At 40.4% G+C, this 57,671-nt stretch carries 53 protein-coding genes and 3 tRNA genes (1 of these 56 cut by a window edge); 25 read left to right on the forward strand and 31 right to left on the reverse strand.

The window, feature by feature from the left end; translation table 11 throughout:
• Positions 1 to 241: 241 nt before the first annotated feature.
• The 3 genes from BS636_RS00590 (at position 242) to BS636_RS00600 (ending at position 2,303) form a co-directional block, all read left to right on the forward strand.
• The gene (locus BS636_RS00590; RefSeq protein ID WP_099337050.1) at positions 242 to 979 is read left to right on the forward strand and encodes a sulfite exporter TauE/SafE family protein; all 738 of its coding nucleotides are present in this window, start codon (positions 242 to 244) and stop codon (positions 977 to 979) included.
• 94 nt (positions 980 to 1,073) lie between these two features.
• Positions 1,074 to 1,835: a 3-oxoacyl-ACP reductase gene (locus BS636_RS00595; protein WP_099337051.1), complete on the forward strand. Its 762-nt coding sequence runs from the start codon at positions 1,074 to 1,076 to the stop codon at positions 1,833 to 1,835.
• A 147-nt stretch (positions 1,836 to 1,982) separates the two neighbouring features.
• The gene (locus BS636_RS00600) at positions 1,983 to 2,303 is read left to right on the forward strand and encodes a hypothetical protein (RefSeq protein ID WP_099337052.1); all 321 of its coding nucleotides are present in this window, start codon (positions 1,983 to 1,985) and stop codon (positions 2,301 to 2,303) included.
• A gap of 63 nt (positions 2,304 to 2,366) precedes the next feature.
• Here BS636_RS00600 and BS636_RS00605 read toward each other — a convergent pair whose 3' ends face one another.
• On the reverse strand, positions 2,367 to 2,954 hold the full coding sequence (locus BS636_RS00605; protein ID WP_099337053.1) for a 1-acyl-sn-glycerol-3-phosphate acyltransferase: 588 nt from the start codon (positions 2,952 to 2,954) through the stop codon (positions 2,367 to 2,369).
• Positions 2,955 to 3,838: 884 nt separating this feature from the next.
• On the opposite strand from BS636_RS00605, the gene BS636_RS00615 reads away from it, so the two are divergent.
• Positions 3,839 to 5,044, forward strand: a complete 1,206-nt coding sequence (locus tag BS636_RS00615; protein ID WP_099337054.1) for a hypothetical protein — start codon at positions 3,839 to 3,841, stop codon at positions 5,042 to 5,044.
• 41 nt (positions 5,045 to 5,085) lie between these two features.
• Here BS636_RS00615 and BS636_RS00620 read toward each other — a convergent pair whose 3' ends face one another.
• A complete protein-coding gene (locus tag BS636_RS00620) occupies positions 5,086 to 6,243 on the reverse strand; it encodes a helix-turn-helix transcriptional regulator (protein WP_099337055.1) in 1,158 nt (385 codons plus the stop codon).
• 273 nt (positions 6,244 to 6,516) lie between these two features.
• Here BS636_RS00620 and BS636_RS00625 point away from each other — a divergent pair, with 273 nt between their 5' ends.
• Positions 6,517 to 6,999, forward strand: coding sequence for a copper resistance protein NlpE (locus BS636_RS00625; RefSeq protein WP_099339560.1), 483 nt, complete (start codon positions 6,517 to 6,519; stop codon positions 6,997 to 6,999).
• A 74-nt stretch (positions 7,000 to 7,073) separates the two neighbouring features.
• On the opposite strand, the gene groL is transcribed toward BS636_RS00625, so the two are convergent.
• Positions 7,074 to 8,708, reverse strand: coding sequence for a chaperonin GroEL (gene groL, locus BS636_RS00630; protein WP_099337056.1), 1,635 nt, complete (start codon positions 8,706 to 8,708; stop codon positions 7,074 to 7,076).
• 71 nt (positions 8,709 to 8,779) lie between these two features.
• On the reverse strand, positions 8,780 to 9,070 hold the full coding sequence (locus BS636_RS00635; RefSeq protein ID WP_004810787.1) for a co-chaperone GroES: 291 nt from the start codon (positions 9,068 to 9,070) through the stop codon (positions 8,780 to 8,782).
• A gap of 1,223 nt (positions 9,071 to 10,293) precedes the next feature.
• Here BS636_RS00635 and BS636_RS00640 point away from each other — a divergent pair.
• From BS636_RS00640 to BS636_RS00655, 4 genes are all read left to right on the forward strand, one after another.
• A complete protein-coding gene (locus tag BS636_RS00640) occupies positions 10,294 to 12,126 on the forward strand; it encodes a phosphoenolpyruvate carboxykinase (GTP) (RefSeq protein ID WP_099337057.1) in 1,833 nt (610 codons plus the stop codon).
• Positions 12,127 to 12,225: 99 nt separating this feature from the next.
• Positions 12,226 to 12,588, forward strand: coding sequence for a hypothetical protein (locus BS636_RS00645; protein ID WP_099337058.1), 363 nt, complete (start codon positions 12,226 to 12,228; stop codon positions 12,586 to 12,588).
• 351 nt (positions 12,589 to 12,939) lie between these two features.
• Entirely contained in the window at positions 12,940 to 14,259 is a 1,320-nt protein-coding gene (locus BS636_RS00650) for an MFS transporter (protein WP_099337059.1), read from the forward strand.
• 134 nt (positions 14,260 to 14,393) lie between these two features.
• Complete coding sequence (locus tag BS636_RS00655) at positions 14,394 to 14,816, forward strand: hypothetical protein (protein WP_171266041.1); 423 nt, start codon at positions 14,394 to 14,396, stop codon at positions 14,814 to 14,816.
• A 47-nt stretch (positions 14,817 to 14,863) separates the two neighbouring features.
• Here BS636_RS00655 and BS636_RS00660 read toward each other — a convergent pair whose 3' ends face one another.
• A complete protein-coding gene (locus BS636_RS00660; RefSeq protein WP_099337061.1) occupies positions 14,864 to 15,532 on the reverse strand; it encodes a class I SAM-dependent methyltransferase in 669 nt (222 codons plus the stop codon).
• Positions 15,533 to 15,673: 141 nt separating this feature from the next.
• On the reverse strand, positions 15,674 to 16,522 hold the full coding sequence (folD, locus tag BS636_RS00665) for a bifunctional methylenetetrahydrofolate dehydrogenase/methenyltetrahydrofolate cyclohydrolase FolD (RefSeq protein ID WP_099337062.1): 849 nt from the start codon (positions 16,520 to 16,522) through the stop codon (positions 15,674 to 15,676).
• 153 nt (positions 16,523 to 16,675) lie between these two features.
• Between folD and BS636_RS00670 the strand changes: the two genes are divergently transcribed.
• Positions 16,676 to 16,749 (forward strand) — tRNA-Cys (locus BS636_RS00670).
• An 11-nt stretch (positions 16,750 to 16,760) separates the two neighbouring features.
• Positions 16,761 to 16,846, forward strand: a tRNA-Leu gene (locus tag BS636_RS00675).
• Positions 16,847 to 16,980: 134 nt separating this feature from the next.
• On the opposite strand, the gene BS636_RS00680 is transcribed toward BS636_RS00675, so the two are convergent.
• Positions 16,981 to 17,166, reverse strand: a complete 186-nt coding sequence (locus BS636_RS00680; protein WP_099337063.1) for a hypothetical protein — start codon at positions 17,164 to 17,166, stop codon at positions 16,981 to 16,983.
• A gap of 363 nt (positions 17,167 to 17,529) precedes the next feature.
• On the reverse strand, positions 17,530 to 18,522 hold the full coding sequence (locus BS636_RS00685) for an NAD(P)H-quinone oxidoreductase (RefSeq protein ID WP_099337064.1): 993 nt from the start codon (positions 18,520 to 18,522) through the stop codon (positions 17,530 to 17,532).
• Between the two features lie 130 nt (positions 18,523 to 18,652).
• Between BS636_RS00685 and BS636_RS00690 the strand changes: the two genes are divergently transcribed.
• Both BS636_RS00690 and BS636_RS00695 read left to right on the forward strand, forming a co-directional pair.
• Positions 18,653 to 19,093, forward strand: a complete 441-nt coding sequence (locus BS636_RS00690) for an N-acetyltransferase (RefSeq protein ID WP_099337065.1) — start codon at positions 18,653 to 18,655, stop codon at positions 19,091 to 19,093.
• A 23-nt stretch (positions 19,094 to 19,116) separates the two neighbouring features.
• A complete protein-coding gene (locus BS636_RS00695; RefSeq protein WP_099337066.1) occupies positions 19,117 to 19,461 on the forward strand; it encodes a thioredoxin family protein in 345 nt (114 codons plus the stop codon).
• Positions 19,462 to 19,478: 17 nt separating this feature from the next.
• On the opposite strand, the gene BS636_RS00700 is transcribed toward BS636_RS00695, so the two are convergent.
• The 7 genes from BS636_RS00700 to cysD form a co-directional block, all read right to left on the reverse strand.
• Positions 19,479 to 19,739: a DUF2798 domain-containing protein gene (locus BS636_RS00700; protein ID WP_099337067.1), complete on the reverse strand. Its 261-nt coding sequence runs from the start codon at positions 19,737 to 19,739 to the stop codon at positions 19,479 to 19,481.
• A gap of 72 nt (positions 19,740 to 19,811) precedes the next feature.
• A complete protein-coding gene (locus BS636_RS00705; RefSeq protein WP_099337068.1) occupies positions 19,812 to 20,327 on the reverse strand; it encodes a PadR family transcriptional regulator in 516 nt (171 codons plus the stop codon).
• An 80-nt stretch (positions 20,328 to 20,407) separates the two neighbouring features.
• Positions 20,408 to 20,959: a hypothetical protein gene (locus BS636_RS00710; RefSeq protein WP_099337069.1), complete on the reverse strand. Its 552-nt coding sequence runs from the start codon at positions 20,957 to 20,959 to the stop codon at positions 20,408 to 20,410.
• Between the two features lie 3 nt (positions 20,960 to 20,962).
• Positions 20,963 to 21,301: an STAS-like domain-containing protein gene (locus BS636_RS00715; protein WP_099337070.1), complete on the reverse strand. Its 339-nt coding sequence runs from the start codon at positions 21,299 to 21,301 to the stop codon at positions 20,963 to 20,965.
• Between the two features lie 12 nt (positions 21,302 to 21,313).
• Entirely contained in the window at positions 21,314 to 22,438 is a 1,125-nt protein-coding gene (locus tag BS636_RS00720; RefSeq protein ID WP_099337071.1) for a hypothetical protein, read from the reverse strand.
• A gap of 82 nt (positions 22,439 to 22,520) precedes the next feature.
• Complete coding sequence (cysN, locus tag BS636_RS00725) at positions 22,521 to 24,134, reverse strand: sulfate adenylyltransferase subunit CysN (protein ID WP_099337072.1); 1,614 nt, start codon at positions 24,132 to 24,134, stop codon at positions 22,521 to 22,523.
• Positions 24,135 to 24,298: 164 nt separating this feature from the next.
• Positions 24,299 to 25,213 (reverse strand): sulfate adenylyltransferase subunit CysD, encoded by a 915-nt coding sequence (gene cysD / locus BS636_RS00730; protein ID WP_099337073.1) that lies wholly within the window; start codon positions 25,211 to 25,213, stop codon positions 24,299 to 24,301.
• Positions 25,214 to 25,534: 321 nt separating this feature from the next.
• Between cysD and BS636_RS00735 the strand changes: the two genes are divergently transcribed.
• The 3 genes from BS636_RS00735 (at position 25,535) to BS636_RS00745 (ending at position 29,083) form a co-directional block, all read left to right on the forward strand.
• Entirely contained in the window at positions 25,535 to 26,077 is a 543-nt protein-coding gene (locus tag BS636_RS00735; RefSeq protein WP_099339561.1) for a hypothetical protein, read from the forward strand.
• A gap of 580 nt (positions 26,078 to 26,657) precedes the next feature.
• Positions 26,658 to 27,293 carry a YqiJ family protein gene (locus tag BS636_RS00740; protein WP_099337074.1) on the forward strand — a complete coding sequence of 212 codons (636 nt, stop codon included), beginning with the start codon at positions 26,658 to 26,660 and terminating at the stop codon, positions 27,291 to 27,293.
• An 83-nt stretch (positions 27,294 to 27,376) separates the two neighbouring features.
• Complete coding sequence (locus BS636_RS00745; RefSeq protein WP_099337075.1) at positions 27,377 to 29,083, forward strand: flotillin family protein; 1,707 nt, start codon at positions 27,377 to 27,379, stop codon at positions 29,081 to 29,083.
• A gap of 67 nt (positions 29,084 to 29,150) precedes the next feature.
• On the opposite strand, the gene sucD is transcribed toward BS636_RS00745, so the two are convergent.
• From sucD to sdhC, 9 genes are all read right to left on the reverse strand, one after another.
• On the reverse strand, positions 29,151 to 30,041 hold the full coding sequence (sucD, locus tag BS636_RS00750; protein WP_099337076.1) for a succinate--CoA ligase subunit alpha: 891 nt from the start codon (positions 30,039 to 30,041) through the stop codon (positions 29,151 to 29,153).
• A 13-nt stretch (positions 30,042 to 30,054) separates the two neighbouring features.
• Positions 30,055 to 31,221: an ADP-forming succinate--CoA ligase subunit beta gene (sucC, locus tag BS636_RS00755; RefSeq protein ID WP_099337077.1), complete on the reverse strand. Its 1,167-nt coding sequence runs from the start codon at positions 31,219 to 31,221 to the stop codon at positions 30,055 to 30,057.
• A gap of 184 nt (positions 31,222 to 31,405) precedes the next feature.
• Positions 31,406 to 32,839: a dihydrolipoyl dehydrogenase gene (gene lpdA / locus BS636_RS00760; protein WP_099337078.1), complete on the reverse strand. Its 1,434-nt coding sequence runs from the start codon at positions 32,837 to 32,839 to the stop codon at positions 31,406 to 31,408.
• A 60-nt stretch (positions 32,840 to 32,899) separates the two neighbouring features.
• Positions 32,900 to 34,114 carry a 2-oxoglutarate dehydrogenase complex dihydrolipoyllysine-residue succinyltransferase gene (gene odhB / locus BS636_RS00765; protein WP_099337079.1) on the reverse strand — a complete coding sequence of 405 codons (1,215 nt, stop codon included), beginning with the start codon at positions 34,112 to 34,114 and terminating at the stop codon, positions 32,900 to 32,902.
• 18 nt (positions 34,115 to 34,132) lie between these two features.
• The gene (locus BS636_RS00770) at positions 34,133 to 36,955 is read right to left on the reverse strand and encodes a 2-oxoglutarate dehydrogenase E1 component (protein WP_099339562.1); all 2,823 of its coding nucleotides are present in this window, start codon (positions 36,953 to 36,955) and stop codon (positions 34,133 to 34,135) included.
• 825 nt (positions 36,956 to 37,780) lie between these two features.
• The gene (locus tag BS636_RS00775) at positions 37,781 to 38,491 is read right to left on the reverse strand and encodes a succinate dehydrogenase iron-sulfur subunit (RefSeq protein WP_099337080.1); all 711 of its coding nucleotides are present in this window, start codon (positions 38,489 to 38,491) and stop codon (positions 37,781 to 37,783) included.
• 14 nt (positions 38,492 to 38,505) lie between these two features.
• Entirely contained in the window at positions 38,506 to 40,404 is a 1,899-nt protein-coding gene (gene sdhA / locus BS636_RS00780; RefSeq protein ID WP_099337081.1) for a succinate dehydrogenase flavoprotein subunit, read from the reverse strand.
• Between the two features lie 12 nt (positions 40,405 to 40,416).
• Positions 40,417 to 40,779 (reverse strand): succinate dehydrogenase, hydrophobic membrane anchor protein, encoded by a 363-nt coding sequence (sdhD, locus tag BS636_RS00785; RefSeq protein ID WP_099337082.1) that lies wholly within the window; start codon positions 40,777 to 40,779, stop codon positions 40,417 to 40,419.
• Positions 40,779 to 41,177, reverse strand: coding sequence for a succinate dehydrogenase, cytochrome b556 subunit (gene sdhC, locus BS636_RS00790; RefSeq protein WP_008301879.1), 399 nt, complete (start codon positions 41,175 to 41,177; stop codon positions 40,779 to 40,781). Before sdhC ends, sdhD begins: the two co-directional genes overlap by 1 nt.
• Positions 41,178 to 42,181: 1,004 nt before the next feature.
• Between sdhC and gltA the strand changes: the two genes are divergently transcribed.
• The 3 genes from gltA to BS636_RS00805 all read left to right on the forward strand — a co-directional run bounded on the left by gltA (position 42,182) and on the right by BS636_RS00805 (position 46,108).
• A complete protein-coding gene (gltA, locus tag BS636_RS00795; RefSeq protein ID WP_099337083.1) occupies positions 42,182 to 43,456 on the forward strand; it encodes a citrate synthase in 1,275 nt (424 codons plus the stop codon).
• A gap of 189 nt (positions 43,457 to 43,645) precedes the next feature.
• Positions 43,646 to 44,155: a hypothetical protein gene (locus BS636_RS00800; RefSeq protein ID WP_171265973.1), complete on the forward strand. Its 510-nt coding sequence runs from the start codon at positions 43,646 to 43,648 to the stop codon at positions 44,153 to 44,155.
• Between the two features lie 327 nt (positions 44,156 to 44,482).
• Positions 44,483 to 46,108, forward strand: coding sequence for an NAD+ synthase (locus BS636_RS00805; RefSeq protein ID WP_099337084.1), 1,626 nt, complete (start codon positions 44,483 to 44,485; stop codon positions 46,106 to 46,108).
• Between the two features lie 208 nt (positions 46,109 to 46,316).
• On the opposite strand, the gene BS636_RS00810 is transcribed toward BS636_RS00805, so the two are convergent.
• Positions 46,317 to 46,393 (reverse strand) — tRNA-Met (locus tag BS636_RS00810).
• A gap of 666 nt (positions 46,394 to 47,059) precedes the next feature.
• Between BS636_RS00810 and BS636_RS00815 the strand changes: the two genes are divergently transcribed.
• Positions 47,060 to 47,506 carry a universal stress protein gene (locus BS636_RS00815; protein ID WP_099337085.1) on the forward strand — a complete coding sequence of 149 codons (447 nt, stop codon included), beginning with the start codon at positions 47,060 to 47,062 and terminating at the stop codon, positions 47,504 to 47,506.
• Between the two features lie 50 nt (positions 47,507 to 47,556).
• On the opposite strand, the gene BS636_RS00820 is transcribed toward BS636_RS00815, so the two are convergent.
• A complete protein-coding gene (locus BS636_RS00820) occupies positions 47,557 to 47,889 on the reverse strand; it encodes an MGMT family protein (RefSeq protein ID WP_099337086.1) in 333 nt (110 codons plus the stop codon).
• Between the two features lie 120 nt (positions 47,890 to 48,009).
• Positions 48,010 to 49,509 (reverse strand): cation:proton antiporter, encoded by a 1,500-nt coding sequence (locus BS636_RS00825; RefSeq protein ID WP_099337087.1) that lies wholly within the window; start codon positions 49,507 to 49,509, stop codon positions 48,010 to 48,012.
• 222 nt (positions 49,510 to 49,731) lie between these two features.
• Between BS636_RS00825 and BS636_RS00830 the strand changes: the two genes are divergently transcribed.
• Positions 49,732 to 50,286 (forward strand): hypothetical protein, encoded by a 555-nt coding sequence (locus tag BS636_RS00830; protein WP_099337088.1) that lies wholly within the window; start codon positions 49,732 to 49,734, stop codon positions 50,284 to 50,286.
• 87 nt (positions 50,287 to 50,373) lie between these two features.
• Here BS636_RS00830 and BS636_RS00835 read toward each other — a convergent pair whose 3' ends face one another.
• Both BS636_RS00835 and BS636_RS00840 read right to left on the reverse strand, forming a co-directional pair.
• A complete protein-coding gene (locus tag BS636_RS00835) occupies positions 50,374 to 51,276 on the reverse strand; it encodes a neutral zinc metallopeptidase (RefSeq protein WP_099337089.1) in 903 nt (300 codons plus the stop codon).
• A 56-nt stretch (positions 51,277 to 51,332) separates the two neighbouring features.
• Positions 51,333 to 52,253, reverse strand: a complete 921-nt coding sequence (locus tag BS636_RS00840) for a DUF808 domain-containing protein (protein WP_099337090.1) — start codon at positions 52,251 to 52,253, stop codon at positions 51,333 to 51,335.
• 190 nt (positions 52,254 to 52,443) lie between these two features.
• On the opposite strand from BS636_RS00840, the gene trpS reads away from it, so the two are divergent.
• Positions 52,444 to 53,457 (forward strand): tryptophan--tRNA ligase, encoded by a 1,014-nt coding sequence (gene trpS, locus BS636_RS00845; RefSeq protein ID WP_071319960.1) that lies wholly within the window; start codon positions 52,444 to 52,446, stop codon positions 53,455 to 53,457.
• A gap of 391 nt (positions 53,458 to 53,848) precedes the next feature.
• Here trpS and lysS read toward each other — a convergent pair whose 3' ends face one another.
• Positions 53,849 to 55,378, reverse strand: coding sequence for a lysine--tRNA ligase (gene lysS / locus BS636_RS00850; protein WP_099337091.1), 1,530 nt, complete (start codon positions 55,376 to 55,378; stop codon positions 53,849 to 53,851).
• Positions 55,379 to 55,753: 375 nt separating this feature from the next.
• On the opposite strand from lysS, the gene BS636_RS00855 reads away from it, so the two are divergent.
• Complete coding sequence (locus BS636_RS00855; RefSeq protein WP_099337092.1) at positions 55,754 to 56,269, forward strand: YqiA/YcfP family alpha/beta fold hydrolase; 516 nt, start codon at positions 55,754 to 55,756, stop codon at positions 56,267 to 56,269.
• Positions 56,270 to 56,327: 58 nt separating this feature from the next.
• Here BS636_RS00855 and BS636_RS00860 read toward each other — a convergent pair whose 3' ends face one another.
• Positions 56,328 to 56,870, reverse strand: a complete 543-nt coding sequence (locus tag BS636_RS00860) for an adenine phosphoribosyltransferase (protein ID WP_099337093.1) — start codon at positions 56,868 to 56,870, stop codon at positions 56,328 to 56,330.
• A 499-nt stretch (positions 56,871 to 57,369) separates the two neighbouring features.
• Here BS636_RS00860 and rubA point away from each other — a divergent pair, with 499 nt between their 5' ends.
• Together rubA and BS636_RS00870 are read left to right on the forward strand one after the other, a co-directional pair.
• A complete protein-coding gene (gene rubA, locus BS636_RS00865) occupies positions 57,370 to 57,534 on the forward strand; it encodes a rubredoxin RubA (RefSeq protein ID WP_004783011.1) in 165 nt (54 codons plus the stop codon).
• 78 nt (positions 57,535 to 57,612) lie between these two features.
• A protein-coding gene (locus BS636_RS00870; protein WP_099337094.1) for an NAD(P)/FAD-dependent oxidoreductase crosses the window boundary here: on the forward strand, positions 57,613 to 57,671 show its start. Its footprint extends 1,120 nt past the window's final position; only the first 59 of its 1,179 coding nucleotides appear in the window; its start codon is at positions 57,613 to 57,615; its stop codon lies off the right edge, out of view.

Raw genomic sequence — 57,671 nt, forward strand, 5'->3', positions numbered from 1 at the left:
TCATCACCTCTTTCCTGCACTCTGTCAGTATCAGGTGATTTCATGGAGAGTACAGGGAGTCAATGTTGATCTCCTGTACCGTTTTGTTACTTTTTATACATTACAAAATAATTCAATCTTTCTTTCAATTAAATCATTTATCTGCAATCTGACTAAGATTTGCATAAATATAGCTAATAATCAGCTTGGTTTTTCCTGTGATCTTTTGAATACTGCTGGCTTTATTTATCTACTGATCCCTATGACTTGGCTATTATTTATTTTAGGTGCAATGATCGCAGGATTCGTACAGGGTCTCACCGGTTTTGCCTTTGCTTTAATTGCCATGTCATTCTGGGTATGGGTACTCAGCCCTCAAATTGCTGCGCCCCTCCTTGTGTTTGCTTCGATCTGGAGCCACATCATTTCATTATCAAATGAGCAAAAGCATGTTCATTTATATAAGGCACTGTATCTCCCCTATTTAATTGCCGGACTGATCGGCGTTCCGCTCGGCACATGGTTACTGAACATCATTGAGGCACATACTTTCCGAGTTTTACTGGGCTTTTTCCTCGTCATCTGGTGTCCACTGATGTTGTTGAACCCTCAGATTCGACTGATTCAACATTCAGGCAAAACTGCTGATGCCGGGATTGGTTTGATTGGTGGTATTTTAGGAGGTTTAGGGGGATTCTGTGGTTCAGTGCCTTCTGCATGGTTAATGCTCAAACAACTCCCCAAAGATCAACAGCGCTATATCCTACGCCATTTCAATTTTGCCATTCAGGTGTTTACTTTGGCAGTTTATCTATACCAAGGTAATTTAAATCAAAGCCACCTACCCTATATGGCGGTACTGATCCTTGCAGTGAGTATTCCTGCGATTCTGGGTGCACGACTATTTCCTCGAATTTCAGAACAACATTTTAAGCAGATTGTTCTTGGACTGCTCTTCAGTTCAGGATGCTTCCTGTTGGTTAAAGAATTGATCAGTTAAAACTCTATATAAAAACAATCAAAGTCTGTGCTTACTTGCTTTCAGCTGAATTACTGCTAAGGTTATTCAAAGATTTTTTCTGTAGAAATGACCTATGCAAATTCGTGATCAAATTGTGCTGGTGACTGGTGGTGCACGTGGGCTTGGCTTGGCGATTACTCAACTCCTGATTGAGGAGGGTGCACGTGTGGTCGTGAACTATCTAAGCAGCAAAACACAGGCTGAAGCTTTGCAGAATCAATATCCTGATCAGGTATTTGCCTATCAGGCTGATGTCACTCAAGCTGATCAGGTTAAAGCCCTATTTGCCGCAAGCAAGGCACATTTTGGTGAAGGTATTCACTCAGTAGTAAATAATGCCTTGGTACAGTTTGAATTTAACGGTGACGACCGACCTAAGGTAGAAGATTTAACTTGGGAAGCGATGTCACGTCAGTTTAGTGGTGCTGTTCAGGCTTGTCTAAATACTACTCAGGCAGCTTTAGACGATATGAAGCAAGCCCATTTTGGCCGAATCGTGAATATCGGTACTAATCTGGTTCAAAATCCAGTGGTGCCTTATCACGACTATACAACTGCTAAAGCCGCGTTACTGGCTTTTACTCGTACTACCGCTCAAGATCTGGGGCAATATGGGATTAATGTGAATATGCTTTCTGGCGGGCTATTACAAACCACAGATGCCAGCAAAGCTACACCAGATTTTGTGTTTGATCTGATTGCGCAATCAACCCCATTACGTCGTGTGATTACACCTGAAGAATTCGCTTCTGCAATTTTAATGTTTTTATCCCCTTATTCACGGGCTGTCACGGGTCAGAACCTGATTGTCGATGGTGGCTTAGTCAAAGGTTAACAGGTCTAATGCATCGCATAGAATCGTTCAATACGGATGCTGATTGTGCGATGCATCAGATTTTAACCAACTATTCAAAGAAAACAGTTTTGGAACTTGAAATACCTTTTAGAATATTGAGACCTTCTAAAACCGTCTGCGCCCCCTATGAAAGCCTTAGCAGCATTGAGCCTGACTCTGCTACTGACAGCTTGTATGTCAAATGATGTTCAAAAAGCCGAAAATACGTTAAAACTTTTCCATTGTACGGGGATTGAATCCTCACAAATGCAGCATAATAGCGTGACGCAATATTATGAGCATTCTCTGTATAGCTCAAAAAGCAAAGCAGAGTCTTATATCGAACAGTATAAAAATGGCGAGGAATCTTTTGAGATCCCGCTATCTGAAGTTGTGACTCAGCAATACGAGTTGTATAAATCAGCCTGTCAAAATCTGGGAGGCATTCCAGCCAAGGAGCCATCCTGATTTTTGAATTAATTAAGTAGAATTTTGGCAATAAAAAACAGGAGAAATCTCCTGTTTTTTATTTTAACCCGCTTTGTAATATCGCTGATCTACACTAAATTCTTCAGGAAATTTTGCTTGAATGCCTGCATAGAAGCCCATGATTTCCGCCATATCTTCCTCAAAATTCCCTGTTGGATGGATAATTTTTCCTACACCCGCTTTCTTTTGCTCATAGTCCATATATGCTAGTGCAATCGGCACCCCAGCATTTACTGCAACATGATAAAAACCAGTTTTCCACTGCTCTTGACGGGCTCGCGTTCCTTCTGGGGTTACCAACATGACCAGTTTAGGATACTGCTTAAACAGGTCTGTCATGACTTGAACCATACTCGGACGCGGCTCACCTGCCTGCTTGGGACGGCGATCAATCCCGATTCCACCCATGGCACGTACAAAAGGACCTAAGGGAAACTTCATATAGCTGTCTTTAATGGTAAGACGCACATTAACACCCAATGCCTTCAATGCTAACCTTGCATATAAGGCATCCCAGTTACTGGTATGTGGCGCAGCAATCATGACACACTGCTTCAGATTTTCGGGCCAGTGATTATCGGTTTCCCAACCCATTAACCTGAGTGATTTTTCAGCTAAATTTTCAAACACAGTTCAGTCGCAAATCAAATAAAATCGCGCGATAGTCTAACAATGTAGAACTCAATAATAAAACCATTACCTCAAAAGTTATTTATTACACTTTCAATAGAACCAAGTAAGCTTTATTTTCTATTGTTATCACTTTACCCCTTTGAATCTACACAATATGCTGAAAATTTAATGTACAGTTCATCAATTTATGTATCAGTTCAATCTGACTATTCATTTCTAATTTTTCATAAATCTTTTTCCTATAAGTTCTGAATTTTTGAATACTAAATGGATTGAGCTGATTTATTATAATGAAGCTAGCTATCTGACTTTGAGTGGATTCAACCAACTCATGTATCACCTGAGTCCATAACTGAGGATCAAGTGCTGCATCATAGATATGTGCAATAATAATATTTTCTTTAATCAAATTTATTACTGTCCTCATTATTTTTAAGCTTGTGCAAATACTAGATATCTAAGGTGTTTAATGGTTTTTTATTATTTTAGAATTTTATTTACCTCATTATATGTGCAGAGTAAATTTCGCTTAATCAATACTTTTATAGATTATAAATTTATATAAATTCTATATTCAAATAAAAAACAGCAACGCATACAACTAATTTTTTAAAATTTCTAAGATTTTCGAATTTATTTATTACAAAAGTAAATAATTTTTCGTCAAAAGCATAATTTATAGGTTAAGAAATAAAGTTAGTTTTGAATAAAATAACCAATTTTCATATAAAATAAAAATCTAAGTGATATAAGAAATATTTAATCACCAATTGAAAAATAATAAATAAATTTATTTTTAATATTTAACCCTCCCCAAATAGGGATATTACTTTAATCATGTAAAACTCTATATTAACAATACTTATACACGGGGAAATGGAATGAAAAAAACCTTATTAGCTTTTACTTTGTCTACACTTTTAACGGCTTGTGGAGGCAGCTCAGATAATGATTCTGCTTCACCAATTCAACAAACTTCGGAAAAAGTTGGGGTTCTAACTGATGGTGTCATTATTGGAGCAAATTACACCATTAATGGTGTAACCAAACAGACCAATGAACGAGGAGAATTTGAATATAATGAAGGAGATGAAATTACCTTTAGTATTGGTAATATTGAAATAGGAAAAGTAACAGGTGATAGCCGAATTACCCCACTAGAATTAGCACAAGATGAAAAAACTCAGCTCAATCTGATGATTTTCTTACAGTCACTTGATACAAATGGTGACCATGATGATGGTATTACCATTCCAGCAAACCTCTCGCTTACACCTAATACAATTAATTTTTCAGCCCCTACAGCTGAATTTGTACAAAATCTACAAACTCAATTCCAGGCTATTCCTGAGCTGAGAGATAAAACTGTAGTAACTCCTGAAAAAGCTAAAGAAAATTTTGGTAAAACTATGTTAAAAGATATCGCAGGTACTTGGTATGTGCAAGGCGCTGAAGGAGATGAATCAGAGATAGCTCTTATCCTTAAAGAAGATGGTAGCTTTATTATGGGTGAAGCTATTCTTAATGAAGAAGAGAAAGAGTTTAATGGCATGGAAGTAGGGAAAATTGATTCATATGACCCTATTACTGGTTTATTCACCGCTTCCGCAACTATTGATACTAACCAAGATTGGGGACTAACTGACTTTGGTAAATCTCGCAATATGGTTCTTAAATTCGATGGTACTCAACTTCATATTCAGGAAGAAAAGAACCCAGAAGAATCAGCTACATTTAGCCGACTGCCAAATACAGCCAATGGAATTGTAGGTGTATGGCAAAGTCCTGCTTCACATATCTTTATATTTAATTCAAATAACACTTATTTCCTGCTAGACCCAGTAGGTGATGATCAAGTAGAAGCTGGAGATACACCTTGTGGTGATGCAGGGATTGAATATGGTAAATATCGTGTGTTAGATAACAAACTTTATATCGACCCTAGAGATATTCTAATTGATACCAATGGTTGTGCTGGCCTATCAGATACAAATGCTCAATCAGGTCTCTCTCTTAATATTCAGGCAGACAAATTAAGCTTTACAGTAGCAGGTGAAGGTAGTTATACCTTAAGTCGATACAAATAATTATTTAAACAAGGCTTAACCTAATCAATGATTAGGTTAACCTATTCAATATGTTCAAAATTAAAAGTTAATCCCATTAATAAACGAATTAATTCTACTTGAGAATTACATTTAGTCTTAGAAAAAATCGTTTTTAAATATGTTCGGAGTGAACTCATTGTAATTTTGCAATGTTGAGTAATACCTTCTAAATCATATCCGTTTAAGAATAATTCACAGATTTCTATTTCTCTTGGTGACAAATTATATACTTCTTTCATGACTTTTTTAGAAAGTGAATACTTAGCATTTGAGGGAGTAATAAAAATAGCTACAGCTTTATTTATTTTAATTAACTCATCATGAGGTATATTATTTAATGGCACTACAGTAAGCATTAAAGAACTTTCTGCTGTATTTTTAATACACAGCACTCCCCCTTTTTCGTAATTCATAGAAGCTTCAGCACTTTGATTTAGTACGCTTAAAATCAGTTGATCCAATTGATTCTGGTAATTTGCTAATGTCTTAATACATTGCTTTTGGTCAACCCATATCAGATTGGTCTGATTTAAAATATTCTGAGCACTTTGATTACTAAACCGTAATTCCATTTTTTCATTTAATAAAATCACTCCCACCTTTAATTTTTCTAAAATTTGAATATTTTTACGATTTTCACTTTTTAACTCAACAACTTGCTTATATATCTGCAATGACATTCTTAAGTGTTTAGCAAATCTTTCCAGAATTTTTTTATCATGTTCAGAATATCCTTTTGAGTCGTGAGACCGATGGATTGCGAACATGGCCCACTTATAAGCTCCATGATCCAATAGGACTCCATTTACATAACGGATATTTGAAGGTTTTAAACATTTTTCATAAAATTTTTGTTGATCTGTATATGGCATAGATTCATAAGGAAGGCTATCCAGTATATAAGACCTCCCCACCCCTAAAGCCTTCATTTTTTCCCCGTGTAATTTCATATCAATTAGATCAAGGTGTTCTTTATGATAATTTTCCAACCCTACTTCTGGAATATTATGAGTAATAACAAAATTTTGTTCAGGATTTAATTGATCAAGGTAGGTATAAATAGCAGTGGTACTCTGGGTAAATGCAACAATCTCTTCTAGAACCTTACCCCAAAGTTTAGGATCTATCGCTGCATCATAAATTAATTCAATGATTCCATTTTCTTTGTCACTTAACATCACCCACTCCCTAACGATTGATAATGATTTTGGATGGTCTTAAGAAAGAAAAGATGATAAATATTTTTGCGATTTCAGATGGAGTTTTGCTTTTTATTATTTTTCACTTCTAAGCTTCCTTAACTAATTTTTTTATTATTTTAGCAATTCATTTACCTCATCACACGTGCAGAGTGAATTTCACTTAATCAATACATCATTTACAAAGTCATACTACCGTTATGATTTTTAAATTTTTATGTTTGATAATAGGAAATGAAAACGAGCTTAAAAATGAAAAAGTCTCTCCTCATCGTCGCAATGATTACAATCACCCTAAGCTTGAGTTCCTGTTCTAAAACTCAAGAGCCTTCTAGTATTGAAAATACAGATTCAGAAAATTCTGCACAGATGAATACGCCGGCCACATCACGCAGCTTACCTGTAGGAGATACAGCAGAAACTTCTCTTGACTGGGCGGGTAAATACGAAGGAACTTTCCTATGTGCGGATTGTGAAGCCATTAAAGTTGAGCTTGAGCTTAATCCCGACAAAACTTATGAGTTGAAAGAAGAATATGTTTCCGATACCAAGAGCACAGAAACAAAGACTAAAGGAAGTTTCAGCTTTGACCCTAAAATGACTTCAATTATTACGCTGGATGAAAAAGGTGAAAATCGTAAATTCTTTGTAGGTGAGAACTTCTTAGAAGCTCGTGATATTCAAACCGGTGAAAAAATTAACAGCAATTTGAATTACAGATTAATTAAACATTAATATTCTTTAGTTAACTTAGACGAAAAAATCCCCGCAAAAGCGGGGATTTTTAGATCATATGATGGGATGATGAATTACATCATGCCGCCCATACCACCCATGCCGCCCATATCAGGCATTGCAGGTTTGTCTTCTGGGATATCAGTAATCATACATTCAGTAGTCAGCATTAACGCAGCTACAGAAGCAGCATGTTCAAGTGCAGAACGTGTTACTTTTGCTGGATCTAGAATACCCATTTCCAGCATGTCGCCATATTCGCCAGTTGCAGCGTTGTAACCGAAGTTACCTTGGCCATTTTTCACTGCATTGATTACAACTGAAGGCTCGTCACCCGCATTAGATACGATTTGACGAAGTGGTGCTTCAATCGCACGACGAAGGATGCTGATACCAACATTCTGGTCATCATTCGCGCCTTTAACACCGTCAAGTGCAGCTGCAGCACGTACTAGTGCTACACCACCACCTGCAACAACACCTTCTTCAACCGCTGCGCGAGTTGCATGAAGTGCGTCGTCTACACGGTCTTTCTTCTCTTTCATTTCAACTTCAGTTGCCGCACCGATTTTGATCACTGCAACACCGCCAGCCAATTTAGCTACGCGTTCTTGAAGTTTTTCTTTGTCGTATTCAGAAGTAGATTCTTCGATTTGAGCACGAATCTGTTGAACACGATCAGAGATTTGAGCTGCATTACCCGCACCATCAACAATTACTGTGTTTTCTTTAGATACTGTTACTTTGTGCGCAGTACCCAAGTGCTCAAGAGAAGTTTGGTCTAACTGCATACCGATTTCTTCAGAAATTACAGTACCGCCAGTCAGGATCGCAATATCTTGCAGCATTGCTTTACGACGGTCACCGAAGCCAGGTGCTTTCACTGCACATACTTTGATGATACCACGCATGTTGTTAACAACTAGAGTTGCAAGCGCTTCACCTTCAACATCTTCAGCAATGATCAGAAGTGGTTTACCAGTTTTCGCAACTGCTTCAAGCACAGTGATCAATTCACGGATGTTGCTGATTTTCTTGTCAACCAACAGGATGTATGGGTTTTCAAGTTCAGCAGTTAAAGTGTCTTGTTTGTTTGCGAAGTATGGAGAGATATAACCGCGGTCAAACTGCATACCTTCTACAACGTCAAGCGCGTCTTCGAAGCCAGAACCTTCTTCTACAGTGATAACGCCTTCTTTACCTACTTTTTCCATTGCTTGCGCAATCAATTTACCAACCGTAGTGTCAGAGTTTGCAGAGATCGAACCGACTTGTTCAATCGCTTTAGAATCAGAAGCAGGTTGTGCAGTCGCTTTAATTTCAGCAACTAAAGTTTTAACCGCGACATCAATACCACGTTTCAAGTCCATTGGGTTCATACCCGCAGTGACTGACTTGATACCTTCGTTCAGGATTGCTTGAGCAAGAACAGTTGCAGTTGTTGTACCATCACCTGCGATATCATTCGTTTTTGAAGATACTTCGCGGACAAGTTGAGCACCCATGTTCTCGAACTTGTCTTTTAAAGTGATTTCTTTTGCTACAGTTACACCATCTTTAGTGATGTGTGGTGCACCGAAAGAGCGGTCGATGACAACGTTACGGCCTTTAGGACCAAGAGTTACTTTTACTGCATCTGCAAGGATATTCACACCAGCGATCATTTTCGCGCGAGCTGAATCACCAAATTTTACGTCTTTAGCTGACATATTTGACTCCGAGTATTTTTAATAGCTTTACAAAATCTGATATGGAATATGTAAGACTGTTTTAGCGAAGATTAACCTTCAAGAACCGCTAAAATGTCAGATTCTTTCATGATAAGTAGTTCTTCACCGTCTACTTTTACAGTTGTACCTGCATAAGTGCCGAACAATACTTTGTCGCCAACTTTAACGTCTAACGCGCGTACGCCATTGTCAGTGATTTGACCATTACCAACTGCAATAATTTCCCCTTGCGCTGGTTTTTCTGCTGCAGAACCTGGAAGTAAAATACCGCCAGCTGTTTTAGTTTCTTCTTCAACACGACGAATAACAACGCGGTCATGTAATGGACGAATGTTGCTCATTTTTAACTCCATCAGACTAAGTCTTTTTTGATCACTGATGATGACTTGGTTATTCCCTGGTCATCATCAAAACTTTTAGATGTCACTTTTATGGAGATGGAATAGATCGCTTCAAGGGTAAAACTGAAAAAAAATTCATTTTTTTTAATTTCTCATAATGCACATACACTTTTGCTGCTTTTTTCCGCAAAGATACCCTAAAATTAAGATATAGCCTTCAGTTTTCAGACTTTTTCATCTTTTTCTAGGTCTCTTTAAGACCTTAGTAAGCCTTAATATCTCTCGTATTGGTTAGCAAGCATGACAACAGACCTACTTTTTCTCTCATCTTACGAATAGTCAAAAATTAAATAAGGTAGCTAGTTCAGATCTCTATTTATAGAAACCCCTGTTTTTGAGGAAAATAACTTCATAGGTAGCTCTCACAATCAATCGTTTTACCTTCTTATTTGATGGTCCAGCTTTTCAGGACGATAACTTCTATTATTGACCTATTGAAGATACTTTTAGCAGCAATACTGTTCTTAATTTTTTCTAAGCCTGTTAAAAGTAAAAGGTAAATTCAATATATTTAACTTACTAATAGTAATAGACTAACTAAATATCAATATCCATCTTGAAATAGCTTTTCTGGAGTTCTTAAAAAAGCAGAGATGATTAATCCGGCTCTGCATCAATACATTTTTAACAACCTTAATAAACTTGCTGTCAGAGTTCAGTTAATATCCAGGTTAAAATGACTACAACGATCTATAGCCACAACCTTCTATATGATAGAAATTAGATATATATCGTTTATAATGGGTCGAAAAATATTCAGTACTGATTATTTTTCTAACAAACTGTCTAAACGATAAACAGATGTCATCAGTACTATGTGAAATTCGAATTACCATCATTTATTAAATCAATGAACAGAGGCTTTTCCAGAAAATTACTAAATGAATGTTTTTTATAGTTATATCTATTTAAAATATTAATCATAACTCAAATAAATACAAACTTATTTACTATAAATATTTATTATATTATTGTTTTTTAAAAACTTAATTAAAATATTGCATTATGTGACAATTTAAATCTAACCCTGCTTTGGTCTTATTTTTTTTGTCATTTTATGCTTTAATACAGCCACTTTTTTTCATATTTCATCTGGGTGATGTTTTCATCACTCAGACTATACTTTGTACATAGTTTTGTACACTTTTGAGATAGGCCTCACCATGACCCAAGTGAACGCACCAGAATTCGTTCGTCACCCTAAGCTTATTGCTTGGGTGGAAGAGATTGCTAAATTAACAAAACCAGCAAAAATTGAATGGTGTGACGGTAGCGCAGAAGAGTATCAACGTTATATCGACTTGATGATCGCTAACGGCACAATGCAAGCGCTTAACCAAGAAAAACATCCTGGTTCTTATCTTGCAAATTCTGATCCTTCTGACGTTGCTCGTGTTGAAGGTCGTACTTTTATCTGTTCAGAAAACAAAGAAGACGCTGGCGCAACTAACAACTGGGAAGCTCCAGCTGAAATGCGTGCTCGCCTTAACGGTTTATTTGATGGTTCAATGAAAGGCCGTACTTTGTACGTTGTTCCTTTCTCTATGGGTCCTTTAGGTTCTCATATTGCACACATTGGTATCGAACTAACTGATTCTCCTTACGTTGCTGTAAGCATGTCTAAAATGGCACGTATGGGTAAAGCGGTTTATGACGTTCTAGGTACTGATGGCGAATTCGTTCCATGTGTACACACTGTGGGCGCTCCGCTAGAAGAAGGTCAAAAAGACGTTGCTTGGCCTTGCAACCCTGAAAAATACATCGTTCATTACCCAGAAACTCGTGAAATCTGGTCTTACGGTTCTGGTTACGGCGGTAACGCACTGTTAGGTAAAAAATGCCTGGCTTTACGTATTGCATCTTACATGGGTCGTCAACAAGGCTGGTTAGCTGAACATATGCTAATCCTTGGCGTGACGAATCCTCAAGGCGAAAAACACTACATCGCAGCGGCATTCCCTTCTGCTTGTGGTAAAACAAACTTCGCGATGCTAATTCCACCAGCTGGTTATGAAGGCTGGAAAATTGAAACTGTAGGTGACGATATTGCCTGGATCAAACCAGGTGAAGATGGTCGCTTATACGCAATCAACCCTGAAGCTGGTTTCTTCGGTGTAGCGCCTGGTACAAATACCAAGACGAATCCGAACTGTATGGCGACTCTTCACAAAGACGTGATCTATACCAACGTTGCTGTGACTGACAATGGCGAAGTTTGGTGGGAAGGTCTTACTAAAGAAGCGCCTGCTAACCTGACTAACTGGAAAGGTCAACCTCACACTGGCGAAGAAAAAGCTGCGCATCCAAATGCTCGCTTCACTGTTGGTGCTGGTCAATGCCCTTCTATCGATGCTGACTGGGAAAATCCAGCAGGTGTTCCAATTTCTGCGTTCATCTTCGGTGGTCGTCGTGCAGACACAGTGCCTCTAATTTCAGAAGCATTTGACTGGGTTGACGGTGTTTATAAAGCTGCAACTATGGGCTCTGAAACAACTGCTGCTGCTGTAGGTCAACAAGGTGTTGTACGTCGCGACCCATTTGCGATGCTTCCATTTGCTGGTTACAACATGGCTGACTACTTCTCTCATTGGTTAGAAATGGGCGAAAAAGTTGGCGCTAAAGCTGCTGCTGCTGGCAACAAGCTTCCTGGTATCTACAACGTGAACTGGTTCCGTCGTGATGCTGAAGGCAACTTCGTATGGCCTGGTTTCGGTCAAAACATGCGTGTTCTTGAGTGGATCATTGACCGTTGTGAAGGTCGTGCTGATGCTGTTGAAACTCCAATTGGTCGTGTTCCAACTTATGAACAGTTGAACTGGACTGGTTCTGACTTCACTAAAGAACAGTTTGACCTTGTAACTTCTCAAGACAAAGATCAATGGATCAAAGAACTTGAAAGCCACACTGAATTGTTCAACAAACTTGGTGATCGTCTGCCAGAAGCGTTGAAAAAACGTCAAGCTGAACTGATTGAAGCTGTTAAAAAATCTGCTTAATTCAATAAATTAAGTTCTAAAAAAGGTCACTACGGTGGCCTTTTTTACGTTAATATAGGCGCGCAAATAATTCCATAACAATTAAAAAAGGAAAATTTCATGTTAAAAAAATTAATATTTACCACTTGTCTGCTTAGTTTATCCAGTTTAGCGATGGCTCAAGAATCTACCAACCCATCTACTCTTCACATCTGCGCTATTAAAGGCACGCCTGATTCCAGCCAATTTGAAGTGAAAAAACGTATTAAAGTTGCTAAAGGTACTTATGGCAGCGTGGAAGAGTTATATTCACGTTTTGCAGAACGTGCACATCAGGTCGGTGGTAATGTAGTGATTAATTACAATGCCAGCCAAAGATTTGGTTTCTGGCCATGGCGAATGGTTCGTCCTGTTATTACAGGAACAGCAGTTAAATTTAATACCCCAGTTGATTGCAAACAGTTAAATGGCATTATGATTTAGTCAATCTAAAGGTCGCGTAAGCGGCCTTTTTAATTACCTTAAACTTTTCGTTTTATCTTACCCATAGTTTATTAATCGTTATTAAATATATAAATAAGCCACATTAATGCACATAAAATAACCAAACAGATACCATTTAAAATCAAGTATATACTCTAAAATAAATTCAAATCACTGTTTTCAAAAAATAAAATTATTAAGACATATTTCCTACTACTAAAGTCCTATAAAAGCACCAAAAGCACAGGTGTATAACACCCATACATTCTCTCCTTTTTCCTTGGCGAAACAGGTTTTAAATCAATTTATTACTTAAAACCTGGGTCCCGACATTTTGTTCGGAGCACACTTGTGACTCAGCCTTCCACTCAAGCTGCTGCACCGCAGCTTGACCGTAAAACACGTGTCAAATCTATTCTCGGTGGTTCTGCAGGGAACCTGGTCGAATGGTACGACTGGTATGTCTATGCAGCCTTTACTTTATATTTTGCTTCGCAATTCTTCCCTGAAGGCGATGACACGGTAAAACTGCTCCAGGCTGCTGCTGTATTTGCACTCGGTTTCTTAATGCGTCCGATTGGCGCATGGATTATGGGCATCTATGCAGACCGTAAAGGCCGTAAAGCCGGTCTTACCCTCTCTGTATCCCTGATGTGTGTTGGCTCGCTGATTATTGCCTGCGCTCCAACCTATGAATCTGTTGGTATGGTGGCTCCTGCACTGCTTTTATTTGCACGTTTGCTGCAAGGTCTGAGTGTCGGTGGTGAATATGGCTCGAGTGCAACTTATCTGACTGAAATGGCAGGTAAAAACAATCGTGGTTTTTTCTCCAGCTTCCAGTATGTAACACTGATTTCAGGTCAGTTATTAGCACTATGTGTCCTGATCGTTTTACAGCGCACACTGGATGAAACCCAATTGACTGAATGGGGCTGGCGTATTCCGTTTGCCATTGGTGCCTTGCTTGCGATTGTGGTGTTCTGGATTCGTCGTGGCCTGGTAGAAACTCAATCTTCTAAACAGGCAGTTGAACAGGCGAAAAAAGGAGGTCCAAAATCAAGTGCATTGGCTTTATTCACTAAATACCCTAAACAAGCATTTACTGTCATTATGTTAACTGCCGGTGGTACTTTAGCCTTTAATACCTTTACTACGTATTTGCAAAAATACCTGGTCAATACCTCAGGTTTTGAAAAAACCACTGCGACTGAAATCACAACCCTTGCGATCTTCGTGTTTATGTTATTACAGCCAGTTGTAGGTGCACTTTCTGACAAGATCGGCCGTAAGCCGATCATGATTGCCTTTGGTGTGTTAGGTGTTCTATTTACTATTCCAATCTTCAATGGCTTAGGTTCAACGACCAACCCAACAACCGCATTTATGCTGTGCATGAGCGGCATGGTGATTGTGACAGGTTATACTGCGATTAACGCTGTCGTAAAAGCTGAACTATTCCCTGCACATATCCGTGCCTTAGGTGTTGCCCTGCCTTATGCGATTGCGAACACCCTGTTTGGTGGTACTGCAGAACTTGTTGCATTAAGCTTTAAAAATGCCGGTCATGAAAATTACTTCTTCTACTACATTACTTTCATGATTGCTTTGTCATTACTGACTTACATCTTTATGAAAGACACTAAAAAGCACAGTATGATTACTGACAACTAATTCATGCTTTAGCTTTTAAAGCTTTCTGAGTGGAAACATTCAGAAAGCTTTTTTATTGGTTTTTTAGGTTTGCTGCCATTTTGTCTTTCTAGGGCTATGGCATACTTCATATATAAAAATTGGAAATTATCATGATGAAAAAAACAGTCATTCTATTAGCTCTAGGTTTTAGTACTTTGGTACTTACAGCTTGCCAAAGCACACCTCAACCTTATAACGGTCAAGCTGGTTACGAAGTCATTGAACAAGGCGCGAATACAGCAACCCTGCGCTATACACTTTCTGGTCGTACTAGTCAGGATGAAGGGAAATTGCAGGCGGCTTGCAGACAAGTGCTTGGTACTTCTAAAAACTGGAACGTAAGCGTGCTCAGCAGCAATGAGATTAGTAATACTGCATTACCCGATGAACAGTATGGTCGTCAGCTTGGTAATAGCCGTACTCAAATCAGCTTAAGCCATACGCCGGATCTATACAATACTGAGAATCCAGGTGCGCGTGATGCACTGAATGCCCGCCCAAGCACACTGCGTGTCATTCAATTTGCCTGTTCTTAATCTCAAGTAAATAAAAAAGGGTGTTAAGCCCTTTTTTATTTGCCTATTTAAAGTGTTTTATAGAAGCTGACATTACGAAATTCTGGAGATTCATCCAGATCTGGCCAAGTCGTTGCGCTACGTTCATCCAGTTTTTCATACTTAGGATGACTAAAGTTTTTCACACGGCTATCTGCCACCCAGACTTCTGGGGCAAATTTTAGAAACTCATCTAAAAAGAAACGGTTGCACTGGTCATAAAGCACATCTGCAGCCAGCAGAATGTCCACCTGCTCTGCTTTATATAGATCATCTAGATATTCCAGCTCTACGTTATTTAACTCTGCATTGGCTCTACAAGCATCTAGACTGACCTGATCGATATCACAGCAGATCACCCGCTTTGCACCTGCCATTTTCGCTGCAATTGCCACTACACCTGATCCTGCTCCAAAATCCAGTACCACCTTATCTTTAACATGATGTGGTTCAGTCAACAACCATTGCGCCATCGCTAATCCCGAAGCCCAGCAAAAGATCCAGTACGGCGTATCATTCCAGATGCGACGAATCACTTCATCATCGAGTTTATCCGTTGGAAATACGGGTGGGATGAGCCAAAGTGAAATTGGTGTTTCTGGCAATTGCTGTGCCATCAATTCACAATTGGGAATGACATCATGCAAAGCTTGAAGTAGATGCTTAGGGGCTTTAGAAAATTGGAAAGTACAGCTCATTGGACTTCTTTTAATTAATATTTATATCTTGAAAGAATCTCCCCTAACCCCTCTTTAATAAAGAGGGGAACTTACTTCTAAACAAAAATGTCTTACGCGTAAATTCCCTCCTTTGAAAAAGGAGGGTTAGGGAGGATTTAATTAACCTAACGCTTTCTCAGCAGCTTCTACAGTTTGACGAATTAGCGTAGTAATTGTCATTGGGCCAACACCACCTGGAACTGGCGTATAAGCAGAAGCAATTTCTTCGATGCCTGCTAATTGGATATCACCTACACCGCCACCATCACGTGGGTGGAAACCAGCATCAACGACCACAGCGCCTGGTTTAATCCAGTCTTTTTGAATCAGTTCAGCTTTACCCACCGCACCAACAATAATGTCAGCTTGTTTTACAAATTCTGGAAGGTTCTGAGTACGTGAATGGCAAATCGTTACTGTAGCATTCGCTTCAAGTAGCATTGCAGCCATTGGTTTACCCAGAATCGCAGAACGACCAACAACCACTGCGTGTTTACCCGCGATTTCGATGTTGTTTTCTTTCAGGATGGTCATGATGCCTGCAGGCGTTGCAGAGCCATACGCTGCTTCACCCATTGCCATACGACCGTAGCCAAGACAAGTTACACCATCAACGTCTTTTTCAAGCGAGATTGCATCGAAACAAGCACGTTCATCAATTTGTGCAGGAACCGGATGTTGTAACAGAATACCGTGAACATCTGGATTAGCATTCAATTTTTCAATTTCAGCCAATAGCTGTTCAGTTGTAGTTTCCTTAGGAAGTTCAACTTTTAATGAATCCATACCGACACGGCGGCAAGCATTTCCTTTCATACGAACATAAGTTGCAGATGCGCCATCGTCACCTACCAAAATAGTCGCAAGAATTGGAGTACGACCTGATTTTGCTTTCAGCGCTTCTACGCGAGTTAACAAGTCAGCTTCAATTTGCTTCGCCAATGCACGACCGTCTAGAACTAATGCCACGGCACTTCTCCCAAGTGTTGATATGAATCAATTTTGCACATTCTACATGATAATTCTGAATATTTTCCGCCATATGCTGCTTTTATGCGCATATAAATGAATACACTATTGTTTTTTTTTGAGAGCTTGATAATATACGCATCAACAAGACGCGGCGGGGTGGCAGAGTGGTCATGCAGCGGACTGCAACTCCGTGGACGCCGGTTCGATTCCGACCTCCGCCTCCAATCTTGTTAAAGCCCGAGTGGTGAAATCGGTAGACACAGGGGATTTAAAATCCCCCGCCCACAAAGCGTGCCAGTTCGAGTCTGGCCTCGGGCACCATTCTTCTACTACTGAAAATGGTGTAAATAAAGAACCCAGCGAAAGCTGGTTTTTTTATACCTGAAATTTAGTTAAAGATATTCCTCACTGATATTTCTATCAGTCTCCTACCCTTCAATCTTTCTTAAAATGAATTAGCGACGGCGTTTACGCTTTCCGCCTTTAGCCAAGCGATTCAAATAATTTTCCAGATTTAACAATGCCAGATAAAACACTTTGGCTTCTTTCGATGTCATACGATTAAATAGACGTGCATGAATGACCTGTGCTAACGCTCGGCTTTGATGGATACGTTTAAATGGTCCTTTTGCAATCAACATGGCTTTTCTCCCTTGGATCAAGCAAAATGATACTGACAGCTGGATAAGCAGTTTTAATAAAGCATTGCAAAAACCCGACCAGTTTTTTACTTAAAATTCAAAAATGACATTATCATTTGACTAAAATAGGAAAATACCCTTAATAAATTTTATATAAATATTTGTTATTTAATAAATTTTATTTAAATAACAATTCAAAATATCTTTCACATAAATGAGCATGTTTTTTAATACTAAATATTTCAACAACAGCTAGCGCTTAATGCATTGCCATAAACTGACAAACTGTGTCATTTTTTGCACAAAAAAAAAGGGACAAAATATTTAAATTTCATCCCTTTAAATATTTTAGTAATAGAGAAACTAGATCACTTCTACCACAATTTTCCCTACATGATCACCCGTATCTATTGCGGTATGCGCATCCTGAATCTGATCAAACTTGAAGGTCTTATAAATCATTGGCAAACATTGACCTTGTTCCAGTAATGGCCATACAGTTTCCTGCAAGCCTTTGGCAATTTCAGCTTTCTCAGCAGTATTACGTGCACGCATGGTTGAACCAGTAATGGTCAAGCGTTTCATCATGATCTGCCCTAGCTTTACATCTTTGGCTTTAGCGCCTCCTAAGAATGCGATATAAACCAGACGACCATCACGACGCAGTAGGTTCAGGTTTCGCTCCAGATATGGAGCACCAACGATATCCAGAATCACATCAACACCGCCATTATCGGTAGCCTCATTAATAACCTGTTCAAAATCCTGAGTCTTGTAATTAATCGCAGTGGTCAGATGCGAAATTGCTTGAACTTTCTCATCAGAACCCACGGTTGCAAATGTTTTCATTCCCAATGCATTACACAGCATCAATGCAGTGGTTCCGATCCCACTGGTACCGCCATGAATCAGCACCGTTTCCCCTGCTTTAGCCTTACCCATCTGGAACACATTTGCCCATACGGTAAAGAAGGTTTCAGGAATCGCAGCAGCTTGAACAAAGTTCACGCCTTCAGGAATGTTTAAAGTCTGGCTTTCAGGCACAACACAGTATTCTGCATAGCCCCCACCATTGGTTAGACCACAAACTTTATCACCCACTTTAAACTGGCTTACTTCACTCCCGACTGCCACCACTTCACCGGCAACTTCCAGACCTGGTACTGTCGTTACACCTTTTGGCATTGGGTATAAACCTTGGCGCTGCAAAATATCCGGACGGTTAATCCCGAAAGCATGAACCTTAACCAGAACTTCATCTGCTTTTGCTTCTGGAATGGCAACTGTTTCATATGCCAGTTTTTCTACGCCACCCGGTTCTGTAATAATGACTTGTTGCATGGTTTGCTGCGACATGGATTCTTTCCCTAATCTTTACGTTTCATCTGTTTTGGTCTTATTTGAACACAGAAAGACACTGGATTGAAGAACTATGGACTTATGTATAATCAGCTAAGTATTTAGTAAATTGATAGTAAGTCGCCTCATGACAATAATTCAAAAAGCCGAAATGGACGATATCAACTCTATGCTGGAAATCTGGCTCAAGGCTTCTCTAAAAGCACATGATTTTATTCCGGCTGATTATTGGAAAAATCAGCTCATCCCGATGCGTGATATATATCTTCCTTTAGCTGAAAATTATGTCATTAAGGAACAAAATACAGTTCGAGGTTTTGCTTCTCTATTAAGAAAAAAGAATGTTTTAGCTGCCTTGTTTATTGCTCCTGAACAGCAAGGTATTGGTTATGGGCAACGTTTAGTGGATTTCCTTAAACAGCAATGCGATCAATTACATTTAAATGTCTATGATGCAAATACTTCAGCAGTCAGTTTTTACCAGAAGCAGGGTTTTAAGATTATCAATCAGGGAGTTGATGAGAATACTGGCCACGCAGAACTCAGTATGAGCTGGTTCAAGCCTTAATCCAATAAATATGAGTTAATTCCATGTCAGCAGTTACTACCTATAACGAAGATAATTACCGCGAGTTTGAATGGTTTGAAGGCTTTGCTGTGATCCGTTTTTATGCTGACTGGTGCAAGCCCTGTATGCAGAATTTTCCAATCTTTGCTGAATTGGCAGCACAGTATACCGAGCACAAACCGGAGATCAAATTCGGCAAGGTCAATGTCGATCAGTCTCCGATTTTAACCCTACGCTATAATGTCTATGGCTTACCCTCTACCCTGATCTTTAAAAATGGGCAGATTATTCATCGTATTGCCGGTGTCAAAAGCTTGGGCGAGATGAAAGCTATTCTGTCTCAAGTATTGGATAACTTCTCAGACTAATCCACTCCAACCAATCCCTATTTGGCAGATTGATCTGGCATTTCTACAAACTTCATCAAGAAGTTACGTACCAACGGCAATACCACCAGAATTAATGGAAATGCCATCAACCATGACATGCTCCAGGCATGCAGCCATAAGGAAATAAACTGGTCGCTCCAGCCTTTATTAATAAACATGTTAAAGCAGGAAATCGCGCCACTCATAATGCCTGACAGTATTAGCGGCATGAGCCAAGACAAATGTTTAGGGTGAAATTTTGGGAGATTGTTACTCATAGAGTACCTTATTACTTACTTCTCTTCTTTAAGTTGATTTTGTGCTTTCATGGTTTACTTCCTATCACACTTTTATAAATCGACGATCTTAGCTGCAGCCTGTTCAATCTGATCGGCGATATCCTTGATCTGTTCAGCATTAATATCTGTTTGCAGTTTTAACCGTAAAGAAGCTTTTAGGTTCTCCATGGCTTGATTGATGTTGCTATAGCGTTCATCAGTCTGAATACGTCGACGGGTTTCAAAGCGACTCAGGATTAGCTCAATAGCCTCTTTTTGAGCAGCAAGATGTTTAATGCCTTGAGAGGAAATGCTGTAGCGTTTGCGCTCATCTGCGGTGATTTCTGCGCTGATGAACTGCTGTTCTTCCAGATAATTAATCGTTGGGCAAATCGTACCTGTACTCGGTTTATAGTTGCCACCTACGAGCGCTGCCACGTCTTTGATAATGTCATAGCTATATTTAGGTTTTTGCGCCACAAAATGCAGTACCAATAGCTTCATCTGCCCTGCTTCAAAGAGGCGTTTTCGGGGCTTAGGAGAGTTTTCTCGTTCTTCTGAAATAACAGAATGAGGAGTTTTAGACATAGTAAGATATATCTTAAATTTAATTAAGATACATCTTAGACAACTTCGTATTTAAGTCAAAGAATTTTTAATAAAAAATTTTAAGGTAAAAACTTTTCAATTTCTAAATATAAATTCATATAATATTTTGAAATGTCACTATATTTTGAGTGATCTAATTTATACACTTCTCTTCTCTTACTTGCAAAGTCACCTCCTGTAATTACTCTTTTAAAATCAATATAAGCTTTAGTTAATACAGGAGTTAGAGAGGAAACAGATTCCGGACAAAATGCTCTATTAATTAAATGATTAAGCTGTTTAAATTTAATAGGAATAACATGATCATATTCTAAAACAAAAGGATCTGATCCAGAATGTTTATAGTATTCTTTAGATAAAAGATGTAAATCATCAATTTTTTCTAAAATTTGGAATAATCTTCTCTCAAATAAATCTTTAGCTTTAAGCTCCTTAACTTCTTGCCGATTATCTCTAATTTTTGATCTTTCAAGATTAGCAATAACATACCAGCCAATAATAGTTATTAAGGAGGGTACTAAAGGTAAAATAAAATCTTTGATAAAGTTTACAGAAGAAACGTTATCATTACTAACCACTGGATAAGTCAGAAAAAATAATTCTTGTGCCATTCTCTAACACTTATTTCTTTTTAGCTCTTCATCTACATATTGATTTATTTCAGAAATAAGAAAAGGATCATTTGAAGATCTAATCTCAATTTTTGAAGTAAATTCATCTTTTGACATATTGGTTTTTCTTACCAGCCCACCAAATGCTTCTTCCAAAAATGATGATCCATAACCTAATACTCCACTAAAATCGAGAATTATTTTTTTATACTTAGAAATATTGGGCAATAACCATAAATTTAAAAAATTTTCACCACTATATTTACCATCAGAACTATAACGACCGGATGGACTATCGGAAAAATTTTCAGCCACATCAATTAACATATAATCTTCCATCATTGTTCCTCCTGCTTAATTCGGAGAAATTTCAGAGACATTGCTATTATTTAACCTTACTTGCCATGTAATTAAAGTACCATTTAATGATGTATCAAAAGGTATCAAAACATCTTTGACTCTGCCTGATTGTTTCTTAATGTAACCACCATTATTACTTAATATGGCTACACTTACCTCTGAACCAGGAATTTTCTCTAGCTCATTAATAATTTGACTTAGACCCTTCCCTCTATTTGGAAGCTTGGTTCGAGTTTCTCCAATTTCAATAGCAGCTTTGATCAGCGCACTATCCTCATTATATTGTTTTCTAAGCTCTTGAACATAGGTTACTAATCTATTTAACCAATCTTTTTTGACATCTTGGTTTACAGTCTTGATAGATCTAGGAATACCGATACCAAGATCACATATACATACTGTCAAAACCCCATCTACTTCTTTACTAAATAGCCACCATTTTTTTAAGGATTGAATTTTCTTGTCGAGAAATCTTTCTGCTTGATACGCATGATGATAGCTATTCACCATTGCTTCCGTAATTACTTTATATAAGCCTCTTGTGTAGGAGATAGAGTCCCCAAAAAGCGAACCAACATCTTTGACAATTCCTTTAGCAGACTCTGTTACCTCAGCATTATCCCCTGATGCATACTCCCAACATTTCACTGAAGCCGCGAATTTATTTTTATCAAATTTTTTATTAATTTTTAGTAATTTCAAGATTCCAGTCTGACATAACACCTGATTTACGATGTCTTTTTTTGAAAAAATCAACTTAATTTTATTTGCTGTTAAAGATATCAATGTATCTAATTCAGCTAAAAAGTATAAAGTAGCCTCTGCTTGCATTTCATTAGTCTTAGTAAAGTCTATCTCTATCAAAACTTTATTTTTAAGACATTTACTACGTAAATCCTCAATAAATTTTAAAAATTTATTTCTATATTCTCTATTTGATAAGTTAAAAACTTGAGGTGCGAACAGTGTATAAACTTCTAATAAATTATAAAATTTTAATAACCGTTGTCGCTCTATCTTTATTTGTATTTGCTTATATTTTAATTTTCTTAATCGTTTTAAACGTAACTCTGCCGTCCGAATTTGTCTTTTCTTATGTATAGCATTTAACTTTTTCATAAATTTTCTTAATATTTTTAACCATCTATCTATATCATAAAAAACCCGCCTTTCAGCGGGTTTTCTTCAAATCAGCTCAGTCTTATAGACGAACCAATTCCACAATTTTCTCAGCAAGTTCTTCAACTGCATCGGCTGTGTAAGTCACATCTGTACCTTCTGCAAGGTCAGTAATCACCACCACACCAGTTTCACGAACAAGTGCAACCTGTTCAGCAGTCAGATCCGCTTTCGCAATCGCAACCACACCTTGTTGGATCAACAGGCTTTCAAGTGCTTGAGCATTTTCCAATGCTTTCGCAGTTACTGTTACCGCAGCAGGTTTTTGACCTAAACGTGCAGCACGTGTTTCAGCAGTTACAGGCTCGTTGTGTGCAGTCCATTCCACTGCAGCTTCAACCATACCCGCACCCACAGTCACGTTGTTTAGACGGTCAATGAAGATGAATGAACCTGTGTATCGGCTGTCTTGATAACGGTCGAATACCACTGGCGCATCAAATTCAATCGTTACGTCAGCAATCGCATTCAGATCCAATTGCTCAACCTGCATTTTTTCCAATGTATTTACATTGGTACGGTAGTTAATTTTCGCAACTTTCGCAGGAATAGTTTGAGTACCAAACTTCACGTTATAAAGTTTACCAACTACGAGCGGCTGATCATTCATCCATACTACAGATGCACGAGCAGAACGTGAAATCAGCGGTTGTTCGCCAGCTTTCACCAACACGTTACCACGTGAAATATCAATTTCATCATTTAGCGTTAAAGTAACAGCTTGACCTGCAACAGCGTGATCCAGATTACCGTCAAAAGTTACGATTTCTTTCACTGTTGATTTCTTGCCAGATGGCAGTGCAACAATTTCATCGCCAACTTTCACTTCGCCCAATGCGATGGTACCGCAGAAACCACGGAAGTCGAGGTTAGGACGGTTTACATACTGAACTGGGAAACGGAATCCATCTTTGCTGGTATTACGCGTAATTTCAACGGTTTCCAAAGTCTCCATTAAGGTCTGACCTTGGTACCACGGCGTATTTGGTGATTTGTTTACAACATTATCACCGTTCAATGCAGAAATTGGCGTGAATACAATATTTTCAGGTTTACGATCGCCCAACTGGTTTACGAACTCGTTGTACTCAGCCTGAATTTCATTGAAGCGTGCTTCAGAGAATTCAACCAGGTCCATTTTGTTCACTGCAACCACGATATTACGAATACCTAACAGGCTTGCAATAAATGAGTGACGACGTGTTTGAGTCTGAACACCATAACGCGCATCGATCAGGATAATCGCAAGGTCGGCAGTAGACGCACCAGTAGCCATATTACGGGTGTACTGTTCGTGTCCCGGAGTATCCGCGATGATGAACTTACGTTTTTCAGTAGAGAAATAACGGTATGCCACGTCAATGGTAATGCCCTGCTCACGTTCAGCTTGCAGACCATCAACAAGAAGTGCCAAGTCAGGTGCATCGCCAGTAGTACCGACTTTTTTAGAGTCACGAGTAACGGCTTGCAGCTGATCTTCATAAATCAGTTTTGAATCGTAAAGCAGACGGCCGATCAGGGTTGATTTACCATCATCCACGTTACCGCAAGTCAGGAAACGCAATAAGTCTTTATTTTCGTGCTGTTTCAAATAAGCCAAAATGTCTTGGCTAATAAGTTCTGATTGGTGAGACATCGCTCATAGCTCCACAAATACGTTGAAATCGTTTCTAATCTTCAAATCCACCTAAATCCTCCTTTGCTAAAGGAGGACTTTCCTCCGTTTCCTTTCAGGAGTTCCCCCCTCTTTTTCAAAGAGGTGAGCAGCACTGCTGCGCAAGGGGAGATTTCTCAAGATTCTTAGAAGTAACCTTCCTGCTTTTTCTTTTCCATCGAACCTGCTTCGTCATGGTCGATCATACGGCCCTGACGTTCAGATGTGGTTGCTAAAAGCATTTCCTGGATAATTTCCGGTAAAGTTGTTGCAGTTGATTCAACCGCACCCGTTAATGGGTAACAACCTAAAGTACGGAAACGAACCGATTTCATTTGTGGTACTTCGCCTGGATTCAGGCGCATACGCTCATCATCAACCATGATCAGCGTACCATTACGCTCAACGACTGGACGTTCAGCAGCTAAGTACAATGGAACAAGTTTGATATTTTCTAGGTAGATATATTGCCAGATGTCTAGCTCAGTCCAGTTAGACAATGGGAATACACGAATACTTTCGCCTTTGTTCACTTTACCATTGTAAAGGTTCCAAAGTTCTGGACGCTGGTTTTTAGGATCCCAACGGTGTTTAGAATCACGGAATGAATAAACACGTTCTTTGGCACGTGATTTTTCTTCGTCACGACGTGCACCACCGAAAGCAGCATCAAACTGATATTTATCCAGAGCCTGTTTCAGACCTTGGGTTTTCATAATGTCAGTATATTTAGAGCTACCATAGTCGAATGGGTTTACGCCCGCATCACGACCTTCTTTGTTCTGATGCACGATCAGATCAAAGCCATGTTCTTTGGCCATGTTGTCACGGAACGTGATCATGTCTTTGAATTTCCATCCAGTATCTACATGAAGTAGCGGGAATGGAAGTTTTGCAGGATAGAACGCTTTCAGTGCTAAATGCAGCATGACTGCTGAATCTTTACCGATTGAATAAAGCATAACCGGATTTTCAAACTCGGCAGCAACTTCGCGAATGATGTGAATACTCTCAGCTTCAAGCTGTTTAAGATGAGTAAGTCTTTCCTCATTTAATGACATGGACAACCTGCGTATTACACGTGTACTTATTACACTTTATAGAATTTATATTCATTATAGTGATTAAGTATTCATAACGTTTTCTTGTTTTGTGCTATCCATATATCAAAACATCATATAAAAATTCACTGATATCCATTATTAGTTTTATTCAATCAGATGATTTTTAACGCTTTGAGTTTTCGCATTTTCGTCTATTCAGCCTACTAAACCTACTATTTTTTAGCAATAACTTCATAGATAAATCATCTAAAGTATCTGTTCCAAACTTGAGCAAAACCACCTAGAGTAATCTTAGTACCTATGGATCTAAATTTAGCCATGCCATTTACTCAATATACTTTAGAAACTTTAAAAGCACGTCTTGAACAGGCCAAGCTTGCTGGCGATATTTATCAGCATCAACAACATATGCTGGTCTTACAAGGTCCCTTTGCGGATGATGGCAATGCTTTAAATATCTATGTACAGCATGAACTGACCGCAGACCAGATTGGTTTACAGTTCGGGGTGCGCCTGCAAGACAATAAAGCGGAATACGTCATTGGTCTAACGCATAGTAACCAGAACTCTAACTATGAAATCGGTGCAGGTAATCTTAAAGGCGACCAAAGAGCCTTTAACCTTTTATATGCCTTCTATAATTACCCAAAAGCCTTTTATCTGATTGCCCTGCCCTTGGCTGCGAATAGTCAGGCACTTGAACAGGCACTTGAAGAACAACTATTTAGCAAACCCGAACTGGATTTCTTGAATACAGCCGTGAAAACCAATCCGATGGGTGAGCAGGTGCAATGGATGAAAGCTTATATTCTTCAGCAAGCATTAGATATGAAGGTACGCATTCAGACATCGTTGCTGTAATTTTACTTAGGCTAATTGCATTGAGTGTACTGTCTGTATAGATGCTATATGCTCAATTCAATTTAGCTTTCTTTAAGTAGTATTGAGGTGAATCACCTTTGTATAGAAACTGACTTTGGATCAGGATAAACGACCTTCACTATTTGAGCTTAGAAATAACATTGAGAAATCTTACTGGTAGATTTCCTTCCACTCTTTCCTTTATACCTTCTATCAGATACTAAAAAATGCCTTTTAAGATATCCTTAGATTAAATAAAGCTCTTATTTCTTACTGAAACTTGTATTTCATGCGAAGAGCACCTTCAATAAAAGTGTGACCGATTTAAATTTTTATCCATCTATTCACTAATTTACTAAAATATTGTTATAAGATTGAAACTCTTGTTTTCTAAAATAATAATTTGATAACTCATACAAGAATTCAATTTGATTTCCAAATCATTAAAATTATTCAAGCTTAATATCTTGTACTTTTGTCTGCATTTAGATTGCAAAATGTATAATCAATGTTATCTTTTTATAAGCAAGAATTATTCTTACTCATTTTGCAAAACATAATTATATAGAGACCCGAAGGAATGTGGGAGCTTTTTACCGAACCGTCAAACATTGTTTTCAGTATCAGTCTTAGCCTGATGCTGATGTTTGCTGCACTGGAATGCATCTTGTTATTCCTGGGTGGTGGTTCACAAAGTGTCTTTGATCAGCTTTTACCTGAAGACTCGCATCATATAGACCTTCATCCAGCAAATGACCACAATATCTTTAGCAAAGTATTTGACTGGCTGTATCTGGGTCAACTCCCCCTGTTTATCTGGCTGATCATTTTCCTGACCACCTATGGCTTAAGTGGCCTTCTGATTCAGGGCGTATTCGAACGTTTTACCGGGCATTTAATTAATGGCTGGATCATTTCCCCTGCTTGTATTTTCCTGTGCATGCCGCTGGTACGTTTCAATGCCAAAATTGCTGAAAAAATCCTACCAAAAGATGAAACTACTGCAATTCATATTGAAGAACTGATCGGCCGGACTGCGACGATTGTCCTCGGTGATGCCCGTGCGAACTCACCCGCCCAAGCTAAAGTACAAGATCAGCATGGTCATACTCATTATGTGCTGGTTGAACCAGCGAATGATGAAACCTTGAAACAGGGTCAGTCTGTGATTTTGACAGATAAAACCCGTAACGGCTTCCAAGCTATGAAAGTCTAATAATCATATTCTCTATCACTTTATACTTCTTACTTTATTCAAAATTATATTTTTAAATACGCTACAACAGAGAACAAATAACAATGTTGAATTTTGATTTCTATAATATTTTAGTCATTACCGGGGTTATTTTCGCTGGTCTGGTCACTTTGGGTCTGATCATCGCACGTCTTTACCGCCGTTCAAGCAAAGAAATTTCTTTTGTTCGTACCGGTTTTGGCGGAGAGAAAGTCATTCTGGGCGGTGGTGCACTGGTCCTTCCAGTATTGCATGAAATTATTCCCGTCAATATGAATACCCTGCGTCTGGAAGTTCGTCGTGCTGATGATCAGGCACTCATTACCCGTGACCGTATGCGTGTCGATGTCATGGCTGAGTTCTATGTCCGTGTAAAACCAACAGCCGATTCAATTGCCACCGCAGCACAAACGCTTGGTCAAAAGACTATGTCGCCAAATGAATTGAAAAATCTGGTTGAAGGTAAATTTGTCGATTCACTCCGTGCGGTTGCCGCTGAAATGGCCATGGAAGAGTTACATGAAAAACGGGTCGACTTCGTACAGAAAGTTCAGCAAGTGGTATCTGAAGATCTGCACAAAAATGGCCTGGAATTAGAAACTGTTTCTTTGACAGGCTTAGATCAAACTGGCTTTAAATACTTTAATCCACAAAATGCTTTCGATGCTGAAGGTCTAACTAAGCTGACTGAAACCATTGAAGATCGTCGTCGCAAACGTAACCATATTGAACAGGATACTGATCTAGCGATTAAAGCCAAGAATCTTGAAGCCGAGCAAGCACGTTTGCAAATCATCCGTGAAGAAGAATATGCCAAGCTGCAACAGGAACGCGAAATTTCGATTCGCCGTGCTGAACAACTAGCTGAAATTGCAGCGCAAGAAGCCGCAAAAAAACGTGAGGCTGAAGAAGCACGTATTGCTGCTGAACGTGAGGTTGAGTTAAAACGTATTTTGGCTGCACGTGATGTCGAAAATGAAAACATCCAGAAGGCCCAGATTATTCAGAAAGCTCAGGTTGAACAGAAGAAAACCATTGAACTGGCAGAACAGGATCGTGCGATTGCAATTGCCGAAAAATCCCGTGCCGAATCTGAAGCCAAAACACAAGCCGACCTAGCCCGTGCACAAGCGGTTAAGGCGGAGGAAGAAGTCATCACAGTGCGTCAAATTCAACAGGCAGAACGTCAAAAAGCAGTTGAACTGGTGGCGGCTAAAGAACATGCGGAAAAAGATGCAATCGCCATTACCGTTGCAGCGGAAGCAGGCAAACAGGCCGCAGCCGATGATGCCGAAGCAGTACGAATTGCAGCGGAGGCAGAAGCTGAAAAAGTCCGCTTAAAAGCTAAGGGTGAAGCAGATGCCAAAGTGTTACTTGCTCAAGCGATGGAGAAACAGTACCAGGTTGATGCAGAAGGTACACGTGCAGTCAATGAAGCCAACAACGTATTGTCTTCTGAACAGGTCGAAATGCAGATCCGTTTGGCAATGTTGAAATACCTGCCTGAGATTATCCGTGAAAGTGTCAAACCAATGGAAAATATTGATGACATCAAAATTCTGCAAGTGAATGGCCTACATGGTAGCCATGCTGGCTCTTGTCAGGCGGATGCACATCATGAAGGCAGCAATGTAGCTCTCTCTGACCAAGTGGTGAATAGTGCCCTACGCTACCGCAGTCAAGCACCACTGATTGACAGCCTAATGAGTGAATTAGGCATTCAGGGTGGAGATATTAATGGTTTGACACAAAGTTTAAAGCCTAAAGCTTAAGCTCTTAAATATAAGTCTGTCACCCAATAAAAAATCCCCGTGAAGGGGATTTTTTATTGTGAAAGGTCTAAATTAAACCTTTATCCTTGAGCAACTGATACATGGTCAAACCAAGTTCAGCCGGACTACGAGTATATGCCATACCTGCCTTTTCAAAAGCTGCAAACTTCTCTTCAGCAGTACCTTTACCGCCAGAAATAATCGCACCCGCATGGCCCATACGTTTGCCTTTAGGCGCAGTCACACCTGCAATATAACCCACCACAGGTTTAGACACATTCGACTGGATGTATTCTGCTGCTTCTTCTTCAGCTGTTCCACCAATCTCACCAATCATGATAATAGCTTCTGTTTCAGGATCTTCTTCAAACAGTTTCAGGCAGTCAATCTGGTTCATACCCGGAATTGGATCACCGCCAATACCGATACAAGTGGACTGGCCTAAACCTAGTTTGGTTGTTTGTGATACCGCCTCATAAGTCAAAGTCCCAGAACGTGAGATAATCCCAATCTTACCTTTCTTATGAATATGCCCTGGCATAATGCCGATCTTACATTCTTCAGGGGTAATAATACCTGGACAGTTTGGTCCAATCAGACGAGTACCCTGCCCATTGGTTTCCAGATAGCGTTTTGCTTTCAGCATATCCAGTGTTGGTACGCCTTCAGTAATCACCACAATCAGTTCAATACCCGAATCAATCGATTCAATGATTGAGTCCAGAACGAATGGCGCCGGTACATAAATTGAAGTTGCTGTCGCGCCAGTTTCACGTACCGCTTCTTTCATGGTATTGAACACAGGTAGATCAAGATGTTTTTGACCACCCTTGCCTGGCGTTACACCACCAACCACTTTGGTACCATACGCAATCGATTGCTCTGAATGGAATGTACCGTTCTTGCCAGTAAAACCTTGAACTAAAACTTTGGTGTCTTTATTTACTAATACGCTCATGATCGATACTCCCTTAGCCTTTTACCGCAGCAACAATTTTTTCTGCAGCATCGGCTAGGCCATTTGCAGAAATCAATTTCAAACCAGATTCATCCAGTAATTTGGCACCCAGCTCAGCATTGTTCCCCTCAAGGCGAACAACGACCGGCACAGTGACATTTACTTCTTGAACCGCTGCAATAATTGCTTCAGCGATCATGTCGCAACGTACAATTCCACCAAAAATATTAATCAAAACTCCTTGTACAGAAGAATCAGCAAGGATAATTTTAAATGCTTCAATCACACGCTCTTTAGTTGCACCACCCCCCACATCAAGAAAGTTGGCTGGCTGACCACCATAGAGCTTGATGATGTCCATGGTTGCCATCGCAAGACCAGCACCATTGACCATGCAGCCGATATTACCTTCCAAAGCCACATAGTTCAGGTCGAACTCAGAAGCTTTTAACTCACGCTCATTCTCTTGTGATTTATCGCGAAGTGCAGCCACTTCTGGAAGACGATATAGTGCATTCGAATCAATACCGACTTTGGCATCGACACACAGAATGTCACCATTCTCACGTACAGACAGTGGATTGATTTCAAACAAGGCAAAGTCATTTTCTACAAAGGCTTGATAAGCCGCAGTCATGACTTTAACGAATTGGTTGATTTGTCCATCTTTAAGATTTAAGGCAAATGCGACTTCACGTGCCTGAAATGGCAATAAACCGACTAGAGGATTAACTTCGACTTTAATAATTTTCTCAGGGGTCTCTTCCGCCACTTTTTCAATTTCCACACCGCCTTCAGTCGATGCCATAAAAGTAATGCGACGGCTTGAACGGTCAACCACTGCGCCTAAGTACAGTTCACGCTCTACCGGATAAACATCTTCAGAAACCAGGATGCTGTTGACTGGCTGACCATTAGCATCAGTTTGATAGGTCACTAAACGTGAACCAATAATTTGATTGGCATATTCAGCGGCTTCTTCGGCAGATTTAACTACCTTCACCCCACCTGCCTTACCACGCCCCCCGGCATGAACTTGTGCCTTTAATACGGCAAATTTTCCACCCAGCTGCTGAAAGGCCTGAACGGTTTCTTCAGCATTGGTTGCAAGAATACCTTCCTGCACTGGCATACCATATTTTTTTAATAACGCTTTTGCTTGATACTCATGTAAATTCATTGATTGACCTTTTACTACTTTTTCACTTTGTTATTACTGCGTCCAATATCCTGTGGCGCTGCAACATCGATATTGGAATTTATTAAAACGATGTTTTGATTCTTATCTTTATTTTTAGATGATTATTCAAACGAACACAACCACCAAATGTAAAAAGAGCGGCCGGAGCCGCTCTTTTTTTAGCTTACTTACGCTTGCGTTGAATCGCGTGAATCGCACGACCATCCACTGCAAGAGCAGCTTCATGTACCACTTCAGAGAACGTTGGGTGACCGAAAGTCATCAACTGTAGGTCTTCTACTGAAGATACAAATTCAAGAGCGATCATACCTTGGTGTACGATATCAGACGCAGCAGGTCCAATCACGTGCATACCAAGCAGACGATCTGTTTTCGCATCAGCAACAAACTTCACGAAACCAGCATTTTCGCCAGCAGCCATTGCACGACCGTTCGCAGCGAAACCAAATTGACCAGTTTTAACTTCGTGGCCTTTTTCTTTGGCTTGCTCTTCTGTTAAACCTACCCACGCCGCTTCTGGGTGTGTGTAAATTACAGAAATGATAGTGTCGTAGTTCACTTGAGCAGCATGACCGTGAATACGTTCAACTGCCATTACGCCTTCTTCCATTGCTTTATGCGCAAGCATTGGACCACGTACCAAGTCACCGATTGCGTATACACCTTCAACAGAAGTTGCACACCAGTCGTTTACTTCAACCAGACCACGTTCAGTCAATTTAATGCCTGAATCTTCAGCCAATAAGCCTTCAGCATAAGCACGACGACCTACACAAACGATCAACTTGTCGAAAGTTTGAGTTTTGTCTTCGCCACCTTGAGTGTACTGAACAGTAACTTCACGACCGTTCACTTCAGTACCAGATACTTTCGCACCAACGCGGATATCCAGACCTTGTTTAGTCAATACTTTTTGGTAGTCTTTCGCCAATGCTTTATCAGCCATTGGTAAGAATGCATCCATTGCTTCAAATACAACAACTTCAGCACCCAGACGACGCCATACTGAACCAAGCTCAAGACCGATTACGCCTGCACCGATCACACCAAGACGTTTAGGAACTTCTTGGAATTCAAGCGCGCCAGTAGAGTCAACAATGATGTCTTGATCTACAGGAGCTACAGGAATATTTACAGGTACAGAACCAGTCGCAAGAATGACGTATTTAGGTTCTAAAACTTGAGTTTCGCCTTCGTGTGAAACGAACTCAACTTTTTTACCAGCAAGTAATTTACCAGTACCTTTTAACCATTCAACGCCATTGCCTTTAAGCAGACCGTCGATACCCATGGTCAATTGGTTTACGATTTTGTCTTTACGTGCAAGTAATTTTGCAAGATCAAACTTCACTTCACCTGTCGTAATACCGTGATCATCTAAGTGATGAACAGTATCTTCATAACGGTGAGAAGAATCTAGAAGTGCTTTAGAAGGGATACAACCTACGTTTAGACAAGTACCGCCTAAAGAAGGTTTACCTTTATGAATACGTTTTTCGATACATGCAACTTTGAAACCAAGTTGCGCAGCACGAATTGCAGCTTCGTAGCCACCTGGGCCACCGCCAATTACAACTAAATCAAATTGTTGAGACATTATTCTCTCCAAAAATGGGCCTAGAGGATCACTCTAAGCCCATGGATTTATTCTTTAGAATTAAAGATCAAGGATCAGACGAGCTGGTTCTTCTAACAATTCTTTGATTGTTACAAGGAAGCCAACTGCTTCTTTACCATCGATTAGACGGTGGTCATAAGAAAGTGCTAGGTACATCATAGGCAAGATTTCAACTTGACCATTCACTGCCATAGGACGTTCTTGGATTTTGTGCATACCAAGAATTGCAGTTTGCGGAGTGTTCAAGATTGGAGTTGAAAGCAATGAACCGAAAGTACCGCCGTTAGTGATCGTGAACGTACCACCTGTCATATCTTCGATTGCAAGTTTACCTTCACGTGCCTTACCAGCGTATGCACGGATGCCATTTTCAACTTCAGCATAGTTCATGCGGTCTGTATCACGAAGAACAGGAACCACTAGACCACGGTCAGAAGAAACTGCTACACCGATGTCATAGTAACCATGGTAAACGATGTCGTCACCATCGATAGACGCATTCACTGCTGGGTAGCGTTTAAGTGCTTCAGTCGCAGCTTTAACGAAGAATGACATGAAGCCAAGACGCGCACCATGACGTTTTTCAAACGCATCTTTGTACTGGTTACGCATTTCCATGATTGGTTTCATGTTCACTTCGTTGAACGTAGTCAACATTGCTGTTTCTTGAGTCGCAGCAAGCAGACGTTCAGCAACACGTTTACGCAAACGAGTCATAGGAACGCGTTTTTCAATACGTTCACCCACTGCAACGCTTAACGGTGCAGCAGCAGGCGCTGCAGGTTTAGTTTGATGGTTCGCAACATCTTCTTTAGTGATGCGACCGCCACGACCTGTACCAGATACGTCAGACGCAGCAATACCAGATTCAGTTAAGGCTTTACGAACTGCAGGTGCTTGATCAGCAACTTGTGTGCGCTCAACAATCGGTGCATTGCCCGCTTGAGTTTGCGCAGCAGCTTGCTCTACTTTCTCTTCAGATTGAACTGCTTGAGTTTGTGTAGCGCCAGAAACAGCGCCCTCTTCGAATTGTGCAATCACTTCAGCAGAAAGCACTGTGTCGCCTTCATTTTTGATGATTGATGCAATTGTACCGTCAGCAGGAGCAACAACTTCTAAAACAACTTTATCAGTCTCAATATCACAGATCACTTCATCACGTGATACTGCTTCACCTGGTTGTTTGTGCCAAGTTGCGATCGTGCCGTCCGCAACTGACTCTGGAAATACCGGTGCTTTAATTTCGGTTGCCATTACTTAGAATCTCCTGGATTATTCAGCATCGATCGCTAGAGCGTCGTTAACGAGCTGAGCTTGTTGTTTTGCATGCAAATATGGTGAACCACACGCTGGTGCAGCAGAAGCTTCACGGCCAGCGTAGCTAATACGAACTTGTTTACCAGACTTCATCACATCGTCATACAGACGTGGAGCGATGAACAGCCAAGCACCTTGGTTCTTCGGTTCTTCTTGAGCCCAAACCAGTTCTTTAAGGTTTGGATACTGAGCAAGAACTTCAGCAAGACGTGCTTCTGGGTATGGATACAATTGTTCAATACGAACGATCGCAGTGTTGTTCAATTCTTTTTCACGACGTTTTTCAACTAGGTCGTAGTAAACCTTACCACCACACAGAACCAAACGAGTCACGTCTGACTTGTTGATGTTGTCCACCTCGTCGATTACAGTCTGGAATGTACCGTTTGCAAGTTCATCAAGGTTAGACACAGCTAACTTGTGACGAAGCAATGATTTCGGTGAAGTCACAATCAGTGGTTTACGGATTGGGCGAATCGCTTGACGACGTAATGCGTGGAAAATCTGCGCAGGCGTAGTCGGTGTAATCACTTGCATGTTGTCTTCCGCACATAGTTGCAGGAAGCGCTCAAGACGTGCAGATGAATGTTCTGGACCTTGACCTTCAAAGCCGTGTGGCAGAAGCATAGTCAGACCACATACACGTTCCCATTTAGTTTCACCAGATGAGATGAATTGGTCGATTACAACCTGTGCACAGTTAGCGAAGTCACCAAACTGAGCTTCCCAGATGATCAAGCTCTTAGGAAGAGTTGTCGCATAGCCGTATTCGAATGCCAATACTGCCATTTCAGACAATAAAGAGTCATAGATCGCAACGCGTGGTTGGTTTTCTTTGATGTGGCAAAGTGGAATATAAGTTGAACCATCTACCTGGTTATGCAGTTTTGCATGACGGTGTGAGAATGTACCACGACCCACGTCTTCACCAGTTAAACGAACCAGATAGCCATCATCTAGCAGTGATGCATACGCTAGAGTTTCAGCAGCACCCCAGTTCAGTGGCATTTCACCAGTCTGCATTTTCAGACGGTCGTCGATGACTTTAGAAACCTGACGTTGCATGACGAAGCCTTCTGGAAGCTCACGCATTTTTTGGCCAAGTTCTTTTAAGCGATCAAGTGAACAAGTTGTGTCCCACTCGTCTGTATATTCGTGACCCAGGTAAGGCGTCCAGTCCACAAACATTTTCTTGTTTGGTTCTAGAACAAGCGCATTGGCAACGTGTTTACCTGCTTCAAGATCTGAACGGTAGTTTTCTACCATTTGATCTGCAGTTGCACGGTCAAGGATGCCTTCTTGAACAAGTTTGTCAGCATACAAAGTACGAGTAGTCGCTTTCTTCGTAATAACTTGGTACATCAATGGCTGAGTTGCAGCTGGTTCGTCCGCTTCGTTGTGACCACGACGACGGTAACAGAACATGTCAATCACTACGTCTTTACGGAACGTATGACGGAAGTCATGAGCAAGCTGAGCAACAAACAATACAGCTTCCGGATCATCACCATTTACATGGAAGATCGGTGCCTGGATCATTTTCGCAATGTCAGTACAGTATTCTGTAGAACGCGCATCACGTGGATCAGAAGTTGTGAAACCAACCTGGTTGTTCACCACGATATGAACTGTACCACCAACGGTATAACCACGAGTCTGTGACATTTGGAAGGTTTCTTGGTTTACACCTTGACCTGCAAATGCTGCATCACCGTGAACGATGATTGGTAATACGTCATCACCACCGATGTCTTTACGACGTACTTGACGCGCACGTACAGAACCTTCAACTACAGGTCCAACGATTTCAAGGTGTGATGGGTTGAACGCCAATGCCAAGTGAACTTCGCCACCTTGAGTCATGACATTTGAAGAGAAACCTTGGTGGTATTTAACGTCACCAGAGCCTTTCTTGTTAATTGATTTACCTTCGAACTCACCGAACAGGTCAGCCGGGTTTTTACCCATGATGTTAACCAGAAGGTTCAGACGACCACGGTGTGGCATACCGATGACAACTTCTTTACAGCCAACAGAACCTGCACGTTGAATCACGGCATCAACCATCGGAATGAAAGACTCACCGCCTTCAACACCGAAACGTTTCGCACCAACGAATTTATTACCTAGATACTTTTCTAGACCTTCAGCTGCAGTCAGACGTTCAAGGACGTGTTTCTTTTGGTCTACAGAGAAGTTGAATTGACCACGTGCACCTTCAAGACGTTGTTGAATCCAACGTTTTTCTTTCGTGTCCACGATGTGCATGTATTCGGCACCGATCGAGCTACAGTAGATTGCTTCCATGGCCTGAACCATTTCACCTAAAGTCGCTTCTTCTTTACCGATTGCAAGGTTACCAGTATTGAATACGGTATCCAGATCAGACTTAGTCAGACCGTGTGCATCAAGCTCAAGGTCAAAAGCCTGCTCACGTTTTGCAAGACCTAATGGATCAAGTTTTGCTTTTTGGTGACCACGGTTACGGTAAGCCGCGATGAGTTGTAATACGCCAATCTGACGACGCTCATGCTCAGAACTTACGCTACTTTGAACAACAGGCTGAATACGGTTTGAGTTGCGACCTAGGAGAAGGAATTGCTCACGTACATTGCTGTGTGGTTGATCACCTTTAGGGAATTTATCGAAGTATGCTCTCCAGTCAGCACCCACTGAGTCTGGAGCAGTCATATACTGCTCGTAAAGTTCTTCAATATACGCTGCACTATCAGCGCTAAGTTCAGTGTCAAGACGCAGAGCGTCAGCAACTTCTTGCATTTGTGGACCCATTTCCTATTGCAAAAACATTTTCAGGATGCTTTTTAAGCAAAACCCAGGATTAGTAATGTCATATTGGTAATATGGCATTAGTCCCCCATAAGGCATAAGCCATGAGGCGTTATCACCACACCAAGAACCACTCTTGATATGTTTAATGAACAATAACGCCCCTCAGCGGCATCATCACTCATCTAATACCCGATGAATACCGGGCAATTTTTTGCAAATCGACTTAGAAAAAACAAAGGCTTAAGCTATATTTTTTCTAAAGCGACTTTAACTTACCTTTATATACCAGTCGCGCATTTTTCCGTGTTTAAAAAATGTACATTATTCCTTACATTTTTTGGATATAGTCTTGTGCTAAATGCTACCACGATCTCGACTAATCAATTGATTTTTTTGACGAGAAATGCGTGTTTTTTAGTCAAATACATCAGTCAGAAATTACTCTAACATAGGGAGCTTTAAATGAAAAACACAATCTCCGTAGACTAAAGTCCTACATCCCACTGATAAACAAAAAGAGAGTAAATCTTCCAATCCACTCCCTTTGCAATCTTGCGTTATATAATAACATTATCGGGAATATTTTTCAGTCCAGTTTTACATCTAAAAATCATAAATAAATCGAACTACATCAAAATAGTGCATAAACCTGAGTACCATGCTCTGAAATGGCTCATCCATCTTTATAATTACATTCAACCAATACTGATCACCCCTACTTTTCAGCAAGTCCTTTCATTTTCGGCGCCCATACAAAGCAAAAAGCACACCAAGTGGTGTGCTTTTTGACAAACTGTTTTTTCACAGTCTGAATTAGCCGGCCATATCTAAAAGCATGTTACGGATGTGACCGATTGCTTTAGTAGGGTTCAAGCCTTTAGGACATACAGATACACAGTTCATGATGCCTTTACAACGGAACAGCGAGAATGGGTCGTCAAGACGAGCCAAACGCTCTTGAGTTGCTGAATCACGTGAGTCAATGATAAAGCGGTAAGCATTCAACAATGCTGAAGGACCCAAGAACTTGTCAGGGTTCCACCAGAATGACGGACATGAAGTCGAACAGCATGCACAAAGAATACATTCGTACAGGCCATCAAGATGTTCACGTTCTTCAGGAGACTGCAGACGCTCTTTAGGCGGCGCAGGCTGGTTGTTGATCAAGAACGGATGGATCTTGTTGTACTGATCGTAGAACTGGTTCATGTCTACAACAAGGTCTTTAATGACTGGAAGACCTGGAAGCGGACGAATTGTGATTGTTTCTGGTAAATCATTCAGGTTCCACAGACATGCAAGACCGTTTTTACCATTGATGTTTACACCATCAGAACCACAAATACCTTCACGACATGAACGACGGAACGTTAAAGATTCGTCTTGTACTTTTAATGCTAGAAGTGCATCAAGCAACATACGATGCTTGTCAGTCAATTCCAGTTTAAAAGTTTGCATGTACGGTGCCGCATCCTTATCAGGATCGTAGCGGTAGATATTAAATGTACGAGTACCTCTACTCATCTTACTTCTCCGAATTAGAATGTACGTGGTTTAGGTGGAATTGCTTCAACCGATAATGGACGGTAACGTACTGGTTTGTACTCAAGATGGTTATCAGCAGAGAACCATAATGTGTGCTTCATCCATTCATCATCACGACGGCCATATGGGTAGTCAGCATGATCAGGTGGTAACTCGAAGTCAACAACCGTATGCGCACCACGACATTCTTTACGAGCAGCAGCTGAAATCAGTGTTGCTTTAGCAACTTCATACAAGTTTTCAACTTCTAGAGCTTCAATACGTGCAGTGTTGAATACTTTAGATTTGTCTTTCAAATGAATGTTGCGAACACGTGGTTCAATTGCAAGAATCTGTTTAACACCTTCTTCAAGAAGTGCAGATGTACGGAATACACCAGCGTGGTCTTGAACGATGTCACGAATTGCATCAGCAACTTCTTGAGCGTTTTCACCTGAAGTAGATTCGTCAAGTTTACGAATACGTGCAACAGTTTGCTCAAGTACAGTTGTAGGAAGTGGCGCGTACTCATCACCGTGGTGTTTAGTCACGTAGTCGATGATGTGTTCACCAGCTGCTTTACCAAATACAACAAGGTCAAGCAGAGAGTTTGTACCTAGACGGTTTGCACCGTGTACAGATACACATGAACACTCACCAATTGCATAGAAGCCTTTCACTGGTTTAGTGAAGTTGCGACCATCTTGGTTGGTTGAGTAAACATCATTTTCTTTGTCGTAGTGAGTAACAAGCGCTTCAGTTTCGCGAGTTTCTGGAACAACAACCTGACCATGAATGTTTGTAGGAATACCACCCATTTGGTAATGGATTGTTGGTACTACAGGAATTGGCTCTTTAGTGATGTCAACGTTCGCGAATTTCTTACCAATCTCGAATACAGATGGAAGACGTTTCATGATCGTATCAGCACCCAAGTGAGTCATATCAAGAAGGATATAATCACCTTTAGGACCACAGCCACGACCTTCTTTAATCTCTTGGTCCATAGAACGTGATACAAAGTCACGTGGAGCCAAATCTTTCAGAGTCGGAGCATAACGTTCCATGAACGGTTCGCCGTCTTTGTTACGAAGGATTGCACCTTCACCACGACAACCTTCAGTTAACAATACGCCTGCGCCCGCAACACCTGTAGGGTGGAACTGCCAGAATTCCATATCTTGTAATGGAATGCCTGCACGCGCCGCCATACCAAGACCGTCACCAGTGTTGATATAAGCGTTAGTCGATGCACGGTAAACACGACCAGCACCACCAGTAGCGAACAATGTAGCTTTCGCTTGGAATACTGCAATTTTACCAGTTTCTTGGTCAATTGCTGTAACACCAAGAACATCACCAGCTTCGTTACGGATCAGGTCAAGCGCGATCCATTCTACGAAGAATTGAGTACCCATTTTCACGTTGCTTTGATAAAGCGTGTGAAGAAGCGCGTGACCTGTACGGTCAGCTGCAGCACATGCACGTGGAACTGCTTTTTCACCGTAGTTTGCAGAGTGACCACCGAATGGACGTTGGTAAATCGTACCGTCTGCGTTACGGTCAAATGGCATACCTAAATGTTCTAATTCGTATACCACTTGCGGTGCCTCACGCGTCATGAACTCGATCGCGTCTTGGTCACCTAACCAGTCAGAACCTTTAACAGTGTCATAGAAGTGGTAGTGCCAGTTATCTTCTTGCATGTTACCAAGAGATGCACCAATACCACCCTGCGCTGCAACAGTGTGTGAACGTGTTGGGAATACTTTAGTCAGTACAGCAACTTTTAAACCAGCTTGAGCAAGTTGGTAAGATGCACGCATACCTGAACCACCACCACCAACGATGACAGCATCGAAAGTTTCGTGTGGAATATTTGTGTAATCTTCTTTAGGGTTAATTGCGCCCATGATCTCTTCCTATCAAGCCCAGAAAATCTGGATTGCCCAGATTGCGTATGCTAATACAGCGATAATCACTGCCGAAGTCAATACAATGCGTAAACCTGATGCTGATGGACCCATTTGACGAGTAGTCACGTAGTCAGTGAATACTTGCCACATACCAATCCATGCATGTGCAACAAGAGAGAATACAGCTAATAAAGACATGATCTTCATTGGTGTAGTCATCATAAAGCCGTACCACTGTTCGAAGTTGAAACCACCGTTAAGCAAAATCCAACCAAAAACGATAACAGTATAAACAGCTAATACAACCGCACTGATACGTTGAAGAAACCAATCGCGAGAACCTGAACCCGTTAAACCAGTAGCACTTTTCATTAGAGTACGATCCATACAAATGCTGCAACAATACCGATTGCAGACAAGATTAATGAAATAGTAGCTGCAGTACGGCCGCTTTGCAGTTCTTCTGCAACGCCAACGTCAGCAAGTAAATGCTTAATACCAGTAAACGTATGATAGATTAAGCCGGCTACAAATACCCATACAACAAAACGCACGATGAATCCGTTAAAGATTTCTTGCACTTGAGCAAAACCTTCAGGCGAAGACAATGACTTGTCTAAAATCCATAGAAGGACCGGTACGAGTAAAAATACGATCACACCAGAAAGACGGTGTAGAATTGATGCAATAGCCACAGGTGATTTTAAGTTTACTTCTAAAACTTGACCCATGGACAAATTGACAGGTCTGTTGCTTTTCACAGCGGGCATCCTGTAGTTAAAAACTCCATCCGGAGTTTGTTGGAATTAATTCGAAGGAAAGCTGGCATTATTTAGACAAATACATGCCTAAACGTAAAACGACACTGAATTATAAAACGCTAACTATTAAAATACAAACAACTCTCATTGGCTTTTTGGTCAAAAACCTTTTAAATAAGAATCATTAACAATAAGGTGAATCTACAATACTTAACCCCTTCCCTTTTATTTTCACTTTATATATTTGTTTTTAAATAATAAAGCTGAGTGTTTTAGTCCGATATCATCACTCAACAAAAATGCTCACTCTTTAGACTAAAGGTGAAGATTCAAGCACTTAGCCACTGATTGAAAATATCACTCAAAGTATACAGAACTCTCTATTTTATAAAGGTTTACTAAAATCCCACTAACTCGCGCAAAATCATCTCAATAAATAGTCTAATGAATAAGCTACTTAGCCAAATAATGATTCATTTCAGTATTCAGCAACTCTATTCAACTTCAAAATGTGAATAAAGTCTCAAAATAAATCGAATCGACATAATTTAATCAAGTAAAAATGAGTCATTTTTTAATCAAACGGACATTTTAAAATATTCTATTAAGCGCTTTTATTTATAAAACTTGGCAAAAATGATCAACACTTGAAAAAGCTGTAAGTAATGAAATTTATATAGTTTTAGCCGTTTCACTGTAATGAACCTGATCATTTTAAACATTTTTTTACGATTAAATGATGATGATTATTGCTACAAACAATGTATTTTTTTCTGCACCTTCTGCATGTTTTATCTTATTATAGCGCGTTGATGCTGTGATTTTAATAAAGCTTTTTATACAGAGATTATGTGACTAAGCCGCTGTGTAACGTCATTTTTTATCCATAAGTATAATTGACAAAATTTCAGTACTCACTAATCTTATAGCAAATTTTTGATCCGTCCGTTTTGTACATTAAAAGATTGATAGACAACTCGGATAAACATTCACCAGGACAGGAGATCTATTGAATGTCTGAAGCAACTGGCAAAAAAGCCGTTTTACAGCTTGATGGCAAACAAATTGAACTACCAATTTACAGCGGCACATTGGGCCCAGATGTAATCGACGTTAAAGATGTGTTGGCTGCAGGTCACTTTACTTTTGATCCTGGTTTCGTATCTACAGCGGCGTGTGAATCTAAAATTACATTCATCGATGGTGGTAAAGGCGTTCTTTTACACCGTGGCTACCCAATCGACCAGTTAGCGACTAAAGCAGACTACCTAGAAACTTGCTACCTTCTTCTAAATGGCGAGCTTCCAACTGCTGAACAAAAAGTTGAATTTGACGCTAAAGTACGTAACCACACAATGGTTCACGACCAAGTTAGCCGCTTCTTCAATGGTTTCCGTCGTGACGCGCATCCTATGGCGATCATGTGTGGTGTTGTTGGTGCGCTTTCTGCGTTCTATCACAACAGCCTTGACATCGAAAACATCGACCATCGTGAAATCACTGCGATTCGTTTGATCGCTAAAGTGCCTACACTGGCTGCTTGGACTTACAAATATACAGTTGGTCAACCGTTCGTTTACCCACGTAACGATTTGACTTACGCGGAAAACTTCCTGTACATGATGTTTGCTACTCCTGCAGACCGTGACTACAAAGTTGACCCAATTCTTGCGAAAGCAATGGACCGTATTTTCACGCTTCATGCTGACCACGAACAAAACGCGTCTACTTCTACAGTACGTCTAGCTGGTTCTACTGGTGCTAACCCGTATGCATGTATCGCTGCTGGTATTGCGGCTCTATGGGGTCCTGCTCACGGTGGTGCAAACGAAGCTGTTCTTAAGATGCTTGATGAAATCGGCACTGTAGAAAACGTTGCTCCGTTCATGGAAAAAGTGAAAACTAAAGAAGTTAAACTGATGGGCTTCGGTCACCGAGTTTACAAAAACTTCGATCCACGTGCGAAAGTAATGAAAGAAACTTGCGACGAAGTGTTAACTGCACTTGGTATCAACGATCCACAGCTTGCTCTTGCTATGGAACTTGAACGTATCGCACTTTCTGATGACTACTTCATCAAACGTAACCTTTACCCTAACGTAGACTTCTACTCAGGTATCATCCTTAAAGCGATTGGTATCCCAACAGAAATGTTTACTGTAATCTTCGCTCTTGCACGTACAGTTGGTTGGATCAGCCACTGGTTAGAAATGCACAGCGCACCTTACAAAATCGGTCGTCCTCGTCAGCTTTACACTGGCGAAACTCAACGCGATATCGTTCGTTAATTCGAACCGCGTCGAAAGACCCAAAAAACCACCCTTTCGGGTGGTTTTTTTTATTTCTTCAAAAAATATCAAGAACAGCAGTAGCAAATAAGTAACTGGCTTATTGAGCAAATGGCGTGATAAAGATGCTTACAAACACAAGCCTACAATCCCGTTATAATTAGATCATTCCAAATATTCGTCATGACTATGTCCTACCGTCTTTTATTCTTGTTGTTAAGACTGATCCGATTTCCGCAATTTAAGTGCCGTCATCTGACCGAAGGCGAAATCCAGATGTGTCGTTCCGTATTTGGCGACCAGATTGATTACAGCAAAGTGCATGTCATGAATCATCCTTTCTTGCCTTGGCAACCGAAACATATTCTAATGGCACCTACGGGATATGTTCATGTACGCAATGTACTTTTTAAAGAGGATTATTCCAAAGAGACTGCAAGTTACCGCGCGGTGTTTATTCATGAGATGACGCATATTTTCCAGCATCAGCGTGGTATTAATGTGGTACTACGTGGAGCAATATTACAGACCGCTTATTTTTTAAGTTTTGGTCGTTATGATCCTTATAAATATTCCTATATTCCTGGCAAATCTTTCTGGAGCTACAATATTGAACAGCAAGGTGATATCGCACGTGATATTTACCTCAAAAAGCTGCCAAATATTATTCAAGAACTGGATGAGCTGCGAGTACGCTAAAATCTTCATATATAAAACATCGCGCTCGATCTGGGCAGATTCGATACAAAACAATATGTGTTCGTTTTATTTTTAATGATCCAGTTGCATATCAACACTAAATCTATGCAAACAACGCTAGCATCTGCTTCAAATTTCGATAGAATAACTAATGTCTGATATTTTCTTTCCAAAAATGAGATTAAGTATCAAGCTTTTATTATTGTGTTTAAGTTTTTAGCCATTTGGCATTATGTAAGTACCAGATTGCACTCGACTAAATAACTATAATTTTAAATAACAGTCGATTAGTGCAAAAAAATCTATCAGGATTAGGATTTAGTTGGAATGAAAAGTTTTAAAATTGCCCTTGCTCAATTCTCTCCACATGTTGGCAATATCGACGCAAATACGCAAAAAATGATCGAACAAGCCGAACTGGCTAAAAAAGACAATGCTGACCTGATTATCTTTCCAGAACTTTCGACTCTCGGCTACCCTGCAGATGACTTAATTCTGCGTCCAAGTTTGACCAAACGTACCCAACAGGCATTTGATCAACTGGCACAAGTTAAAGACATCGTGATGGTATTTGGTTTTGTCAATCAAACTGAAGATGGTCAGCGTTATAACTCTGCTGCGGTGATGAAAGACGGTCAGGTATTGGGGATCTATAATAAACAGACCCTACCAAACTATGCCGTTTTTGATGAAAAGCGTTATTTCAATGAAGGTCATCAACATCTGGTATTTGAATACCTCGGTCATAAATTTGGTGTGCTGATCTGTGAAGATGTATGGTCGCTAAACGTTGTTCAACAGCTGGCTCAGTTGAATGTTGATACTGTAGTAGTACTGAACTCTTCTCCATATGAAGTCGGTAAGCCACAACACCGTATTGAAACCATGGCGGCGCTGGTTAAACAGCTCAACATCAACTTGGTGTACTGTAACCAGGTCGGTGGTCATGACGATCTAGTTTTCGACGGTACCAGTTTCGTACTGAATAAATCTGGTGAAGTTGCACTACAAGCAGCAAGCTTCCAGGAAAATCTGTACATTGCTGAATATGATGCTGCCAACCTTGAATTTAGCAAAACATCTATTACCCCAGCGTTAGACACCATGGCAGAGATTTATCAGAGCCTAGTGGTTGCGACACGTGACTACGTACAACGCTCTGGTTTCCCAGGTGTGATTCTAGGTTTGTCTGGTGGTATTGACTCTGCATTGACACTTGCTATTGCTGTAGATGCCCTTGGTGCAGATAAAGTTCAAGCGGTGATGATGCCATATACCTATACGGCTCAAATCAGTGTAGAAGATGCAGCTGAACAGGCGAAAACACTGGGTGTAACTTTCGGCATTGCCGAAATTAACCCTATTGTGAATGGTTTTCTGCAAACCTTGTACCCATTCTTCGGTGATGCACCAGTGGATGCAACTGAAGAGAACTTACAAGCTCGTTCACGCGGTACATTACTCATGGCATTGTCGAATAAATTTGGCAATCTGGTACTGTCGACTGGTAACAAGTCAGAAGTAGCTGTGGGTTACTGTACACTTTACGGTGACATGGTCGGTGGCTTCTCTGTACTGAAAGATGTGTATAAAACCATTGTATTTGAACTGGCAAAATACCGTAACAGCATTGCAGACAAACCTGTGATTCCTGAGCGTGTAATTACCCGCCCACCTTCAGCAGAACTGCGTCCAGATCAAGTGGATCAGGATTCATTACCGCCATATGATGTTCTGGATGCCATCCTTTACTCTTATATCGAAGAAGATATGAGCCAAGACGACATTATTGCCAAAGGCTTTGAAGAAGAAGTGGTCAAACGTGTAATTCGTCTGGTGGATGTGAATGAATACAAACGCCGTCAAGGTGCGATTGGTCCTCGTATCAGTTCACGCGCTTTCAGCCGCGAACGTCGCTACCCAATCGTAAATGGATGGAAAGCAGGCGTTTAATTTAGCCCTGTTGATCTAGAAAAACGCCTAAGTCTGTTTAGGCGTTTTTTTATTTGCATTGATTTAAATGAAAGCTATAACCCGAACAGATTTATAAGTAAATATCGGAATATTTCAATTAACAAGAATAGTGCAACAGTTTTATAGATTTAAATATATTTATTTGGCACAAAAAAAGAGACCAAGCTGAGAGCTTGGTCTATAAAAATGGTGGCTATGACGAGACTTGAACTTGTGACCCCCGCATTATGAGTGCGGTGCTCTAACCAACTGAGCTACATAGCCGTAAACTGTGTGCGCATTATCGTAACTTCCGCATCCCTCGTCAAGCATTTTAATTCACAAATGTTCAGTCTTTATGCAAATGTGTAAAAATCATATAAAAATTAAACAAAAACATCGATTTATTGGTTATTTTTTATTTTAAAAATTTAAATACTTTCTCTTATTAATTTTTAGTAAGCGATTTAATTAAATAGAATCTTAGCAATTTCATTAACATGGCTTAATTTACTTTTTGCCATCCCTCGATTTTTCCCTCTACCCTTTTTTATTATTAAAAAAATATTTTTATAGACTGAATATCACTACATGTGGTCAAACTTACCTTGAGAAATGCTGAGCAAAAATCTAATTATTTTGCTTTCAAGTTTTTTTATCAGTCGTTGTTCTTCAATATTTTTTAAATTCTTCAGGAAAATAGAGAGTTAGACGTTTAAGAATTAGAGAATTTAACTATTTGATAAATTCTTATGGAGAGCCCTCTTAATTAAGAGATAAATAGAATGAATTTTCACCCAGTAATACGTTTCATCTTCTTATAATTCCTACGAATTTAGCTGGTTTTATTTCTTTGTAATAGGGTATATGATCAAACTATAAGCAAGAGATTTTTAGCCCGGAAAACCGGTTCATAACTATAAATGCATTACTTCCGTAAGGAGATTTATTATGGCTTTTCAACATATTTTAGTTCCAATTGATGGTTCAGAAACTTCCTATGCAGCTGTAAACCAAGCAGTAGAGCTAGCGAAGACGTTTAACGGTAAGATCACTGTGGTTCAGGTGATGACTTTAGACCCTTATATTGCTGCTGAATATATTACTGCAGCACAAACCAATGATTTAATCGAACGTGCACGTGTTGCAATCCAGCAAAATCTGGATGAAGCGAAAAAACGTTTTGAAACTGCCGGTGTGCAGGTCGATACCCAGTTACTTGAAGGGCAAGTCGTGAATACCGAGATTGCCAAAGCAGCTAAAACTTTGGGTGCTGACTTAATTGTGATTGGCTCACATGGCCGCACTGGCTTCAAGAAATTCTTCCTTGGCAGCGTGGCACAAAGCATTCTAGGTCAGTCCGATGTTCCAGTACTTGTGGTACGTGGCAAAGCATAAATTCATCTCTTTGCTTCCTCAAAATACCTCATGTCCGCATGGGGTATTTTTTATTGAGTTATGCCATCCCATTGGTACAGTTTCAGGTTAACTTTATCCCCAATAACTGCTATGCCTTCTTGTATTAATTTAGCGGTCTGAATATTCATGCCGTGCTCATCCAGTCTATGCACACTAATTTTACCATGGGAATTAATCACCCGATACCACGGCAGGTCTGATGATTCATCCATATCCCTAAGTACTCGTCCAACCAGACGTGCATGGCGTGGCAATCCTGCCAGTCTCGCGACCTGACCATAACTTGCGACTTTACCCTGTGGGATCAAGGCAATTACGCTGAGAATCATTTGAGCAAGTTCATCACTGGGTCTAGCAGTCATTGTAAATAAATCCATTTAAACTGTTTTGATCATAATGTCTTGGTTCAAACTCGCCAAGTTAAGTCCCAAAAAATAAAAAAGAGAATCCGAAGATTCTCTTTTTTAAATGATACAAATCTTTTAGAAGTTGTCCGGATTTTCCAGACGTTTCACTTCATGCACTTTTTCAGGATTATGCACTGCCGCTACACCATCTTCATCTTTTTCATCAATTAAACTTTCAGGCTTATACACCGTAATAATTTCATTACCATTAGCATCTTCACCAATAATGTACTGGAAACCCTTGCGGTTCATCTTATGGCACATACGTTGATACCAGCCTTTCCAACCTTCCTTCTCTTCATGCGGGTTGTAATAGAAGGCATTCATCACAGCTGGGAGCCCCAGACCACAGACCACACCCGATAACAACACCACAATAAAGGTATAGCCGACCAGAATACTGCTGTATTCTTCCAGTTGCGGAACATTGGCAACGGCTAAGATCAATGCCAAGGAAATCCCGCCACGTACACCGCCCCACGACAGAATGGCGAGGCTACCGTTATAACGTTTTCTGCGCAGATGCGGGAACATAGAGAAAGACAGGAAGTTTGCTGCAAAGCGCGCCACATGTAGAATAATAAAGGCTACGATCCCGCCCAGAATCAGACTGGTACTTAGGTCCAGAATAAATAGTTCCAGACCAATCAGGGTAAACAGGAAGGAGTTAATAATCCCTTCAACTGTATGCCAAAAATGGTTGACGTCGCCGATATCAGCATCAGCCAGAATTTCCTTCCATTTATTACCAACAATCAGACCGCCAATTACACAGGCAATTGGTGCGGAAGCATGCGCCAGCAAGGCGATCAGATATGAACCACAAGCTAACAATGCAGTGGTCAGAATCAGGGATTCCATCTCATGCTTACCACGCAGAATGCGTAGAATCGCCCAGCCAAATACCACACCAATAAAGACTGCTACGACAATTTCGTAGAGCAGTGTTTGTAGCACACCCAATAAGGTAAAGTTCTCACCCTGCAATACATTTAACAAGGTCATGAATAAGGCAATACACATGGCGTCGTTAAATAGCGATTCACCTTCCAGCTTCACCATCAAGTGATGCGGCGCACGAACTGAGCTGAGCACACCTTTAATCCCGATTGGATCTGTTGCACCCAATGCAGCACCTAGTAATAGCAGCACCAATAGATCAACATGCTTACCAATTAGGAACTGATAGCCATACAAGACTAAACCGAAAAAGACGGCACAAAATACCAGTGCCAGACTGGCTAGAATTCCAATTGGGCGCCAGTGATTACGCAAATCAGATACCTTAAATTTCAGCGCAGATGAGGTCAAAATAAAACAAATAACCCCATTGATCAGGAAATCATAGAAATCGATATGCCGGACTGCACTTTCAATATTGGCAATATTGATACTGAAAAAAGGATTGCCATGCAGCAGACTCGCGCCCCACTGCAGGATAAAGACGAAAATTGCAGAGACAATCGGAACACCAATCGCTTGAGGAAAACCCAGTACCCTTTTATTAAATAATGTCGTGGCAATGGATAATGCAAAAACAACAGTCAAAAGTTGTAAGAAAAAGAAATTGCCCATGGGTTCCCTTAAAGTACGACTCATTCCCGAAAATGAGTCCTTTGGCTTATTTAAAAATAAAATATCAAATGAAGAGGTATTTCCGGATGAAATAAGTTTAATCCTGTTTATTTTGCTTTTAAGTTAAGTTTCTTTTCAATAATTTTAAATGGTGAATTATCATACAATTTCATAGTACCGCTTTGCTGTATTCTTTTACTAGCTCTTCTGAATCCTTCTCCCATGCATCAAACCGTTAAAATTATTTTTCGTCTTTTCCTTGCTACGGTGATTTTCCTGGTCACTATTGCACTGTGCTTCACCTGTTTTGCCAAAATTCAGGAGATCATGCAGGCTGAGCAACATTATCAGCAAGGCAAGTCTTTGAGCCTGATCAGCTCACCAGAGCAGCAATATGTTTTGCTGTCCAATAACCAGAAACCAGATAATGCAGTTTTTGTCCTGATTGCTGGGAATGGCTATATTTCTAAAAGTAGTTGCAATCACTATACAGCCTTATGTAGTGATGACATCAATCAGTCACATACTCGTCAGATTGAACAGGTAAAACTGTTTAAAGCTGGTGAATTTTCTTATATTGAGCAGGTTAAATATAAAGACAGCCGTACCGGTCAGGTTTCAGAATTTTCCTATTCCCAAAATGAGATCCAGCAGTTTTATCAGCAGGACGTTTCTGGGCTGAAATATGTGGTATTTGGCATTAGCTTATTTGCTTTGGCTGCGTTATTTGTCAGCTTTAAGCTGATCAGAAATTTCCGCCGTTTTTTAAATAAATAAATTTTACGATGACGAAGAAAAAGGAGCAACTGCTCCTTTTTTTCATTTCATTTTGCAGTTCAAATTTGGCTAAGTACTTTTAAGGTATTAAATACCCTTATTGAAAGTATCACATTCAGCCATTTGACCAGACTTTAAGCCAGTATTAAACCATTGTACCCGCTGTGCACTGGTACCGTGGGTAAAGCTGTCTGGCACCACATGCCCTTGAGCTTTTTTCTGCAGGTAGTCATCACCGATTTTATGCGCTGCATCCATGGCTTCTTGTACATCACCCTGCTCAAGGAACTGGGTACGTTCATGGTTATGATAGGCCCACACCCCAGCCAGACAGTCCGCTTGTAGCTCCTGATACACTGACAGCTGATTCGCTTGCGCCTTGGTTGCTTGCTGGCGTGCCTGCTGTACCTGAGAAGAAATACCTAAGATGGTCTGGATATGATGACCAACTTCATGTGCCACAACATAGGCTTGTGCAAAGTCACCGGCTTGGTCGTTACGTGACAGCTCTGTTGAATTCTGCTCACCACTGATGCCCATCTGGCTACGCATATCCCTAAAGAAAGTGGTATCGATATACACTTTCTGGTCAGCCGGACAATAGAATGGTCCCATCGCTGATTGCGCTGCGCCACAACCTGAGTTCACCACCCCACTAAAAAGCACTAACTTTGGCGGTGTATATTGCTGATTCAGCTGCTGCTGGAACACTTGTGACCAGGTATCTTCTGTATCAGCAAGAACCGTTCCGACAAAATCGATTGCTTCTTGCTGCTCTGGGGTAGGATTTTCCAGACCGCGTGTTTCAGCGCTAGAAACACCTTGAGTCACCTGCTTGGTGGCTTGATAGGCTTGTTGTGGATCCACGCCAAAAAATTTCCAGGCAACAAAGGCTACAATCAGGCCAAGGATACTAATACCACCCGCTTTGGCGCCGCCCCCTCGGCGGTCTTCTACATTGCTACTTACACGACGACCTTTCCAGCGCATAGTAAAATTCCTTATTGTTTAATTTCAACTTATTTGAACAAGTTTTTGGATTATGCTTATTTCGATTTTGCTCTGATCTTTTGAATGAAGCCAATCACTATAAACACCACAAGTCCTGCAATAAAACCAATCACCAAGTTAATAAACGTTGGTGTCACTGCACCTACAATGCTACCCATAGTCGGAATATGCTCAACATATTCGACTGAATCTTCAGTGAAATGATGAAACCATGGAATAGTATGCGCAATAATCCCGCCACCCACCAGAAACATGGCAATCGTTCCAACAATGGTCAGCGTTTTCATCAGCTTTGGGGCAAATGCTAGCAGACCACGCCCGACGCTTTGTTTAAAACTGGATGCCTGCTCGGTTAAGTACAGTCCTACATCATCAATTTTCACAATCATGGCGACAAAGCCATATACGCCGATCGTCATGACCACAGCAATCGCTGAAAGCACCATCACCTTGGTCGTGAAAGCTGCTGCTGCCACGGTACCCAAGGAAATCACGACAATTTCAGCAGACAAAATAAAGTCGGTACGAATAGCGCCCTTAATTTTATCTTTTTCAAATTGCTTCAGATCTGTTTCAATTGCAGTTAACTCTGCTTCAGCCGCTTCTTCGGTCTTGGCCTTTCTATGCTTGAGACTATGCAGTACTTTTTCCACGCCTTCATAACACAGAAACAGGCCACCGATCATCAACAAAGGATTAATCAGCCATGGCGCAACCACACTGATCAGTAAGGCTAAAGGAACAAGAATGAGTTTATTGACGAAAGAGCCTTTTGCTACGCCCCACACCACAGGTAGTTCACGTTCTGCACGCACCCCACTTACCTGCTGAGCATTGAGTGCCAGATCATCCCCCAATACCCCAGCTGTCTTTTTTGCCGCCACTTTACTCATGACTGCAACGTCGTCCAGAACCGTGGCAATATCATCCAATAATATTAGTAAGCTACTCGCCATTCTTGTTATTCCTTATAAATCTAGAATTATTCTAATCAAAAAGCTGCTCAAAGATTGTATTTACTTCTTTAATTTCAGAGATTTTTTATTACTGTGATTTATTGTGACTGACATTCAAAAACAGAATGCCGTACAATGTTGCGATCCTAAAAAATTTGAATGTAGTACGACTACTGTTTTGGAATAGATAATGAGTAATCAAGATAATCGTCCAGTGATCTTGACTGGCGACCGTCCTACCGGACAACTTCACCTCGGTCACTTTGTTGGTTCATTACGCTCTCGCGTAGGTTTACAGGATTCTCACCATCAACATCTTTTGTTGGCGGATGCGCAGGCCCTGACAGACAATGCGGACAACTTCGAAAAAGTACGTCGTAATATTATTGAAGTGGCAACAGATTATCTTGCAGTGGGTATTGATCCGACTAAAACCACCATTTGTGTTCAGTCTTGCTTGCCTGCGCTGAATGAACTGACCATGCTTTACCTCAACTTCGTGACTGTTTCCCGTCTTGAGCGTAACCCAACCATTAAATCTGAAATTCAGATGCGTGGCTTCGAGCGTGATATTCCAGCAGGTTTCTTGTGCTATCCAGTAGCGCAAGCAGCAGATATTACTGCATTTAAAGCGACTGTAGTTCCAGTCGGTGAAGATCAGATTCCAATGATCGAACAGACCAACGAAATCGTTCGTCGTCTGAACCGTCAAGTCGGTCGTGAGCTGCTTCCTGAATGTAAAGCATTATTGTCTAATGTTGGTCGTCTACCTGGTTTTGACGGCAAGGCGAAAATGTCTAAATCTTTAGGCAACACCATTGTGCTAGATGCATCTGACAAAGACATCAAGAAAGCAGTGAATGCGATGTACACGGATCCGAACCACCTACGTATTGAAGATCCAGGTCAGGTTGAAGGTAACGTGGTATTTACTTATCTCGATGCATTCGATACCAATAAAGAAGAACTGGAAGAACTGAAAGCACACTACCGCCGTGGTGGTTTGGGTGATGGTACAGTGAAAAAACGTCTTGAAGGTATTCTAAAAGAATTGATCGGTCCAATCCGCGAGCGTCGTATGGAATTGTCTAAAGATCCTGACTACATCATGGATGTATTGAAAACTGGTACAGATAAATGCCGTGATATTACACAAGCGACTTTAGATGAAGTGAAAACCGCACTCGGTGTGTTCCACTTCTAATTATTGAATAAATCTTAAAAAGCCCTTCACATGAAGGGCTTTTTTTGTCGATTTTCTACATAGTTGGTCCATATTTGGTTTTTTCTGTCACACAAACGTAGAAATACTTACTTTAGTTAACAGCTCTTTACACGTTTACCAATGTAAAAATAGGAATGCAGTTTTAATATGAAAACATATTCAGGAAGCAGCAAGAAACATTCTCCACAGTTTGACTTGCAACAAGTTTTTCCTTTTTCTACGCAATGACAACCCCAATCATTGCGTTTTTTTTGTCTGCAATTTTTATAAAAAACTATTCTAGCCCAGACTGTCCTTTAACAATGTTTTGCTTATGTAGTAAAAAGCAGCCAATAAAAAACCCGCAACATGTGCGGGTTTTTTCTAACACTTAAGCGTGTTTATGACGCATATGTGGGAACAGAATTACGTCACGGATACTTGGTGCATTAGCAAAGATCATTACCAGACGGTCAATACCGATACCCTCACCTGCTGTTGGAGGTAAGCCGTATTCCAGTGCTTCAATGAAATCTGCATCGTAGTGCATTGCTTCATCATCACCCGCATCTTTCTCAGCAACCTGTGCCTGAAAACGTTCAGCTTGGTCGATCGGGTCATTTAATTCTGAGAAGCCATTTGCCAGCTCACGACCACCGATAAAAAATTCAAAACGGTCAGTGATGTGTGGATTGTCATCATTACGACGAGCCAGTGGAGAAGTTTCCGCTGGATATTCAGTAATGAATGTTGGCTGACGTAGTTTAGTTTCTACAGTTTCTTCAAACACGATGGTTTGCAGTTTGCCCAGACCAAAACCTGGTTTTACCTGTTCTTTCAGCTCTTCCTGAACATATTTCGCCAGGAATTCACGGTCACCAACATTTTCAGGCGTGAACTGTGGATTGTGCTCAAGAATCGCATCAAACATTGAAATTTTCTTGAATGGACCTTTGAAGCTAAATACTTCTTCGCCATAAGGCACATCAGTTGTACCCAGAATATCCAGTGCCAGTTTTTCCAGCATTTGCTCAGTCAGTTCCATCAGGTCTTTGTAATCCGCATACGCCTGGTAGAACTCGATCATAGTGAATTCTGGGTTATGACGAGTTGAAACACCTTCGTTACGGAAGTTACGGTTAATCTCGAACACACGCTCAAAACCGCCGACAACCAGACGTTTCAAATAAAGCTCAGGTGCAATACGCAAGAACAATGGCATATCTAATGCATTGTGATGCGTTTCAAATGGACGCGCAGAAGCACCACCTGGAATTACATGCATCATTGGTGTTTCCACTTCCATATAACGTTTTTCAGTCAGGAAGTTACGGATACCAGCAACTACTTTCGCGCGAATTTCAAAAGTCTTACGTGTTTCTTCGTTCACGATCAGGTCAAGATAACGCTTACGATACTTCACTTCTGTATCTGTCAAGCCGTGAAACTTGTCTGGAAGTGGACGAAGTGATTTAGTTAATAATTCAAATTGTTCGATGTGAACATACAGATCGCCTTTACCAGAACGACCGATATAACCTTCAACGGCAATGATATCGCCTAGGTCTAGACCTTTGATCGTTGCAAGGACTTCAGCATCTAATTCTTTACGAGGAACATAAAGCTGAATACGGCCAGTCATGTCTTGGATCACGATGAATGAACCACGGTTCAACATCACACGACCCGCAACTTTTACATGAACGTGTTCGCCTGATTCAATTTCTTCTTTTGATTGGTCAGCGAACTGATCTTGAAGATCTTGCGCATAGTGCTCGCGCTTGAAGGTATTCGGCCACGGGCTCTTACCGCTTTCCTTGGCGTGATCTTCGATTTGCTTTAACTTGGCATGACGCTGTGCAATTAAATCGTTTTCGGAAATGATTTGTTCAGAAGTCGATTGAGCGTTAGTTTGCGTCATCTCTGCCTCGAATAAGATTAGTTAAAAAATAGAAGGTGCATACAATAGCAGATTTTGCAGTTAAATCGTAGCGTCAAGCAGCATCTGTACTCGCTTTTCTTTTCAAATATCTTAGGAACTCGTAAATTACACTTTTAGGCAAAGCCTGCAACGGCTTACCAGCCTAGAGATCCGCAATTTTTATTGACCAATTAATCAAAAAATAACGTTTTAATATCAATTCCTTTACAGAAGCTCTCATTCTTTTTGACTAAGGTCTGCTTGGACTAAAGTCTTTAGACCAAATGCTAACTTCATTCCTTTTCTAGAAGTTCTACAATGCACTCTGACGCAAATCATTGCGGGACCATAAAACGAACGAATACGACGACCCTAATGAGCCAATGCACTTCAAAAATCCTATTTATTCATGGACTTGATTCTTCAAAAGAATCGACTAAATTCCATGCCATTGATGCAGAACAAAAATATTGCATCGATGTGGATTATCGCAACCTCAATTATGTGACTGTAGCTGAATTTTATAGCGAAATTATTGAGAAGATTCAGCCAGACATTCTGGTTGGACATAGTCTGGGTGGCTATTGGGCACTAAAAATGTCACAACAACACCATATTCCTTGTGTGATTGCCAATCCAAGCCTGAACCCGAATTTCCGTGAAGACTATCCGGCGATTTGTGATGATGATTTACAGCATGACATTCCACAATTTGCCTATATTGAACTAGGTGATGAAATGCTGGACATGCATGCAGTGCAGTCACAACTGGAAGATTATATGCAGGTAGAAGCTGTTGCTGGTGGTCATCATCGACTGGAACATCCTGAAAAGATCAATCCGCTGATTCTGCAAATTGAACAGCTTCTTCATAATAACTACATCATATAAAACTGACAGTTATAAAAAAGCCCCACATTGAGCAGGGCTTTTTATTCATCTTTTACGCTTAAGCTGCATTAGCTTCAGGCTTAGATTTGTCATCTAATACAGACCAGATATTCAGACCAAGATCACCATGCAAATCAGGTAAATCAAGGAAAATGCTTGCACCTAGAACTTCGTGATTGCATTTCTTCGCCAGCTCATTCACAGCTTTCAATGTACCGCCAGTTGCCAGTACGTCGTCTACAATAATTACTTTTTGTGATTGAACTTCAGCAGACATTTCCAGACGGTCCAGGCCGTATTCCAAGCTATAACCCACGCCAACCACTGGAGGTGGTAATTTACCCGCCTTACGAACCAATAATAGGCCTTTGCCAGTACGCTGCGCCAACAGGCTAGCCAATACAAAGCCACGTGCTTCAACAGCAATAAAGCTATCTACTTCTGCCAGTTTTTCAGCAGGAATGCTCGCAATCAAAGCATCAGTTAATGGACCAATGTTATTCATGAAAAGTGGGGTTAAGTCAAAGAAACAAATACCCGGCTTTGGAAAATCCTGGACAGTACGAATGTGAGACCACAATGAAGTAGACATATTGCTCATGGGAGATCGTTAGATAAGAAAAAGGAACAGGCGAATTTTAAACTTAATTACGACTAAAGGATAGGGAAAATTGAGTACTATTTCAGCGCCACCTGTCTTGACATTTTAGTATTTATTTTTATTTCAGCTATTTATAACAGGGATTTTTCATAAAAATTTTAATAGATGGTTTAAAACCATAATCCTCCACCCTACAGGAAAATATTTTTTTATTTCATTCATCGTCAGAAAAAAAATAAGCTCTCGTTTATTTGTAGAAATAGAATCTTGTTCCAGCAGATTTAAATCAATAAAAAGCTTGATTAAATGACATTTTCTGGCCTGTATCACTATTCTGCTTTTAATTTCGCTGTTTAAACTGTTATCTACTTTACTTTCCGGACAGAACTGCGTAAAAATTTAGCCAAATATGTCCGCTGTTAAATGCCATATTATTAGAGTCTTGCCTGTTTAGGATTATTGAGCCAGCTCCAATATTCGCTGGTTTTTGGAGAGTTACATGAAAAAATATCAATGCATCGTTTGTGGATGGATTTACGACGAAGCTGAAGGCTGGCCGCAGGACGGTATCGTACCTGGCACCAAGTGGGAAGATATTCCAGATGACTGGACTTGCCCAGACTGTGGCGTTTCTAAAGTCGATTTTGAAATGATCGAAATCTGATTTCGCTCAGACAAAGGCCATATTGAGTGGTCTTTTTTTATGCCCTTCTACAATCTATAAAAAAGCATGGAGTTAAATATGCACCCTATCGTCATTATTGGTTCAGGTATGGCAGGCTATGCTGTCGCACGCGAATT

This window comes from Acinetobacter sp. LoGeW2-3 (assembly GCF_002688565.1).
GTDB lineage: Bacteria > Pseudomonadota > Gammaproteobacteria > Pseudomonadales > Moraxellaceae > Acinetobacter.

Bases quoted from the DNA above. Each gene is read 5' to 3' on its own strand.
- BS636_RS00590 (WP_099337050.1), top strand. From the start codon at position 242: ATGACTTGGCTATTATTTATTTTAGGTGCAATGATCGCAGGATTCGTA.
- BS636_RS00595 (WP_099337051.1), top strand. From the start codon at position 1,074: ATGCAAATTCGTGATCAAATTGTGCTGGTGACTGGTGGTGCACGTGGG.
- BS636_RS00600 (WP_099337052.1), top strand. From the start codon at position 1,983: ATGAAAGCCTTAGCAGCATTGAGCCTGACTCTGCTACTGACAGCTTGT.
- BS636_RS00615 (WP_099337054.1), top strand. From the start codon at position 3,839: ATGAAAAAAACCTTATTAGCTTTTACTTTGTCTACACTTTTAACGGCT.
- BS636_RS00620 (WP_099337055.1), bottom strand. From the start codon at position 6,243: ATGTTAAGTGACAAAGAAAATGGAATCATTGAATTAATTTATGATGCA.
- BS636_RS00625 (WP_099339560.1), top strand. From the start codon at position 6,517: ATGAAAAAGTCTCTCCTCATCGTCGCAATGATTACAATCACCCTAAGC.
- groL (WP_099337056.1), bottom strand. From the start codon at position 8,708: ATGTCAGCTAAAGACGTAAAATTTGGTGATTCAGCTCGCGCGAAAATG.
- BS636_RS00635 (WP_004810787.1), bottom strand. From the start codon at position 9,070: ATGAGCAACATTCGTCCATTACATGACCGCGTTGTTATTCGTCGTGTT.
- BS636_RS00640 (WP_099337057.1), top strand. From the start codon at position 10,294: ATGACCCAAGTGAACGCACCAGAATTCGTTCGTCACCCTAAGCTTATT.
- BS636_RS00645 (WP_099337058.1), top strand. From the start codon at position 12,226: ATGTTAAAAAAATTAATATTTACCACTTGTCTGCTTAGTTTATCCAGT.
- BS636_RS00655 (WP_171266041.1), top strand. From the start codon at position 14,394: ATGAAAAAAACAGTCATTCTATTAGCTCTAGGTTTTAGTACTTTGGTA.
- BS636_RS00660 (WP_099337061.1), bottom strand. From the start codon at position 15,532: ATGAGCTGTACTTTCCAATTTTCTAAAGCCCCTAAGCATCTACTTCAA.
- BS636_RS00680 (WP_099337063.1), bottom strand. From the start codon at position 17,166: ATGTTGATTGCAAAAGGACCATTTAAACGTATCCATCAAAGCCGAGCG.
- BS636_RS00685 (WP_099337064.1), bottom strand. From the start codon at position 18,522: ATGTCGCAGCAAACCATGCAACAAGTCATTATTACAGAACCGGGTGGC.
- BS636_RS00690 (WP_099337065.1), top strand. From the start codon at position 18,653: ATGACAATAATTCAAAAAGCCGAAATGGACGATATCAACTCTATGCTG.
- BS636_RS00695 (WP_099337066.1), top strand. From the start codon at position 19,117: ATGTCAGCAGTTACTACCTATAACGAAGATAATTACCGCGAGTTTGAA.
- BS636_RS00700 (WP_099337067.1), bottom strand. From the start codon at position 19,739: ATGAGTAACAATCTCCCAAAATTTCACCCTAAACATTTGTCTTGGCTC.
- BS636_RS00705 (WP_099337068.1), bottom strand. From the start codon at position 20,327: ATGTCTAAAACTCCTCATTCTGTTATTTCAGAAGAACGAGAAAACTCT.
- BS636_RS00710 (WP_099337069.1), bottom strand. From the start codon at position 20,959: ATGGCACAAGAATTATTTTTTCTGACTTATCCAGTGGTTAGTAATGAT.
- BS636_RS00715 (WP_099337070.1), bottom strand. From the start codon at position 21,301: ATGATGGAAGATTATATGTTAATTGATGTGGCTGAAAATTTTTCCGAT.
- BS636_RS00720 (WP_099337071.1), bottom strand. From the start codon at position 22,438: ATGAAAAAGTTAAATGCTATACATAAGAAAAGACAAATTCGGACGGCA.
- cysN (WP_099337072.1), bottom strand. From the start codon at position 24,134: ATGTCTCACCAATCAGAACTTATTAGCCAAGACATTTTGGCTTATTTG.
- cysD (WP_099337073.1), bottom strand. From the start codon at position 25,213: ATGTCATTAAATGAGGAAAGACTTACTCATCTTAAACAGCTTGAAGCT.
- BS636_RS00735 (WP_099339561.1), top strand. From the start codon at position 25,535: ATGCCATTTACTCAATATACTTTAGAAACTTTAAAAGCACGTCTTGAA.
- BS636_RS00740 (WP_099337074.1), top strand. From the start codon at position 26,658: ATGTGGGAGCTTTTTACCGAACCGTCAAACATTGTTTTCAGTATCAGT.
- BS636_RS00745 (WP_099337075.1), top strand. From the start codon at position 27,377: ATGTTGAATTTTGATTTCTATAATATTTTAGTCATTACCGGGGTTATT.
- sucD (WP_099337076.1), bottom strand. From the start codon at position 30,041: ATGAGCGTATTAGTAAATAAAGACACCAAAGTTTTAGTTCAAGGTTTT.
- sucC (WP_099337077.1), bottom strand. From the start codon at position 31,221: ATGAATTTACATGAGTATCAAGCAAAAGCGTTATTAAAAAAATATGGT.
- lpdA (WP_099337078.1), bottom strand. From the start codon at position 32,839: ATGTCTCAACAATTTGATTTAGTTGTAATTGGCGGTGGCCCAGGTGGC.
- odhB (WP_099337079.1), bottom strand. From the start codon at position 34,114: ATGGCAACCGAAATTAAAGCACCGGTATTTCCAGAGTCAGTTGCGGAC.
- BS636_RS00770 (WP_099339562.1), bottom strand. From the start codon at position 36,955: ATGCAAGAAGTTGCTGACGCTCTGCGTCTTGACACTGAACTTAGCGCT.
- BS636_RS00775 (WP_099337080.1), bottom strand. From the start codon at position 38,491: ATGAGTAGAGGTACTCGTACATTTAATATCTACCGCTACGATCCTGAT.
- sdhA (WP_099337081.1), bottom strand. From the start codon at position 40,404: ATGGGCGCAATTAACCCTAAAGAAGATTACACAAATATTCCACACGAA.
- sdhD (WP_099337082.1), bottom strand. From the start codon at position 40,779: ATGAAAAGTGCTACTGGTTTAACGGGTTCAGGTTCTCGCGATTGGTTT.
- sdhC (WP_008301879.1), bottom strand. From the start codon at position 41,177: ATGCCCGCTGTGAAAAGCAACAGACCTGTCAATTTGTCCATGGGTCAA.
- gltA (WP_099337083.1), top strand. From the start codon at position 42,182: ATGTCTGAAGCAACTGGCAAAAAAGCCGTTTTACAGCTTGATGGCAAA.
- BS636_RS00800 (WP_171265973.1), top strand. From the start codon at position 43,646: ATGTCCTACCGTCTTTTATTCTTGTTGTTAAGACTGATCCGATTTCCG.
- BS636_RS00805 (WP_099337084.1), top strand. From the start codon at position 44,483: ATGAAAAGTTTTAAAATTGCCCTTGCTCAATTCTCTCCACATGTTGGC.
- BS636_RS00815 (WP_099337085.1), top strand. From the start codon at position 47,060: ATGGCTTTTCAACATATTTTAGTTCCAATTGATGGTTCAGAAACTTCC.
- BS636_RS00820 (WP_099337086.1), bottom strand. From the start codon at position 47,889: ATGACTGCTAGACCCAGTGATGAACTTGCTCAAATGATTCTCAGCGTA.
- BS636_RS00825 (WP_099337087.1), bottom strand. From the start codon at position 49,509: ATGGGCAATTTCTTTTTCTTACAACTTTTGACTGTTGTTTTTGCATTA.
- BS636_RS00830 (WP_099337088.1), top strand. From the start codon at position 49,732: ATGCATCAAACCGTTAAAATTATTTTTCGTCTTTTCCTTGCTACGGTG.
- BS636_RS00835 (WP_099337089.1), bottom strand. From the start codon at position 51,276: ATGCGCTGGAAAGGTCGTCGTGTAAGTAGCAATGTAGAAGACCGCCGA.
- BS636_RS00840 (WP_099337090.1), bottom strand. From the start codon at position 52,253: ATGGCGAGTAGCTTACTAATATTATTGGATGATATTGCCACGGTTCTG.
- trpS (WP_071319960.1), top strand. From the start codon at position 52,444: ATGAGTAATCAAGATAATCGTCCAGTGATCTTGACTGGCGACCGTCCT.
- lysS (WP_099337091.1), bottom strand. From the start codon at position 55,378: ATGACGCAAACTAACGCTCAATCGACTTCTGAACAAATCATTTCCGAA.
- BS636_RS00855 (WP_099337092.1), top strand. From the start codon at position 55,754: ATGAGCCAATGCACTTCAAAAATCCTATTTATTCATGGACTTGATTCT.
- BS636_RS00860 (WP_099337093.1), bottom strand. From the start codon at position 56,870: ATGAGCAATATGTCTACTTCATTGTGGTCTCACATTCGTACTGTCCAG.
- rubA (WP_004783011.1), top strand. From the start codon at position 57,370: ATGAAAAAATATCAATGCATCGTTTGTGGATGGATTTACGACGAAGCT.